Annotated in this window: 54 protein-coding genes, 2 tRNA genes and 1 CRISPR repeat array (1 of these 57 only partly in view); of the genes, 46 read left to right on the forward strand and 10 right to left on the reverse strand. The window is 61.8% G+C overall.

Going from position 1 to position 51,401, the window contains the following annotated elements:
* From R3175_RS07425 to R3175_RS07555, 27 genes are all read left to right on the forward strand, one after another.
* A protein-coding gene (locus R3175_RS07425) for a transglycosylase SLT domain-containing protein (RefSeq protein WP_318943344.1) crosses the window boundary here: on the forward strand, window positions 1–574 show its 3' portion. It extends 164 nt beyond the left edge of the window; the window shows 574 of its 738 coding nt (coding positions 165–738); its start codon lies off the left edge, out of view; it ends in the stop codon at window positions 572–574.
* On the forward strand, window positions 565–951 hold the full coding sequence (locus R3175_RS07430) for a hypothetical protein (RefSeq protein WP_318943345.1): 387 nt from the start codon (window positions 565–567) through the stop codon (window positions 949–951). Before R3175_RS07425 ends, R3175_RS07430 begins: the two co-directional genes overlap by 10 nt.
* Before the next feature lie 252 nt (window positions 952–1,203).
* Entirely contained in the window at window positions 1,204–1,422 is a 219-nt protein-coding gene (locus R3175_RS07435; protein ID WP_318943346.1) for a hypothetical protein, read from the forward strand.
* On the forward strand, window positions 1,422–1,736 hold the full coding sequence (locus tag R3175_RS07440; RefSeq protein ID WP_318943347.1) for a DUF2730 family protein: 315 nt from the start codon (window positions 1,422–1,424) through the stop codon (window positions 1,734–1,736). Before R3175_RS07435 ends, R3175_RS07440 begins: the two co-directional genes overlap by 1 nt.
* Window positions 1,737–1,762: 26 nt before the next feature.
* Window positions 1,763–2,041: an ArsR family transcriptional regulator gene (locus tag R3175_RS07445; protein WP_318943349.1), complete on the forward strand. Its 279-nt coding sequence runs from the start codon at window positions 1,763–1,765 to the stop codon at window positions 2,039–2,041.
* Window positions 2,041–2,616 carry a DUF3486 family protein gene (locus R3175_RS07450; RefSeq protein WP_318943351.1) on the forward strand — a complete coding sequence of 192 codons (576 nt, stop codon included), beginning with the start codon at window positions 2,041–2,043 and terminating at the stop codon, window positions 2,614–2,616. The genes R3175_RS07445 and R3175_RS07450 overlap by 1 nt, the downstream gene beginning before the upstream one ends.
* Complete coding sequence (locus R3175_RS07455) at window positions 2,616–4,193, forward strand: hypothetical protein (RefSeq protein WP_318943352.1); 1,578 nt, start codon at window positions 2,616–2,618, stop codon at window positions 4,191–4,193. Before R3175_RS07450 ends, R3175_RS07455 begins: the two co-directional genes overlap by 1 nt.
* Complete coding sequence (locus R3175_RS07460) at window positions 4,187–5,728, forward strand: DUF935 domain-containing protein (RefSeq protein ID WP_318943355.1); 1,542 nt, start codon at window positions 4,187–4,189, stop codon at window positions 5,726–5,728. The genes R3175_RS07455 and R3175_RS07460 overlap by 7 nt, the downstream gene beginning before the upstream one ends.
* Window positions 5,718–7,040 (forward strand): phage minor head protein, encoded by a 1,323-nt coding sequence (locus R3175_RS07465; protein ID WP_318943357.1) that lies wholly within the window; start codon window positions 5,718–5,720, stop codon window positions 7,038–7,040. The genes R3175_RS07460 and R3175_RS07465 overlap by 11 nt, the downstream gene beginning before the upstream one ends.
* A 128-nt stretch (window positions 7,041–7,168) precedes the next feature.
* The gene (locus R3175_RS07470; protein ID WP_318943358.1) at window positions 7,169–7,654 is read left to right on the forward strand and encodes a phage virion morphogenesis protein; all 486 of its coding nucleotides are present in this window, start codon (window positions 7,169–7,171) and stop codon (window positions 7,652–7,654) included.
* Between the two features lie 244 nt (window positions 7,655–7,898).
* The gene (locus tag R3175_RS07475) at window positions 7,899–8,909 is read left to right on the forward strand and encodes a phage protease (protein ID WP_318943360.1); all 1,011 of its coding nucleotides are present in this window, start codon (window positions 7,899–7,901) and stop codon (window positions 8,907–8,909) included.
* The gene (locus R3175_RS07480) at window positions 8,910–9,308 is read left to right on the forward strand and encodes a hypothetical protein (protein ID WP_318943362.1); all 399 of its coding nucleotides are present in this window, start codon (window positions 8,910–8,912) and stop codon (window positions 9,306–9,308) included. It begins immediately after the preceding gene.
* A gap of 10 nt (window positions 9,309–9,318) precedes the next feature.
* Window positions 9,319–10,197 (forward strand): Mu-like prophage major head subunit gpT family protein, encoded by an 879-nt coding sequence (locus R3175_RS07485; protein WP_318943364.1) that lies wholly within the window; start codon window positions 9,319–9,321, stop codon window positions 10,195–10,197.
* Window positions 10,198–10,247: 50 nt separating this feature from the next.
* Complete coding sequence (locus R3175_RS07490) at window positions 10,248–10,628, forward strand: hypothetical protein (protein WP_318943365.1); 381 nt, start codon at window positions 10,248–10,250, stop codon at window positions 10,626–10,628.
* Window positions 10,625–11,047, forward strand: a complete 423-nt coding sequence (locus tag R3175_RS07495; protein WP_318943366.1) for a gp436 family protein — start codon at window positions 10,625–10,627, stop codon at window positions 11,045–11,047. The genes R3175_RS07490 and R3175_RS07495 overlap by 4 nt, the downstream gene beginning before the upstream one ends.
* Complete coding sequence (locus R3175_RS07500; protein WP_318943368.1) at window positions 11,047–11,514, forward strand: hypothetical protein; 468 nt, start codon at window positions 11,047–11,049, stop codon at window positions 11,512–11,514. The genes R3175_RS07495 and R3175_RS07500 overlap by 1 nt, the downstream gene beginning before the upstream one ends.
* Complete coding sequence (locus tag R3175_RS07505) at window positions 11,511–11,651, forward strand: hypothetical protein (protein ID WP_318943369.1); 141 nt, start codon at window positions 11,511–11,513, stop codon at window positions 11,649–11,651. The genes R3175_RS07500 and R3175_RS07505 overlap by 4 nt, the downstream gene beginning before the upstream one ends.
* Window positions 11,652–11,654: 3 nt before the next feature.
* On the forward strand, window positions 11,655–12,590 hold the full coding sequence (locus R3175_RS07510; protein WP_318943371.1) for a phage tail tube protein: 936 nt from the start codon (window positions 11,655–11,657) through the stop codon (window positions 12,588–12,590).
* 9 nt (window positions 12,591–12,599) lie between these two features.
* Window positions 12,600–12,923, forward strand: a complete 324-nt coding sequence (locus R3175_RS07515; RefSeq protein WP_318943373.1) for a hypothetical protein — start codon at window positions 12,600–12,602, stop codon at window positions 12,921–12,923.
* A 50-nt stretch (window positions 12,924–12,973) separates the two neighbouring features.
* Entirely contained in the window at window positions 12,974–13,267 is a 294-nt protein-coding gene (locus R3175_RS07520; protein WP_318943374.1) for a DUF1799 domain-containing protein, read from the forward strand.
* A 6-nt stretch (window positions 13,268–13,273) separates the two neighbouring features.
* On the forward strand, window positions 13,274–16,996 hold the full coding sequence (locus R3175_RS07525; protein WP_318943377.1) for a hypothetical protein: 3,723 nt from the start codon (window positions 13,274–13,276) through the stop codon (window positions 16,994–16,996).
* Window positions 16,993–18,954: a hypothetical protein gene (locus R3175_RS07530; protein WP_318943378.1), complete on the forward strand. Its 1,962-nt coding sequence runs from the start codon at window positions 16,993–16,995 to the stop codon at window positions 18,952–18,954. Before R3175_RS07525 ends, R3175_RS07530 begins: the two co-directional genes overlap by 4 nt.
* Window positions 18,954–21,056, forward strand: coding sequence for a hypothetical protein (locus R3175_RS07535; RefSeq protein ID WP_318943380.1), 2,103 nt, complete (start codon window positions 18,954–18,956; stop codon window positions 21,054–21,056). The genes R3175_RS07530 and R3175_RS07535 overlap by 1 nt, the downstream gene beginning before the upstream one ends.
* On the forward strand, window positions 21,053–21,412 hold the full coding sequence (locus tag R3175_RS07540; protein WP_318943382.1) for a hypothetical protein: 360 nt from the start codon (window positions 21,053–21,055) through the stop codon (window positions 21,410–21,412). The genes R3175_RS07535 and R3175_RS07540 overlap by 4 nt, the downstream gene beginning before the upstream one ends.
* Window positions 21,405–21,869, forward strand: coding sequence for a hypothetical protein (locus R3175_RS07545; RefSeq protein WP_318943383.1), 465 nt, complete (start codon window positions 21,405–21,407; stop codon window positions 21,867–21,869). The genes R3175_RS07540 and R3175_RS07545 overlap by 8 nt, the downstream gene beginning before the upstream one ends.
* A gap of 347 nt (window positions 21,870–22,216) precedes the next feature.
* Window positions 22,217–22,390 carry a Com family DNA-binding transcriptional regulator gene (locus R3175_RS07550; RefSeq protein ID WP_318943385.1) on the forward strand — a complete coding sequence of 58 codons (174 nt, stop codon included), beginning with the start codon at window positions 22,217–22,219 and terminating at the stop codon, window positions 22,388–22,390.
* Window positions 22,356–23,156, forward strand: coding sequence for a DNA adenine methylase (locus tag R3175_RS07555; protein ID WP_318943387.1), 801 nt, complete (start codon window positions 22,356–22,358; stop codon window positions 23,154–23,156). Before R3175_RS07550 ends, R3175_RS07555 begins: the two co-directional genes overlap by 35 nt.
* 225 nt (window positions 23,157–23,381) lie before the next feature.
* On the opposite strand, the gene R3175_RS07560 is transcribed toward R3175_RS07555, so the two are convergent.
* The 9 genes from R3175_RS07560 to R3175_RS07600 all read right to left on the reverse strand — a co-directional run bounded on the left by R3175_RS07560 (window position 23,382) and on the right by R3175_RS07600 (window position 30,491).
* Window positions 23,382–23,458: transfer RNA gene (locus R3175_RS07560), tRNA-Met, on the reverse strand.
* A gap of 90 nt (window positions 23,459–23,548) precedes the next feature.
* On the reverse strand, window positions 23,549–24,640 hold the full coding sequence (ychF, locus tag R3175_RS07565) for a redox-regulated ATPase YchF (protein WP_318943389.1): 1,092 nt from the start codon (window positions 24,638–24,640) through the stop codon (window positions 23,549–23,551).
* Window positions 24,641–24,751: 111 nt separating this feature from the next.
* The gene (pth, locus tag R3175_RS07570) at window positions 24,752–25,342 is read right to left on the reverse strand and encodes an aminoacyl-tRNA hydrolase (RefSeq protein WP_318943390.1); all 591 of its coding nucleotides are present in this window, start codon (window positions 25,340–25,342) and stop codon (window positions 24,752–24,754) included.
* Between the two features lie 23 nt (window positions 25,343–25,365).
* On the reverse strand, window positions 25,366–26,004 hold the full coding sequence (locus R3175_RS07575) for a 50S ribosomal protein L25/general stress protein Ctc (RefSeq protein ID WP_318943392.1): 639 nt from the start codon (window positions 26,002–26,004) through the stop codon (window positions 25,366–25,368).
* Between the two features lie 152 nt (window positions 26,005–26,156).
* Complete coding sequence (locus R3175_RS07580; protein WP_318943394.1) at window positions 26,157–27,101, reverse strand: ribose-phosphate diphosphokinase; 945 nt, start codon at window positions 27,099–27,101, stop codon at window positions 26,157–26,159.
* Between the two features lie 58 nt (window positions 27,102–27,159).
* Window positions 27,160–27,234: transfer RNA gene (locus R3175_RS07585), tRNA-Gln, on the reverse strand.
* Between the two features lie 19 nt (window positions 27,235–27,253).
* Window positions 27,254–28,108, reverse strand: coding sequence for a 4-(cytidine 5'-diphospho)-2-C-methyl-D-erythritol kinase (gene ispE / locus R3175_RS07590; protein ID WP_318943395.1), 855 nt, complete (start codon window positions 28,106–28,108; stop codon window positions 27,254–27,256).
* Window positions 28,105–28,752: a lipoprotein insertase outer membrane protein LolB gene (gene lolB / locus R3175_RS07595; RefSeq protein WP_318943396.1), complete on the reverse strand. Its 648-nt coding sequence runs from the start codon at window positions 28,750–28,752 to the stop codon at window positions 28,105–28,107. Before lolB ends, ispE begins: the two co-directional genes overlap by 4 nt.
* On the reverse strand, window positions 28,749–30,491 hold the full coding sequence (locus R3175_RS07600) for a tetratricopeptide repeat protein (protein ID WP_318943398.1): 1,743 nt from the start codon (window positions 30,489–30,491) through the stop codon (window positions 28,749–28,751). Before R3175_RS07600 ends, lolB begins: the two co-directional genes overlap by 4 nt.
* A 288-nt stretch (window positions 30,492–30,779) precedes the next feature.
* Between R3175_RS07600 and hemA the strand changes: the two genes are divergently transcribed.
* Genes hemA through R3175_RS07620 form a run of 4 tightly spaced genes read left to right on the forward strand, consistent with a single transcriptional unit; the run spans window position 30,780 to window position 34,762 of the window.
* Complete coding sequence (hemA, locus tag R3175_RS07605) at window positions 30,780–32,069, forward strand: glutamyl-tRNA reductase (RefSeq protein ID WP_318943400.1); 1,290 nt, start codon at window positions 30,780–30,782, stop codon at window positions 32,067–32,069.
* Complete coding sequence (gene prfA / locus R3175_RS07610; protein ID WP_318943402.1) at window positions 32,066–33,151, forward strand: peptide chain release factor 1; 1,086 nt, start codon at window positions 32,066–32,068, stop codon at window positions 33,149–33,151. Before hemA ends, prfA begins: the two co-directional genes overlap by 4 nt.
* Window positions 33,144–34,010: a peptide chain release factor N(5)-glutamine methyltransferase gene (gene prmC / locus R3175_RS07615; RefSeq protein WP_318943404.1), complete on the forward strand. Its 867-nt coding sequence runs from the start codon at window positions 33,144–33,146 to the stop codon at window positions 34,008–34,010. Before prfA ends, prmC begins: the two co-directional genes overlap by 8 nt.
* On the forward strand, window positions 34,004–34,762 hold the full coding sequence (locus tag R3175_RS07620) for a molybdopterin-synthase adenylyltransferase MoeB (RefSeq protein ID WP_318943406.1): 759 nt from the start codon (window positions 34,004–34,006) through the stop codon (window positions 34,760–34,762). The genes prmC and R3175_RS07620 overlap by 7 nt, the downstream gene beginning before the upstream one ends.
* A gap of 90 nt (window positions 34,763–34,852) precedes the next feature.
* On the opposite strand, the gene phrB is transcribed toward R3175_RS07620, so the two are convergent.
* Entirely contained in the window at window positions 34,853–36,253 is a 1,401-nt protein-coding gene (gene phrB / locus R3175_RS07625; RefSeq protein WP_318943408.1) for a deoxyribodipyrimidine photo-lyase, read from the reverse strand.
* Window positions 36,254–36,372: 119 nt separating this feature from the next.
* On the opposite strand from phrB, the gene R3175_RS07630 reads away from it, so the two are divergent.
* The 15 genes from R3175_RS07630 (at window position 36,373) to cas2e (ending at window position 50,910) form a co-directional block, all read left to right on the forward strand.
* Window positions 36,373–37,206, forward strand: a complete 834-nt coding sequence (locus R3175_RS07630) for a hypothetical protein (protein ID WP_318943410.1) — start codon at window positions 36,373–36,375, stop codon at window positions 37,204–37,206.
* 14 nt (window positions 37,207–37,220) lie between these two features.
* On the forward strand, window positions 37,221–38,108 hold the full coding sequence (locus tag R3175_RS07635; RefSeq protein ID WP_318943411.1) for a mechanosensitive ion channel family protein: 888 nt from the start codon (window positions 37,221–37,223) through the stop codon (window positions 38,106–38,108).
* Complete coding sequence (locus R3175_RS07640; protein WP_318943413.1) at window positions 38,095–38,586, forward strand: ATP-dependent zinc protease; 492 nt, start codon at window positions 38,095–38,097, stop codon at window positions 38,584–38,586. The genes R3175_RS07635 and R3175_RS07640 overlap by 14 nt, the downstream gene beginning before the upstream one ends.
* Entirely contained in the window at window positions 38,583–39,488 is a 906-nt protein-coding gene (gene rimK / locus R3175_RS07645; RefSeq protein WP_318943415.1) for a 30S ribosomal protein S6--L-glutamate ligase, read from the forward strand. Before R3175_RS07640 ends, rimK begins: the two co-directional genes overlap by 4 nt.
* A 3-nt stretch (window positions 39,489–39,491) precedes the next feature.
* On the forward strand, window positions 39,492–40,556 hold the full coding sequence (locus tag R3175_RS07650; RefSeq protein ID WP_318943417.1) for a M14 family metallopeptidase: 1,065 nt from the start codon (window positions 39,492–39,494) through the stop codon (window positions 40,554–40,556).
* Between the two features lie 26 nt (window positions 40,557–40,582).
* Window positions 40,583–41,008, forward strand: coding sequence for a secondary thiamine-phosphate synthase enzyme YjbQ (locus tag R3175_RS07655; RefSeq protein WP_318943419.1), 426 nt, complete (start codon window positions 40,583–40,585; stop codon window positions 41,006–41,008).
* A gap of 142 nt (window positions 41,009–41,150) precedes the next feature.
* Window positions 41,151–42,113, forward strand: a complete 963-nt coding sequence (locus R3175_RS07660; protein WP_318943422.1) for a helix-turn-helix transcriptional regulator — start codon at window positions 41,151–41,153, stop codon at window positions 42,111–42,113.
* 87 nt (window positions 42,114–42,200) lie between these two features.
* The gene (gene cas3 / locus R3175_RS07665) at window positions 42,201–44,915 is read left to right on the forward strand and encodes a CRISPR-associated helicase Cas3' (protein ID WP_318943423.1); all 2,715 of its coding nucleotides are present in this window, start codon (window positions 42,201–42,203) and stop codon (window positions 44,913–44,915) included.
* 21 nt (window positions 44,916–44,936) lie between these two features.
* Window positions 44,937–46,568 carry a type I-E CRISPR-associated protein Cse1/CasA gene (casA, locus tag R3175_RS07670; RefSeq protein WP_318943425.1) on the forward strand — a complete coding sequence of 544 codons (1,632 nt, stop codon included), beginning with the start codon at window positions 44,937–44,939 and terminating at the stop codon, window positions 46,566–46,568.
* A 19-nt stretch (window positions 46,569–46,587) separates the two neighbouring features.
* On the forward strand, window positions 46,588–47,193 hold the full coding sequence (casB, locus tag R3175_RS07675; protein ID WP_318943426.1) for a type I-E CRISPR-associated protein Cse2/CasB: 606 nt from the start codon (window positions 46,588–46,590) through the stop codon (window positions 47,191–47,193).
* Window positions 47,194–47,220: 27 nt separating this feature from the next.
* A complete protein-coding gene (cas7e, locus tag R3175_RS07680; RefSeq protein WP_318943428.1) occupies window positions 47,221–48,258 on the forward strand; it encodes a type I-E CRISPR-associated protein Cas7/Cse4/CasC in 1,038 nt (345 codons plus the stop codon).
* A gap of 12 nt (window positions 48,259–48,270) precedes the next feature.
* The gene (gene cas5e / locus R3175_RS07685) at window positions 48,271–48,993 is read left to right on the forward strand and encodes a type I-E CRISPR-associated protein Cas5/CasD (protein WP_318943429.1); all 723 of its coding nucleotides are present in this window, start codon (window positions 48,271–48,273) and stop codon (window positions 48,991–48,993) included.
* Window positions 48,993–49,685, forward strand: a complete 693-nt coding sequence (cas6e, locus tag R3175_RS07690; RefSeq protein ID WP_318943431.1) for a type I-E CRISPR-associated protein Cas6/Cse3/CasE — start codon at window positions 48,993–48,995, stop codon at window positions 49,683–49,685. The genes cas5e and cas6e overlap by 1 nt, the downstream gene beginning before the upstream one ends.
* A gap of 9 nt (window positions 49,686–49,694) precedes the next feature.
* Window positions 49,695–50,615 (forward strand): type I-E CRISPR-associated endonuclease Cas1e, encoded by a 921-nt coding sequence (gene cas1e / locus R3175_RS07695; protein ID WP_318943433.1) that lies wholly within the window; start codon window positions 49,695–49,697, stop codon window positions 50,613–50,615.
* Between the two features lies 1 nt (window position 50,616).
* Window positions 50,617–50,910 carry a type I-E CRISPR-associated endoribonuclease Cas2e gene (gene cas2e, locus R3175_RS07700; protein WP_318943434.1) on the forward strand — a complete coding sequence of 98 codons (294 nt, stop codon included), beginning with the start codon at window positions 50,617–50,619 and terminating at the stop codon, window positions 50,908–50,910.
* 110 nt (window positions 50,911–51,020) lie between these two features.
* Window positions 51,021–51,354: direct repeats of the CRISPR family, unit length 29 nt; unit sequence CTGTTCCCCGCGTTCGCGGGGATGAACCG.
* Window positions 51,355–51,401 lie beyond the last annotated feature (47 nt).

Raw genomic sequence — 51,401 nt, forward strand, 5'->3', positions numbered from 1 at the left:
AGTCTATGCTGGGCCAATTCCCGAGGCTGCCATGCAACACCAGCGGGAGCTGACCCGCCTGGCCCAGCAGGAGTTCGGCCTGGACGCCCCGGTGGCCATGTTCGCCGCCCAGATCCATCAGGAATCCAGCTGGCGAACCACCGCCCGCAGCCCGTATGCGGATGGCCTGGCCCAGTTCACCCCGGCCACCGCTGCCTGGATCAGCGAGATCTACCCAGATCTTGGCGAGGCCGCACCGTTCAGTCCGGCCTGGGCACTGCGGGCTATGCTCCGCTTCGACAAACACCTGGTGTCCCGCGTAAAGCCCTGGAATGCGCGTGATGTTCCGATCTGTGACCGCTGGGCCTTTGCGCTTTCAGCCTACAACGGCGGCCCCGGCTGGCTTTCGCGGGACAGACGGTTGGCACGAGCTGCAGGCGCAAACCCAGACCTGTGGTTTGACCATGTAGAACACTACACCCGGCGGGCCGAATGGGCGCGCCGGGAAAACCGCCACTACCCCCAGCGCATCCTCTTTGAGCTTGAACCCAGATACCGCCTGGCCGGATGGCCTGGGAGGGCACCATGCCGCTAACCCTTGCAACCGGCGCCACCAAAGCGTTGCTGACGGTCACCCTGCTGTCAGTCCTGGCTGCCCTGGGCAGTGGCCTGTACGGCTGGTATCGCACCAACCAGGCGGAGTTAACGGTTAAGCGTTTGCAGCTGCAGATCCAGCAACTGTCCACCAACCGGGACAGTTGGCGTGCAAGTGCCGAACGATGGAAGACCGATGCCGCACGTATGGCAGAGGAACAGATGGCCGCTAAAGCGGCTGTTGATGCCCTGGAGCAAGACCAGGCGGCGAACGATGCCCGCTATGAGCCTGCCCAGCAGCTGATCGACAGGGCCGAGCCTACCGATGACGGCCCCGTGGCCCCGGTGCTCCGCAACGTGATCGAGGCACTGCCATGACTCGCTGGGTGCCAATGATTGCGCTACTGGCCGGCTGCAGCACCACGCCGGAGCCAATGCCGGTACCGCCCATTTTGCCCGCTCCGGTTCTCTGCACCGTGCCGGGCAAGATGACCAAACCCGAAGAACAGCCCGCCCGCCCAACTGGCGACTACAGCCAGAAGGACGTGGCGGGTTACATCAAACGTCTGCACCACTGGGGCTCCCAGGGCTGGCTGCAGTTACAGAGCATTGACCGCTGGAGTAGTGACTGTGTTCACCGAGAAAGACTACGAACGGGCCAGCCGGCTGGCTGAGCAACAAGTGGCTTACGCCCTGGCCACTCACCGGGAGCAAGCCAAGGCGCCACGCAACACCACAGGGTTGTGCAGCGACTGCGATGGGAACATTCGAGAGCGGCTAGAGGCCATGCCCACGGCCATGCGCTGCACGGAGTGCCGGCAGATTCACGACAAGCTGGAGCGCCGGTGATGGATGACGGTCTCGACTACAGCAAGCTGAAGTTCTGGTTGGATTTGCTGCAGTGGGTTTTCACCCTCGGGTTGATGGTGTTTGTGTGGATCGACCGGGGACGTGAAAAGAACAAGGGGGAGATCGAAGCCTTGGCAGTGCGAACGGAGTCTTTAGAGCGCCGGCTGATAACGGCTGAGGAAAGCCTGCGTCACAGCCCAACCCATGAGGACATCGCCAAGTTACAAAGCCAGTACGCGGGACTGGAGAGCAAGCTGGACCGGGTGACGACCACCCTGGACCGAATTCACGATTACCTGATGAACGCCAAGTGAGGGTTCCGATGTCGTACCAGGAGAACATGCGAGAGCACCAACGCATTTGCATCCTGCGCATGCTGGATCAAGTGCCTGACTACAGCATGAACGAATCCATGATTGCCGACGAGCTGGGGCGCTGGGCGCTGGCCTGTTCGCGGGATCAACTCAAATCCCTTTTGGCCTGGCTGGCGGAGCAGGGATTGATTACCTGTGAGCCTATTGGCCACTCCCAGATTGCCCGCATCACCCAGCGTGGCCAGGACGTGGCCAACGGTCTGGCCCTCGTGCCGGGCGTTAAACGCCCTTCGGCGGTGCGCTGATGAGCGGCAAGGTGACGCGTGGGCGTCGCTCCAAGATCGATCTGTTACCGCAGCCGATCCGAAAATCGCTCGACGAGATGTTGCGGGACGGCAAATGGACCCAGGCGGACATCCTGGATGCGATTAACGAGGTCATCGAGGAGAACGGGCTGCCGGACGAGCAGAAGCTCAGCCGCTCCGGCCTGAACCGCTACGCCACTGAGATGGCCGAAATTGGCCGTGACCTCCGGGAGTTGCGGGAGCAGACCAGCGCCCTGGTCGCGGACCTTGGCGACGCACCCCAAGGCGAAACCACCAAGCTGATCCTGGAGATCGGTCGTTCCCAGCTTTTCAAAGCCATGCGCAACCAGATGCTCAACCCGGAAGAAGAGGTCGATATCGGGATGATCAAGGATGCCATGTTGGCCGCCCAGCGCCTGGAGCAGACTGCCATGAATGCCCATAAGCGGGAGAAGGACATACGCCAGGCATTCGCCGAAGAAGCGGCCGCGGCTGTGGAGGCGTCTGCGAATCAGCAGGGCCTGACCGCTGACAGCGTGGCGCAAATCAAGGCCCAGATACTGGGGATCGCCTGATGAGTATGCAGCAAAACGCCATTACCGCCGCTGTCCGGGCGGGCCTGGAGGATCTGCTGCAGTTTGATGCGGACGAGGTGCTGCTGGGCTACCAGAAACGCTGGATTGCCGATGACTCGCCCCTGAAGATCGCGGAGAAGTCCCGGCGAACGGGCCTCACCTGGGCAGAGGCAGCCGATGCTGCTCTGTGCGCGGGCACGGCCAAGTCTGAAGGCGGTACCAACCACTTCTATGTCGGCTCCAACAAGGAGATGGCCCGGGAGTTCATCGAGGCCGTGGCCATGTGGGCGAAAGCCTTTGATCGGGCCGCCGGCGAGATCCAGGAGGAAGTCCTGGAGGATGACGACAAGGACATCCTGACCTTTGTGGTCTACTTCGCGTCCGGTTTCAAGGTGCAGGCCCTCAGCTCCAATCCCAGCAACCTGCGGGGCATGCAGGGCAATGTCACCATTGATGAGGCCGCCTTCCATGAACGGCTGGCCGAAGTGCTCAAGGCCGCCCTGGCACTGACCATGTGGGGTGCCAAGGTCCGCTTGATCAGCACCCATAACGGCGTCGAGAACCTGTTTAACGAGCTGATCCAGGACAGTCGGGCCGGTAAGAAGCGCTACAGCGTCCACCGCATCACCCTGGACAACGCCTGTGACGAAGGCCTGTACCAGCGGATCTGCCAGATCAAGGGCGATGACTGGAGCCAAGCAGCCGAAGACCAGTGGAAAGAGAACCTGCTGAAAGATACCGCCACCCGCGAGGACGCGCTGGAAGAGTACTACTGTGTGCCCAAGTCCGGTGGCGGTGCCTACATCTCCCGAGCCCTGATTGAGGCCCGGATGGTGGATGCACCGGTGGCGCGGTTTGAAGGCAGTGCGGAGTTCAACGCCTGGCCGGAGCACTTGCGAGCCGCTGAAATCCAGGATTGGTGCGAGCAGGAACTGCTGCCCTTGCTGCAGAGCCTCAATCCAGAGGAGTCCCATGTCTTTGGTGAGGACTTCGGCCGCAGTGGAGACCTGACGGTCATCGCGCCGATGGCCATCACCCAGCAACTCAAGCGCACCGTGCCATTCATCGCCGAGCTGCGCAATGTGCCCTTCAAGCAGCAGGAACAGGTGCTGTACTACATCGCCGACCGCCTGCCGCGCCTGCAGGGCGGCGCCCTCGATGGCCGGGGCAATGGCCAGTACCTGGCGGAGCAAGCCGTCTACCGATACGGCTCCGGGCGTGTTGAGGCGGTGATGCTGTCGCAGTCCTGGTACCTGGAGGCCATGCCTAAATTCAAGGCCGCCTTTGAAGACGATGGCATCGAGATCCCCCGCGACAGCGATGTGCTGGACGACCTGCGAGCCATCCAGGTGATCAAGGGCATCCCAAAACTGCCGGATGCAAAGACCGGCAGCGACAAGAAACGCCACGGGGATGCAGCCATTGCGCTGGCGTTGGCCTACTACGCCAGCCAGAGCGAGGTGGCCCCCATCGAATTCACAGCGGCCCCCACGCGCCAGTCGCGCTGGGACGCCATCGAGCATGACCTGGCGGATTCCATCGCGGATCTGCCCTCAATGGAGAGTGGCGCATGGTAGACATACTGGATTCGCGCGGCCAGCCCATCCCCAAGGCCCCCAAGCTGGAGCAGCAGACCGCCCGCGTGGGCCACCTGCACCGGGAATTTGCAGAGCACCCCAGCCGGGGGCTTACGCCCGCCAAGCTCGCCCGCATCCTGGAGGATGCCGAGCAGGGCAACCTGGTGGCCCAGGCCCAGCTGGGTGAAGACATGGAAGAGAAGGATGCCCACCTGTTTGCCGAGCTGAGCAAGCGCCGCCGGGCCATCCTGGGCCTGAACTGGGACCTGCGCCCGCCCGAAGACGCCACCGACCAGGAGCGGGAATGGACCCGCCGGGTGGAGAACATGATCCGCGTCCTGGACTGGGAAACCATCGTTTACGACGCCTCTGCCGCCATCCTGCACGGCTACGCCTGCCAGGAGTACAACTGGGACCGCAGCGAGGGCCAGTGGCACCTGGCTGCAGTGGACTACCGGCAGCCGGACTGGTTCATGTGCCCGCTGGAAGACCGCAACCAGCTGCGCCTGCGCTCCACGGACGGCCAGGGCGAACCGCTGCGCCCCTTGGGCTGGCTGGTCCATACCCACAAGGCCAAGTCCGGCTACCTGGCCCGAGGCGGGCTGGCACGCATCCTGGCCTGGCCGTACCTGTTCCGCAACTTCTCAGCGCGAGACTTTGCCGAGTTCCTGGAGATCTACGGCTTACCGCTGCGCCTGGGCAAGTACCAGCCCGGTGCCAGCGACGCCGAGAAAGCGACCCTCATGCGGGCCGTGGTCAACATCGGCCACGCGGCGGCCGGTATTGTGCCCCATGGCATGGAAATGGAGTTCAAGGAGGCCGCCAAGGGCGCCTCCGATCCGTTCATGGCCATGGTGCACTGGGCAGAATCCAGCGTCTCCAAGGCGATCTTGGGCGGCACGCTGACCAGCCAGACCTCCGCTTCGGGCGGCGGTGCCTACGCCCTGGGCCAGGTGCACAACGAGGTGCGCCACGACATCCTGATTAGCGACGCCAAGCAATTGGCCCGGTCGCTCAGCCAATACCTGGTGGCGCCGCTGGCCCGGCTCAACACGCCCTTGCGGCGCATGCCCCAGTGGATGTTCGAGACCGAGCAACCGGAAGACATCAGCCAGTACGCAGAATCCCTGCCCAAACTGGCCGAGGCCGGCCTGCGCATCCCGCTGAAATGGGCACACCAAAAACTGGGTATACCGGAGCCGGAAGACGGCGAGGCGGTGCTGGGCAGCCAGGCGGAGCAGACACCAGCCGCCGTTAGAACCGCCGCCCTGCGGACCGCGCCTAACGCAGGGCCGGCCAGCTTCGAGGACCAGGACGCTCTGGACGACGCCCTCACCGCACTGTCCGAGGGCGACCTGGACAGCCAGATGATCGGCCTGCTGCAACCCATCATGGCGGCCGCCGCCGAAGGGCCGGAAGCCCTGCGGGACCGGCTGGACGAGCTGTGGCCGGAGATGGACGACGAGCAGCTGCAGGAGCGCCTGCACCGGGCGGCGTTTGTGGCGGAGCTGTGGGGCCAGATTCATGGCGGATAAGGTGGAACTGCGGGCGGCCATGAAGATGGAGCCCAAGGACGCGGTGGCGTTTCTGCGCTCCAAGGGGTACCAGATCAGCGACCAGTGGCACGAGCTGGACGCAGCCGCCCATGCCCGCGCCTTCACCGTGGCCAAGGCCATGCGCCTGGACATCCTGGAAGACATCCGCGACGCCGTGGACCAGGCCCTGGCCGAGGGCCAAACCAGCCGCCAGTTTGTGGAGCAGCTGGCCCCCAAGCTCAAAGCCAAGGGCTGGTGGGGCAAGCAGGTGTGGGGCGATGATCGGGGCAACAACCGGAGCGTGCAACTGGGCAGCCCCTGGCGGCTGAAGACCATCTACCGCACCAACCTGCAGACGGCGTACATGGCCGGCCGGTACCGCCGGCAGCTGGCCACCACCAGCACCCACCCGTATTGGCAATACGTGGCGGTGATGGACGACCGCACCCGGCCGTCGCACGGTGCGATGAATGGCCGCGTGTTCCGCTGGGACGACCCGATCTGGCAGTACCTGTACCCGCCCAACGGCTGGGGCTGCCGGTGCCGCGTGCGGGCCCTGACCAAACGCCAGGTGGAGCGCGAGGAACTGGTGGTGGAGAACGGCGCCGATTACATCGAACAGGTGCAAGGCGAGGCCGGTACCGACATCCGCACCGGTGAGGTGGTCACCCTGGATCATGCGGTTATCCACCTGCCGGATGGCCAAACCATGAGCCCGGATGTGGGCTGGGCAGCCAATACCGGGGCCGCTGCCTTCGGGGTGGATGCCAGCATTGCCGCCAAGCTGGGCCAGGTGCGCAGCACCGAGCTGCGAAGCCAGGTGGTCCAGAGCCTGAATAACTCCGAGTTGAGGCACGAGGCATTCGCCCAGTGGGCCGAGCGCATATTGACGGGGCGGCGTGCGGGTCACGGCCTGGCGTCCGTGGGGATCCTCACCGAGAGCTTGGCTCGTGCGGTGCTGGAACGGACCGGCAAGGCGCCAAGCCGGCTGCTGGTCATCGGCGAGAAGCAGCTGCTGCACGCAGACAGCCGCAAGCACCAGGCCGATGGCGTGTCCCTTCCCATGGAGGTCTACCAGGCACTGCCACGGTTGCTGGCCGAACCCGAGGCGGTGCTTTGGGACCGGAGAAAGCAGAACCTGGTGTATGTGGTGAAGGCAGAGACCGAGGCCGCCTACCGGGTGATCGTGAATGCCCCCTACCGCCTGCCGAAAAGCGAGAAGGTACCGCTGGATGCGGTGATCAACGCCTACCAGGTCAAGGTTGGGGATCTGAAAGCGGGGCAGTACGAGCTGCTGGAGGGGACGCTTTGAGGAAATGCCGGATGGATGACGGGAGTCGAACCCGCAACACGCCGGCACCGAAGTGCCCGCCGCTCTACCAGTTGAGACTTACACCCATCCGAGAGTTTCAGTATATCCAATAGGTTAAAGAATCGCCAATGAGCACCATCCACCTGGAAGTCACCCGCGACGACGTCTCCGACGCCCTGCAGAAGCTGCTGCACGCTGCCGAGAATCCCCGCGATGCCATGGCCGGTATTGCGGCCGTCATGGAGAGCGCCACCGAACGGGCCTTTGCCACCGAGTCGGACCCGGCCACCGGGGTGGCCTGGGATCCGCTCTCGGAGGTCACCCTGGCGCAGCGGCCACACCGGGCCGGCGGGCAGATTCTGCAGGACGAGGGGCTGCTGGCCGGCTCCATCGTGTCAGACTTCGGCCTGGCCTATGCCGAGATCGGCACCAACAAGGTCCAGGCACCCACCCACCAGTTCGGGGCGGAGCAAGGCGAGTTCGGCCGCACCCAACGGGGCGGCCCCATCCCCTGGGGCGACATCCCGGCCCGGCCATTCCTGGGCATCGGCCCGGACGATGAACAGGACATTCTGGACATTGTCCGGCAACACTTGGTGGGCGGTTTTCTTTGACCGCCTCAGATGGCTTGTAAGGGCTTTGATGGGGTTGGGGCATCCGACGATAGCTGAAAAACTGGTTTGCGGCCGCCCTGATCGCTCTAACGCCTTTCTAACGTTGGTTGCTTGAGCTGGCCGTGGGGCAAAGTGTATTCTCTGCCTCACAACCCCCCTCTGATGGCCGCCCTTGGTCATTCCCTGATCTACCCCTGAAGTCCTTCACCTTATCCCACGCCGACCGCCTCCGTAATCTGGCGGCATGGCTACCAAACACCACATCCAAATCGCTGCATGCACCACCTCACTGGGCCGAAAGGCCGCCCGTGAGATCCAGCTGTTCCCGGCAGGTACCTTCCGTGCCCGTGACGGCCGACCGGCTGGCATCGACGGCTGGGTGATGACTGCGGACACCGCTCGCCAGGTCATTGCCCTGGCATCCCGGCGGGCCACCCCCTTCGTGATCGACTACGAACACCAGACCCTCCATGCCGAAACCTCTGGCAACCCGGCGCCCGCTGCCGCCTGGTTCGAGCGCCTGGAATGGCGCGAGGGCGATGGCCTCTATGCCGTGGATGTGGAATGGACCACCAAGGCGTCCGCCATGATCGAGGCCGACGAGTACCGCTACCTGTCCCCCGTTTTCAAGTTCAACAAAACCGGCGAGGTCACCGAGCTGCTGATGGCCGCCGTGACCAATTACCCGGCCATTGACGGCATTGCCGACGTGGCAGCCGCCCGCTACCTGACCAACCACCCCGAGGAGGAACACCCCGTGGATGAAGAACTGTTGAAGCTGCTCGGCCTGGAGGCTGACGCCACCCCCGAGCAGGTCCGCGCCGCCATCCAGGCGCTGATCGATAAAGCCACCCAGGCTGAGGCCGACGTGGCCGCTGCCCGCGCCGAAGCCGGTAAGCCGGACCCGGCCAAGTACGTGCCGGTTGCGGCCCTGACCGCTGTGAAGGACCAGGTGGCCGCCCTGACCGCGAAGCTGAACGGCAGCGAAGTGGACAACCTGGTCAAGCAGGGCCTGGACGACGGCCGCCTGCTGCCTGCCATGGAGAACTGGGCACGCGAACTGGGCGAGGGAGACGTGGCCGCGCTGCGCAGCTACCTGGACAACGCCCAACCAGTGGCCGCCCTGACCGGCCAGCAGACCGGTGGAAAGAAGCCTGAAGGCGACGACAAGGACGGTCTGTCCGAGGAAGAACTGGCCGTCTGCCGGGGCACTGGCATCGATCCCGACGATTACGCAAAGCAGAAGGAGGCGTAAATGACCGCCCTGACCCGAGACCGCAATACCCCCTGGCGTCGTGGCGAAGACTACGGCTATGACGTCGCCGGTGGGGCTCAGATCTTCGCTGGCGCCCTGGTTGTGCTGAATGCCACTGGCTACGCCGAGCCGGGCTCCACGGCAACTGGCCTCAAGCCGGCAGGCGTCGCCAAGGAACAGATCGACAACAGCGGTGGAGCCGATGGCGATGCCGACGTGGTCGTTCGCCGTGGCGTTTTCCAGCTGGAGAACGACGGCAGCATCGACCGCACTCACATCGGCAGCAGCGCCTACATCGTGGACGACCAGACCGTAGCCGCTACAGACGGAGGGGCCACCCGCTCTGCCGCCGGCACCATCGAAGACGTCGACGTGGACGGCGTCTGGGTACGCATCTAAGGAGCGCAACATGATCATCAATCAGAGCAATCTGAAAACACTGTTTACCGCCTATAAGGCGGCGTTTAACCGGGGCTTCCGCGATGTCGATGCCTACTGGAGCAAGGTGGCCACATTGGTTCCTTCCAGCACTGGCACCGAAGAGTACGGCTGGCTGGGGCAGTTCCCCAAGCTGCGGGAATGGATCGGCGACCGGCACATCAAAAACATGGCCGCACACGGTTACTCCATCAGGAACAAGCCGTTTGAGTCCACCGTTGGGGTTCCGCGCGACAACATCGAAGACGATGCCTATGGCGTGTTCACCCCGCTGATGGAAGAGATGGGCTATGCCGCAAAGACGCATCCGGATGAGCTGATCTTTGCCCTGCTGGCGGCGGGCTTCACGACCCCCTGCTATGACGGCCAGTACTTCTTTGACACCGATCATCCAGTGGGTGATGGCACGGTTAGCAACATGCAGGCCGGTGCTGAAAGCCCCTGGTTCCTGCTGGACGTTCGCCGCCCCCTGAAACCGCTGATTTTCCAGCGCCGGCGTGACTACAACTTCGAGTCCATGACCGACGGCAAGGACGAGCAGGTGTTCATGCGTAACGAATATCGCTACGGCGTGGATGCTCGCGTGAATGTCGGTTTCGGTTTCTGGCAGCAGGCCTTCGGCTCCAAGGCCACGCTCGATGCCGCCAACTATAAGGCGGCACGCCAGGCAGTGCTGGGCTTCCGTGGCGACGAGGGGCGCCCGCTGGGCACCAACCCGAACCTGCTGGTTTGTGGTCCGAGCAATGAGGGCGCAGCCAAGGAGCTGCTGCAGGCGGAGCGCAATGCCTCCGGAGCGACCAACATCTACCGCAATACGGCCGAGCTGCTGGTAGTGCCCTGGCTGGACTAACGGTCCGGCCAGGCCTGCGGTGACACCCGACTGAACAGGAGATTGTTCTCATGGCACAACGCAAAACCAATAGCACGGCGAAAACAGCCGACGAGGCCCAGCAACAGGCTGAGGACGTCGCCAAGCAGGCGGCCGAGTCAGCCCAGGCGGCTGAAGCCGAGACCGCCAAGGCCGCTGAGGAGGCCAATGGCGCAGAGGAGCAAGCGCCGGAAGGCGATGCTGAAAAGGCGGTCCAGGAGTCAGAGGCACCTGAAGTCGCTGCTACCGGAGTGCTGCGCGTGCGCACTGCCGCGCCCACCAAGAGCTTCTGGCGCTGCGGGTATGAGTTTGGCCCGAAGGTGCGGGAGATTCCCCGGTCTGAGTTGACCGAGGAGCAGGTTACCCGGCTCAAGGATGAGCCCATGCTGCTGGTGGAGAGTGACCCGGCATGACCTACGCCACCCAGGCAGACATGGTGGAACGGTTCGGCGAGGGCGAGTTGATCGACCTCACCGACCGCAACCACACCGGTGCCATCGACGCCACCGTGCTGGGCCGTGCTCTTGCGGACGCCACGGCGGAGATCGACGGCTACCTGGCCTCGCGCTACGACCTGCCGCTGGCCAGCACCCCGGTGGTGCTGGTTCGCGTCTGCGCCGACCTGGCCCGGTACTACCTGCACGACGACCACGCCCCGGAGCAGGTCACTGAGCGCCACAAGGCGGCGGTGGCCCTGCTGCGGCGCATCAGTGACGGCCAGGTGTCCCTGGGGGCCTCTGAAAGCGGCGGCACCCCAACCACCAACAACGGCGCAGAGATGGCCGGTGGTGGTCGGATCTGGGGCCGGGATAACAGTAAGGGGTTTATGTAGTGCTGGATTTGACCCCCTGGGCCGAACGGATCTCGACCAGCGAAATCACCGCCGTGCTGGCAGCGGACCTGGACGCCGCCCAGAACAGCCGGAGATTCCCCGTGTTGGCCCTGGTGCCGGGCCGGGACAAGATCACCACCGCGCCCCTGAGTCAGGGAACCCGGCACCGGGTGACCGCCCAGGTGCTGGTGGTCAGCGGCGTGGGTCGTGGTAACCAGGCCCTGGGCGAGCAAATGGTGGACCGCCTGGCCGGCTTGCGCCGGATGGTGGTGCACCGGCTGGTGGGATGGACGCCGCCGCCGGTGGGCATCAGCGTGCCGGACCGCACCTGGTACGACTATTCCGAGCTGCCGGTCATGGAGCACGACACGGAAGTGTCCTGGGCCGGTGGCCAACTGCTGAGCATGAGCCAGAACGCCGTGTACTGGGTGGACGCATTCACAACTGATTATTGGTGGAGCCCATGAGCAAACCCAAAGCCAAGCCAAAGCTGCCGCAAACCGGCGGCCAGTACCAACGCAACGAACGGGGCGACCTGCAGCCGGTGAAAGCCCAGGCTGGCAAGCCGCCGAAACAGACCGCCGACAAAGCAGCGGAGGAGTAACCCATGGCAGGATTCAAAACCCGCCGGCGCGTTGTGCTGGCCAAGACCGAAGCCACCTATGGCACCGACGCGGCGCCGGATGCCGCCGCTAACGCCATCCTGACACGCACGGTGAGCGTCACCCCGCTGGCCGGGGACGACATTCGCCGCGACCTGCTGCGGCCGTATTACGGCAACAGCCAGTCCATTGCCGGCGAAAAGCACGTGGAAATGACCATCGAGGTTGAGCTGGCCGGCTCCGGCACGGCCGGAACCGCCCCAGCCTGGGGGCCGCTGCTGCGTGCCTGTGGCTTCGCCGAGACCATCAGTGCCGGTGTCGATGTCACCTATAACCCGATCACCGGCAACGAGGAGTCCCTGACCTGCTACGTGCACCGGGACGGCATGCTGCACAAGTTCCACGGTGGCCGTGGTTCGGTCCAGTTCAACACGGATGTGAACCAGCTGCCGTACATGACCTTTCGGTTCCTGGGCCTGTACGCCCCGGTGTCCAGCGATGCCTTGCCGACGCCGGACTACAGCGGCTTTGTGGAGCCGCTGCCGGTCTCTAACACCAACAGCTCGGCGCTGACCCTGCACGGCGCGGCCGTCAGCTTCAGCCAGTTCCGCCTGGACATGGCCGTGGACACGGTAAAACACCAGGTGGTGGGGGATGCCACCAGCATCCAGGTGGTGGATCGCCAGCCTTCCGGTACCGCCGTCATCGAGGAGCCCGCGCTGGCCACCCTGGACCTGTACGCCAAGGCCCGCGACGCCAGCTTGGGTGCTGTGAGCCTCACCCACGGCACCGTGGCCGGCAACATTGTCCAGTTCGACGCCCCGAAAGTCGGCACTGGCAGTCCCACGGAACAAGACCTCAACGGCGTGCAGATGCTGTCTGTACCGCTGACCATCAATCCAGACGCCGGCAACGACGAGCTGGTTGTCACCGTTAAGTAAGGAGTGCCCATGTTCAAGCTAAATCCCCAGCGCACCTACAGCTACCCCGTCAACATCACCGTGTTTGACGGTGACCAGGAACACCAGGGTCAGTTCACCGCCAAGTTCAAGGTGCTGCCCACCTCTGCTACCAAGGAGCAGTTGGCACCGGACACCCGGTTGCTGGACCTGGTGCTGGTAGGCGCCAAGGACGTTGAAGTGCCGGGCCCGGATGGCAAGCCACTGGAAGGCGACGCGCTACTGGACGCGCTCAAGGATGACCCGGCGGCGTCGTTGGCCCTGATCACCGCCTACCAGGAAAGCATCTCAAAAAAGAACCGTCCGCGAACCTAACGGAGGCTGGCCGCTTCTGGGTCGATGGCCCCCAGGCCGACCCAGGCGGCATGGCCTCGGACCTGGCGGCCTTCGGTATCGCGGATCCGGCCGCCCACCGCCTCGCCAGCCAGAGCACGGATTACCCCGTGCTTCCGGAGAATTGGGAGGCACTGAACCTCTTTCTGGAATGCACCACCCAGTGGCGCCGGGCCGGCCTGGAGGCGGTCATCACCGGCCTGGACTACGGCGCCCTGGAAACCGTCATGCGGATGAAGGGGGCCAAGAACCGCAAACGCCTCTTCGAGCAGGTGCGCCTGATAGAGGGCGGTGCACTGCAAGCCTTACGGGAACAACGGGATTAACCAGGCATGAACAACCTTGAGCTACGGCTGAAACTGACGGCAGACAACCAGGGCGTGTCCGGCGTTGTGCGCAAGACCGAGGCCGACGTGGACCGGTTGAACCGCACCATGGACAACACCAGCGCCACCAGCAGCGCGGGTGCTCAAAGCCTGAAAAAGCTCACCTCCGTTGGTCACGAGACCACCCGCATGTTCCAACTGCAGAAAGGCGCCCTGCAGCAGGCCGGCTACCAGTTCCAGGATTTCTTTGTGCAGGTAGGTTCCGGTACCAGCGCGTTCACCGCACTCGGGCAGCAGGGCTCTCAACTGCTGGGAATTCTTGGCCCCGGTGGTGCCTTGTTGGGTGCTGGCCTGGCCATCGCCTCCGTGTTTGGAGGCGTGGTCTATAGCGCGTTTGGCGATGCGGCGGAAGGGGCCGGCCATCTGGAAGACATCCTGGAAGACCTGGACACCATCATCACCCGCACCCAGGGCGGTGCCCTGGTGCTGGCGGATGAGATCCTGCAGCTGGCAGAAGCCTCGCAGACTGCTGCCAAGCTGGAGATTGCCGGCGGAATCCTGAAGGCTGAAGACGCCGTAAATGCTTCCGTCGCTCGCACCAGGGAGACATTGGAAGGGGCATTCGGGAATTTCACCATCGACTTTTCCGACGCGTTGGCTCAGGTCCAGACACTGGAAAGCCAGGGTAAAAGTCTGCAAGAGCAACTGGAAATTGGTGAACGGTTTGGCACGCCAGGCATTGTGCTTGGCATCAACTTGATCAAGGACGAACTGGATGAGTTGCGAGAGCAGTTCGGGATCTCACGCCAGGATGGTGTTCGTCTATTTGAGGCGCTTTCCCGTGCTCAGGCCAACCCGACCATTGAGAACCTGGAAGGGATGGAGCAGGTGGTCACTGAAATCGGCCTGGCGCTCAAGGATACATCGCCCGCTTTCGTCCGCCTGGCAAAGACTTTGGGCCAGGAATCCCGCCAAACCCGCCAGACCGTCGAAGCCAAGAACGAGTTGGAGGCAGCGTATCAGCGCGTAAACGAGGCCGTCACCGAAAGCCGCGAAACCCTGGACGGCGAGTCCAGTCAGCGTCAGCGCCTGATCGAGTCCGCCCTGCAGCACATCGAGTTCCTGGAGCTGCAGAATGCCCTGATTGCCGAAGGCATCACCGTGCGTGAAGCCGCCCGGCTGGCCGAGCGGGAAGGCCAGCGCCAGGAGCTGGAGGCCGCCGGCGTCACCCAGGAGCGCATCGAGCAGCTGTTCCAGCTGGAGGACGCGGTCATTGCCGCCGCCGATGCGGAACAGGAAGCCAAAGAACGCCAGGTGCAGGCCCGCCGAGAGGCCGCAGCGGCTGCCCGTGAGGAAGCCAAGGCCCAGGCGGAAGCCGCCCGTGCCCAGGAGCAGTGGCGCAACCAGGCCAAGGCCCTGGTCAATGAGCTGGATCCGCTGGGGGCTCAGTTCGAGTCGGTTTACGAGAAGCAGCAGATGCTGATTCGGCTGGCTGCTGAGGGCAAGATTTCAGAGGGTTACCGAGACCAGCTGATCACCACCCTGGTGGAGGGCATGGCCGACGCCGGTGAAATCGGTGCCGGTGAGTGGGAGGAGTCCTTCCGCAGTGCCGCCGACACCATCTCCCGCGACCTGCAGGACGCGATCATCTCCGGCGACTTCGAGGGTATCGGCGACGCCATCGGCAACGTGCTGGCGGGCGGGATCTCCTACGCCGTCAGTTCGGCCATCACCAACAACATCGGCAACCTGGGCAACAACCTGAGTAGCCAGTTGATTGGCACCTTTGCCGGCCCCATTGGCGGCGCCGTCGCCGGCGGCCTGGTGGGCCTGGCCATCAACGAGCTGGGCGACTACCTCAACGACTACACCGACCCCACCGAGCAACGCCAGGCGTCCCAGGGCACCGGCACCGTGTTGGGGTCCATCAACGACAAGACCCAGTCCATTGTCCGCTCCACCGATCTGTCTGCCACTGCTACCGAGCAGCTGGTGGGCATCAACCGGTCCATGCTCGATGCGCTGTTGACGGTGCAAACTGGCATCGACGGCGCGTCTACCCGTATCGCCCGCGGGGCGGATGGGGTGTCAATTAATGCGCCATCGGTGGATACCAACTTCTTCGACTCCACCGTGGGCCAGCTGATTGGCGGCTCTTTTGATGCCATTGGCTCCATCGTCACCCTGGGCCTGGCCAACAACCTGGGCGAGATCATCGGCAAGGCCCTGGGTGGGCGCTCCAAGCAGGTGGATGAGGGGGTGCGCATCGTGGGCGGCTACATTGCCGACCTGGCCGAGCAGACGGTGGTGCAGGCCTACAGCACTTTCAAGGTCAAAAAGAACTTCCTCGATGACTACGACACCAAGGAGAAGTTCGCCAGCCTCGATGGCGACGTTTCCCGCCAGTTCGCGGCCGTGTTTGGCGACATCCTGGACTCCGTGGCCGCCGGTGCTGACGCCCTGGGCGTGTTGCCTGGCCAGATCGAGAGCCGGCTGGAGCAGTTTGTGGTCGACACCCAGCGCATCAGCCTGGAAGACCTCAACGCGGAGGAGCAGAAGGCGGAGCTGCAGGCGGTGTTTGGTGCCATCTTCGATGACCTGGCCGTGGCCGTCATTCCGTACCTGGACGACTTTCAACGGGCGGGCGAGGGCCTGGGGGAAACCCTGGCCCGCGTCGCCACCCAGGTTCAGGTGACCGACGAGGCGGTGGACCGCCTGGGCTTCCGGTTCGCCGATCTGCAGGGGCGTGACCTGGTACTGGCGTCCGAGCGGCTAACCGAAGCGGCCGGCGGCATCGAGCGCTTTGTGACGGACATGGAGTCGTTCATCGGCAACTTTGCCAGCGAGTCCCAGCAGTTCGAGATCGCCAGCTCCGACATCACCCGCGCCCTGGAGCAGCAGGGCCTGGCGCTGCCGGCAACCCGCGACGCCTACTTTGCTCTGCTGCAGGCTCAGGATGGATCCACCGCCGCCGGCGCGGAGAACATCGCCACCCTGCTGCGCCTGCAGAACTCGGCCGACAAATATTACACCTCGCTGGAGCGACACCAGGACGAAGCCCTGGAAGCCCAGCAAGCGTTGGTGGCTGAGCAGCGGCACGCGGTTTCCGCGCGTCTGCGCGAGGCAGAGCAGGCGGCCCGGTCTATAGGCAATGCTTTGGATGCGCTGACCGTCCAAACAGAGCAATTCAGCCAGGCCCAGCGCACGTCCGCCTTCAACGCCCTGCGAGGTTTTGCCAACGCCGGTGCCGTGCCGGCCGGCGCAGAGCTGGACAACGCCCTGTCGGCTGCCACCCAGCTCAATATCAGCGAGTTTGCCAGCCTGGGCGAGTACATCCGCGAGGTGGCAGCCACCGGTGAAGTGTTGGGAGATCTCGATGCCATCGCCCAGGAACAAGTCACCGTTGAGCAACGGATGCTGGATTCCCTGGATCACCAGACCAGCGTTATCGAATCCGGTCAGCAGGCCCAGTTGGAAGCGCTGACCAGCCTGCAGCGCTCTGTCAGCCAGCCGGGTACCGTGGTGGCCCCGGTTGTCTCTGCTGCCCAGTCCCTGGGGCCGCTGTCCAGTTCCGGAAGTCTGGCCTCCAATGCAGAACTGCTGGTAGAGGTGCGCAACCTCAAAGCCCAGCTTGAGGCGTCTCAACGGGCCATTGCCAAGCACACCCAGCGCACTGCCAAGCTCCTGGAACGGTTTGATATCGACGGCATCGAGGTGCGTGACGTATGAAAATAATTGCGCCAAAAACCATCACCAGTGAAAACCTGGTGTCAACGACGGCTGAGTCAGAGAACCACGTTACCTGGGAGTACCAGGGCATCAGTTACCCCACCGAAGACCAGGCGATTGACATCATTGCGTACGGCGGTGATTACATTGCCTGGCAGTATGGTGGCGCGGACACGGCCGGCAGCTACATCTACCTGCAAAGCCGTTCCCTGGGCACCATCGACCAGGTGGCCCAGCTCCAGGAGAGCAACGCTATCCGGGATGTGATCCTGTTTGATCCGGTTGGCGACGTGAAGCTGTTCGAGAGCTGCCAGAACTTGGTGGTCCGGGCGATTTCACCGGATGGCGCGTTCTTTGTCCTGTGCAACGACAAGGGGATAGCGGCCATTGATACCGGCGATCTCACGGTGCATCACAAGCACCTGTACGCCGATCCCGCGTACACGATGCCTGAGATCATGCACAAGTCGTATTCGCCTGCGCTATCTCCATCCGCCACTTACCTGACCTACGCACCGACAAAAACCACCGTGTCGGTCGTCGATGTGGCCACCTGGACGATCTCCAAAACGGCAGATCTGACATCGCTGGCGAGCGGGTATGACGAGGGGTACATCACGCAAACCCGAGTGTCGGACGATGACCTGTACCTGTTCGTGTGGCTGCGGTTGTATACCGAGGCCACGAACAGTTGGGAGGTCGAGATCCATCGCTATACGCTCTCGGACGATACGATAACGCTGGTTGAGGCGACCGGGTCACAGATGCTCTACGCGTTCGTGGAGTCGGGGTTCTGCCAAGGCAGTGAGCTGATCTACATCTCCAGCGCTAGCGAGCCGCACACCATTACGCGCCGTGATACTGGCTCTCTCGCCGTTAACTCATCGTTTTCAGTAGTCGGCGAGAGTTTTCGGACGTTTCGGGTTAGCGACAGTTACATTGTCTGCCTTTTTGGGTTGTCTCCCAGGGTTCGCCAGTTTTCATTAACTGATAACTCTGAGATCTCCGTTCCCCAGTTAGCGGCCCCATACCTGCCCAGGCAGCATGTGTTTTCACTGGCAACGGAGGCCAACGAGGCGGTGGTGGGCACCGACTCGGATTACCGGGCCTATGACCTGACGGTGCCGGAGGTGCTGGAGCCCCAGACCCTGACCTTCAGTCGGTACGACCGCGTAATTTTCGGCAATGACATTTACGAAGTGATCGTGACCACCACGAGCACCCGGCCTGACCTTGGTGCGGCCCTAGAGCCGCCCGAATGGCTCAGGATTGGCCGAATCAACCCGCTGAGGATGTTTGACGGTTCCATCGAATCGGTCACAACCGTCGACGGTGACCTGGATTGCTCCATTGAATACCAGGATCTGGTGGACGGGCTGGCGCTGTTCGGTGTCTCCGCCAAGAGCGTGCAGATTCAGCTGATTGACCCGGTGGACGGCGTGGTTTTCGACACCGGGGCACTCTCGCTGCTCGACAATACCGCCGTCACCGATTGGTACAGCTACGTTTACAACCCCATCGACGTCAGGGCGGATTTTGTCTATACGGCACTGCCCCCCTATCGCAGTGCCACCATCCGGGTGGTGCTCACCAGCCATAACGGCATAGCCCAGGTCGGCGAGATGGTGCTGGGCGCCGTTAGAAAACTCGGTGGCACCGCCTACGGCACCGGTGTAGGCATCCTGGATTTTAGCCGCAAGGAGCGGGACACCTTTGGCAACTTTGTCATCACCGAACGCAGCTACTCCAAACGCGCCAACTACGACCTGAGCGTGCGCACCAACCAGATCGCGTTCATCCAGCAACTGCTGGCCAAGCTACGCGCAACACCCACCGTGTTCATCGGCGCAGAGTCGCAGCCCGAGACCGTCGTGTACGGCTTCTATCGTGGGTTCGACATTGTGTTGGAGGGCCCGGTTTATTCCGACTGCACCATAGAAGTGGAGGGCCTTACATAATGGCAGCCCCAGAAATTACCCAATTACCACCCGCACCCAGTCGCGCCGATGACGGCGAGACCTTCAGCAGCAAAGCGGACGCCTTCGTGGCCGCCCTGGAGCCGTTCCGGCAGGAGGCCAATACTTCGGCCGACTTTATGGACACCAAGGCAGCAGAGGCTGACACCTCTGCTGCCAATGCCGCAACCAGCGAAGCGAACGCAGCTACTTCTGAAGCCAATGCCGCAACCAGCGAAGCGAACGCAGCGGCTAGTGAAGACGGTGTCGCCGCCTCTGCCGCTGCTGCGGCCACCTCTGAGGCCAATGCCACCGCCCAAGCGAACACGGCCACGACCAAAGCCAGCGAAGCCGCCACCTCGGCCTCAGACGCAGCCACCTCCGCCGCCGAGGCGCTGCAGCACAAGAACGACGCCGCAGCGGTGGTCACCGGCGGCACGGCCACCTTTGACCCCGAGCCCGGAAAAATCCCCCTGGCCGATTCCACAGGGCAGATCAGCGAGGGCTGGCTGGGTGACACCCTGCCCAACCTCAACCGCGAGCAGGACCGCCAGGGCTCCATGCTGCTGGCCATGGATGACCATGTAAAGAGCGCCCAGGAGCTTCAGGCGTTGGCCCTTTTCGAAGGGGGGACTGACGAGGTATTCGTTAGCGGTGACTACGCAGAGGATATTCAGAGCGCTGCCGATGTAACAGCGAACTATGGCGAGACGGTTGCAATGGTCGCTGATAAGTCCGGCGCCGGCAATGACGGCGCTCAGGCCAGCAGCTCCCTCAAGCCGGTCAGGGGACGGATGCCAGTGGGTGGGGTGCGGAATTTGGTCAGCTACAGCGAGCAGCTTGATCAGAATTATTGGAGTAAAACCGGCTCCCCGACCGTTACACCGAATGCAGCGCTGGCGCCGAACGGTGAGGTAGTTGCCGATCACTGGCAGCGCACGACAACAAGCGCGAGCTACAGCGGCGGATTGGTTAATAAGCCCGCCGTGGTAGATACCTACACCTACAGCGTCCACCTCAAAAAAGATGTGGGGGACTACGCGGCCCTACGCATTCAAGGGCAGTATCCAGCCCGCGTGGACGCAACTATCGATTTAGATTCAGTCACGATATTTGCCAGTGCTGCATTTTCCGGTTTCACCTTGTTGGATGCAGGAGTGTTCCCCATGGGGGACGGATGGTACCGCTGTTACCTGACGTTTACGACGGATTCCTATAGCACTTTGACCGGGCACATTTCTTTCAACAGTAATGGTGAGGATGTTGATGGACCGGACTCAGCGGCGGATTCCGCTGGATACTGGTTCGGGGCTCAGATCGAGAAAGGGGGCCTAACTCCCTATCAGCGTGTAGGGACCTTTCTCGACACCACAGAGGCTGGCGTCCCCTCTATCGAATACCTGCGCTTTGACCACGTAGACGACAAATTAACCCACGCCCTACCTAACGGAGTCGTGGATGGCACCCTACTAGTAGCTGGCACCAACGGGAGCTGGATCAGCGAGGGGGTCACGGTGGGTGCAGGAGGTGACTTGGAGATCGGCCCCAGAGACATGCCGGGTCAGTACGGCGCGTTTGGGGCCGTGGGCGATGTCGTGGGCTGGATGTATCTCGATCGGATGCTGACCCGCAGTGAACGCCGCTTTGCCTTGGATTATTACAAACAGCGTGGGGCCCAGGGGCATCTGATCCGGAATGGGGTTGAGCACGTCACTAACGGTACTTTTGAGGATCTAACCGGTTGGACCGCTCAAGATTGTGACATTGTCGTTGAAAATGGGCGCCTCAAAATCTCTATGCATTCCACCACCACTGCGTTTGTTCGCATCCCAATATCGGGCCTGGTTAAGGGGGACTGGGTCAACATTCGAAGTGTATCGTCCATCACGAACGGAGTCGGTATTCGGACTGGTCTCAATAACGGTGCTCGCAATACCGGGGCTGATAACGTGTCCTCGTCATCCGATACCACTCGGGACCGGTTTGTCGAACTAGGGGGAACGCCGAACTCCCTGGAAGTCATCGTGAACGGCGACGCGGCAACCGTTGCTTATATCGATGATATTTCCATCCAGAAATTGACCACTGAGGAGGAGCTGGCATGAGCGTATCCCTGGTAATGATCGTCCCAGCCAGCCTGCTGGATGACGCCAACGCAACCGGCCTGGCCCTGGGAGTAGGGCCGGAGAACTTCACTGTGGCCCTGTCCTCTGACGGCTCCACAGTCACCCACTACGGCGCCCTGCATCAGCTTGCCCAACCGGAGTTTGTCCAGATGCTGGCCGACGCCGAGGGTGGCACCCTGCCGCCCATCACCTGGGAGGACCATGGACTGACTGAGGCCCGCGTGCAGGCGGTGGTGGATGCCCTGATTGCGGATGTGTCCAGCGAGTACAGCCGTCCGGGTGACCATTTCACCGCCGTCCTGGCCTCCAACAACCTGGAGGTGCTGCATGGTTAAACTCTGGTTTTGTCGCAGCAATGACATCGGCGGGTGGCTGATCCGGCTGCTGACCTGGTCCCAGTGGAACCACGTCGCCATCGAGGTCAACGGCTACATCTACGAAGCGGTGACCGATGGCGGGGTGCGCCGGATCCATGCCCGTGGCTACGGGGACTCCTGGGATGACGCTCAGTCGGTACGGGTGCCGGTGGACGATCTGGGGGCCGTGCTGCTGTTCCTTCAGAACCAGGTGGGCAAACCCTACGACTGGCGGGCACTGCCCGCCATCCCGTTCAGATGGACGTGGCAGCATCCTCATAAGTGGTTTTGCTCGGAGCTGGCCGCCAAAGCGCTGATGGTCGGGGGCAGGGATGTCACGAGCGAAAAAGCCTACCGGGTCACACCGCAGGATCTGAGTCGGGTACTGATGGAAGGGGCTGCTGAAGCCGAGGTGGCCCAGTCCTCTCCCTGGTAGTCACACCACTCTGCAGGTGTCGCGTTTGCCAGGCATCCGTGCCGGCGCTGAGCTCTGGTCATCCTGACCGGATGGCTCGGGGGCGTATTCTACGCAAGGTGAAACAGCGGAATAGCCGCTTTTGTCTAAATCGGGCGTGAGATATCGCCTACATTCCGAAGGTCGGCGAATTTTGAATCAAAGCTTCAGGTATCTCGAAGCTGCAAAGAAGAGAGAAAGCGACCCTCTAACGCTGCCACGTTAGAGGGCCGCCAGAACACAGCGAGCAAGGCGCTGTGAACCAGCCAAGGCTTTCTCACCGCGACGTCACGGCGCGAGGAAGCCTACCAGAATCAAGGTAGGTTCACATGCAAAAAATCCGTTGTGGAAACTGCAATAAGCTGTTGGCCAAGGCAATTTATCAGCAGCTTGAGATCAAGTGCCCACGCTGTGGGCGCATCAACGAGAGGACCGGGAGTCCCATGGAAAAGGATGTGAAGTATCACCATGGCCAAACCTCTCGTACCCTGGATCGGCGGTAAGCGCAAACTGGCTGATCACATCATGCCGCTGTTCCCAGAGCATTCCTGTTATGTGGAGCCATTCTGCGGAGCGGCGGCGCTGTTCTTTCTCAAGGATCCTTCCAAGGTCGAAATACTCAACGATGTGAACGGCGACCTGGTAAACCTGTATCGGGTGGTAAAGCACCATTTGGAAGAGCTTTACAAACAGTTCAAGTGGTTGTTATCGAGTCGGCAGCATTGGGAGTGGATGAGTCAAACGCCGCCGGAGACGCTAACTGACATTCAGCGTGCAGCACGCTTTCTGTATCTGCAGAAGCAAGCCTTTGGCGGTAAGGTCGAAGGTCAATGTTTCGGTACAAGCGCCACCAGCCGTCCACGCTGGAATATCTATACCCTGGAACAAGACTTGGCCGATGCCCACTTCCGGCTTGCCAGTACCACCATTGAGCACCTGGACTGGAAGCGGATCATAAAGAAGTACGACAGGCCGGGTACGCTCTTTTATCTCGATCCGCCGTATTGGGAAACCGAAGGCTATGGCGTCCCGTTCGACTTCCAGGAATACCTGGAAATGGCCGAGCTGGCCAAGTCCATACAAGGTCACATGATCATAAGCATCAATGACCACCCGGAGATCCGTGAAGCCTTCGCCGGACTACATGTGGTCGAAGTGGATTACCAGTACACGGTAGGGGGCATCGATAAGGCGTCAGACTGCGTGGAATTGATCTTTGGGAACTGGGTGAAACCGCCTGTACCGCGAGGCCAGCAGGGGCTGTTCTGACAGAGGTCGTTAGGCGGGTGTAGATCCTGCGTTAGAGGTGAGAATATTGGCAGCCGGTTCGGCAGTTTCTAACGCTTTTCCGGTGTGCCAAATCCCGCGCAAATCCGTGCCAAAAGTCGCGCCGCGCTACAGCGTGGCGGTGGTGTCGCTTCAAAGTGTCCGCAAAATGCCCGCACCAGAAAAAAAGAAGGCCGCAGAATAGCGGCCTAACTTATTGATAATACTTGGTAGCAAGGGGCGGAGTCGAACCGCCGACCCCAGCATTATGAGTGCTGTGCTCTAACCAACTGAGCTACCTTGCCAAATCATTCGGGATGCGTCCCAAACGAGGCGCGTATTTTCAGTATTCGGGCGCTTTCTGTCAAGGGGAAAGGCCGAATTTCTCCGAAAAATTAGACGTTGAAGCGGAAGTGGATGACGTCGCCATCCTTAACGATGTAATCCTTGCCTTCCAGGCGCCACTTGCCGGCATCTTTGGCGCCGGATTCGCCGTTGCAGGCGACGAAGTCGTCGTAGCTGACCACCTCGGCGCGGATGAAGCCGCGCTCGAAGTCGGTGTGGATCACCCCGGCGGCCTGGGGGGCGGTGGCGCCGATGCGTACGGTCCAGGCGCGGACTTCCTTTACCCCGGCGGTGAAGTAGGTCTGCAGGCCCAGGAGGTTGTAGCCGGCGCGGATCACCCGGTCCAGGCCGGGTTCTTCCATGCCCATCTCCTCCAGAAACATGAGCTTCTCGTCGTCTTCCAGTTCGGAGATCTCGGCCTCGATCTTGTTGCAGATGGGGACGACCACGGCCTTTTCAGACTCGGCAATCTCCCGCACCTGGTCCAGGTAGGGGTTGTTCTCGAAGCCGTCTTCGCTGACGTTGGCGATGTACATGGTGGGCTTGACGGTGAGCAGGCACAGTTCACGGATCAGCGCCTGTTCGTCGTCGCTCAGATCCATGCCGCGTACCGGCTTACCTTCGTTCAACACCGGCAGCAGCTTCTCGAACACGTCCAGCTGGGCCTTGGCGGTCTTGTCGCCGCTCTTGGCGACCCGCTGAACCCGCTTGATGGCCTTCTCCACGGTGTCCATGTCGGCCAGCGCCAGCTCGGTGTTGATTACCTCAATGTCCGCCGCCGGGTGCACCTGGTTGGCCACGTGGATGACGTTGTCGTCTTCAAAGCAGCGCACCACGTGGGCGATGGCGTCGGTCTGGCGGATGTTGGCGAGGAACTGGTTGCCCAGGCCCTCGCCCTTGGAGGCACCCGCCACCAGGCCGGCAATGTCGACGAATTCCATGGAGGTGGGGATGACCCGCTCCGGCTTGACGATCTCGGCCAGCTTGTTGAGACGGGGGTCTGGCATGGGCACGACACCGGCGTTGGGCTCGATGGTACAGAACGGGAAGTTTTCCGCGCCGATACCGGCCTTCGTCAGTGCGTTGAACAGGGTGGATTTGCCGACGTTGGGAAGGCCGACGATGCCGCAGTTAAAGCCCATGGATTGCCTCTGCTGATACTGAAAAATGTGGCCGGATTATACCGGGCAAGGGGGCAGGGCGCGAGTGTGGCGAATACGGAGTCGGCGGGCCCCAGCCGGAGCCGTCGGAGGTTAGCTGGAGGGCTTGAAGCTGTGGAGCCGGTTCATGGCGGCGGCCAGTTTGCCGGTGGCGGCGTCTGGCAGCACCCGCATGACCTCGTCGAAGACGGCGTTCAGTTCCTCGTTCTCCCGCTTGCCGAGGCGTCCCAGCACAAAGCCGGTGACCTGGCGGCTGTCGCCGGGATGGCCGATGCCCAGGCGCAGACGATGGAAATCTTTGCTGCCCAGGTGGGCGATGGTGTCCCGCAGGCCGTTGTGACCACCGTGGCCGCCGCCTTTTTTCAGCTTGGCGGTGCCGGGGGGGAGGTCCAGCTCGTCGTGGGCAACCAGAATCTGCTCGGGAGTGATCTTGAAGAAATCCGCCAGTGCCTTGATGGACAGGCCGCTGCGGTTCATGAACGTGGTGGGGTTGAGCAGGTGGAGGTCCAGGCCCTGCCAGCGGATGCGTGCATACAGGCCGTGGTATTTCTTTTCCGGGCGGAGCGTCTGGCCCGCGTGGCGGGCCAGAGCCTCAACGAAGAGGGCGCCGGCGTTGTGGCGGGTGTTCTCATAATCGGAACCGGGATTGCCCAGTCCCACCACCATGACAATATCCTGTGTCATCTGCCGTCACCCCGGGGGAGGAATTACTCCTCGCCGCCTTCGCTGCCTTCGCCTTCAGCTTCTTCGTCAGCCTTGGCGCCTTTCGGCTTGTGGATCGCCAGTACCGGCAGGTCGTGATCTTCGCCCTGCTGCAGGGCTGCAACGCGAACGCCTTCCGGCAGTTTCAGGTCGCTCAGGTGAACCACCTGGTCCATGGCCACGTCGTTGATGTCCACTTCGATGAACTCAGGCAGGTTGCCCGGCAGACAGATCACTTCCACTTCGGTCAGCTGGTGAGACACCTTGCCGCCTTCCAGCTTAACGGCCGGAGCAGACTCTTCGTTGATGAAGTGCAGCGGTACGTTCACGTGGATTTCGCGGTTCTTGTCCACACGCTGGAAGTCGGCGTGGGTCAGGATCGGCTTGTACGGGTGACGCTGCAGATCCTTCAGGATCACGCTTTCTTCCTTGCCGTCCAGCTGGATGGTCAGGACGTGGGAGAAGAACGCTTCATTTTCCAGGGCCTTCTTCAGCTCGTTGTGCCAGATGGCGACCGGAGTGGCTTCTTTGTCACCCCCGTAGATGATGGCGGGGATTTTACGTTCTTCGCGACGCAGGCGGCGGCTCGCACCCTTCCCCTGGTCGTCACGAAGGAATGCTTCGATCACAAATTCCTGAGACATGGTTGTTACCTCAATTTGCACCTGAGGGGCCCGCGACCAGGCCGGATGTCAGGTGGGTCGGTTATAAAGCCGGAGTACAATTTTTCCGGCCAGTTAAACAAGCCGGGAGCCCATAGGGGCTCCCGGCTCGGATTCGTATGCCTGGCAGGGACTTACTCGAACATCTGGCTGATCGATTCTTCGTTGCTGACGCGACGGATCGATTCTGCCAGGAGCCCGGCCATGCTGAGGGGGCGGATTCTATCACATTTGTGGGCTTTGTCATCCAGCGGGATGGTATCGCACACCACCAGCTCGTCCAGGGTGGAGTTGCTGATGTTCTCGATCGCCGGACCGGACAACACCGGGTGGGTGATATAGGCCACCACCTTGGCGGCGCCGTGTTCTTTCAGGGCGTCGGCGGCCTTGCACAGGGTACCGGCGGTATCGACGATGTCGTCCACCAGGATGCAGGTCTTATCCTTGACGTCACCGATGATGTGCATCACCTGGGATACGTTGGCCTTCGGGCGACGCTTGTCGATGATGGCCAGGTCGGCATCGTCAAGGCGCTTGGCCACGGCGCGGGCGCGTACCACGCCACCCACGTCCGGGGACACCACCACAAAATTCTCGAAGTTCTGTTTCTCGATGTCTTCCATCATCACCGGGGTGGCGTAGATGTTGTCCACCGGGATGTCGAAGAAGCCCTGAATCTGGTCCGCGTGCAGGTCCACGGTCAGTACCCGGTCAACGCCGATGCTGGAGATCATGTCGGCCACCACTTTTGCGCTGATGGCCACCCGGGTGGAACGTACCCGGCGATCCTGGCGGGCGTAGCCGTAGTAGGGGATTACCGCGGTGATTCGGGTGGCTGAGGCCCGGCGCAGTGCATCCGCCATCACGATCAGTTCCATCAGGTTGTCGTTGGTGGGGTTGCAGGTGGGCTGAATAATGAAGACATCGTGCCCGCGCACGTTCTCATTGATCTCAACGGTGGTCTCACCGTCGCTGAATTTACCCACGGTGGCCTGGCCCATGGGAATAGCCAGTTTCTTGGCGATGCTCTTTGCGAGTTCCGGGTGAGCATTGCCAGCAAAAATCATCAGTTTGGACACGACGGTATCCTTCGAAGTCTCAGCGTTGGATTCAGAGTCGAGCGTTGAGGGAGAAAGGTGGCTGGGGTGGCAGGACTCGAACCTGCGAATGACGGGATCAAAACCCGTTGCCTTACCACTTGGCGACACCCCAGTATCGTACTTCGTTGGCATCATTTCAGCTCTGCTAGCTTTTGGTGTAGAGGTGACTGGTTCACCCCTTTAGCTACGAACCCCGTGATGCCGGAGGGTCTGCTTTCCCAGATATTCCGGGCTGCGGATTCTGTCGGGAAACGTCCAAAAATGCAAGCCCCGGTTCCGGTTAATCTTGCAGGTCCGAATTGTGAAAGCCAGTCCAGGCTCTTTTTAACCTCAGGATACAGTCTGCAAACTACATCCTCACAGTCGTTTCGGTACCTCGAGGCGTCTCCCTCAAAAGCGGGCGCTATTTTGATTCTCGGGGTGTCCCTTGTCAACCCTTGTGCCGAAAAAATCTTTCCTGTGTGGATGTTGCACTCGGGTTTGAGCACCACAAACCAGTCTTCCGGCGGCGAGACCGGCGTCAGGATTTCCCCCACGCCCTCGGCGAAGGCGGCAAAACCCCGGACAAACACCGGCACGTCGGCGCCCAGGGCAAGCCCCAATTCCGCCAGTTTGTCCTCGGGCAGCCGGAGTTGCCAGAGGTGATTCAGCGCCAGCAGGGTAGTGGCGGCGTTGGAGCTGCCGCCACCCAGACCGCCGCCCATGGGCAGCACCTTGTGCACGTCGATCTGCACGCCGGGCAGTGGGGAGGGGCTGCAGCCGGCCAGCAGCCGCGCCGCCCGGACGATCAGGTTGTCCTCGTCGGGCACCTCGGGGATGGAGGGCGACAGGGTAATGCGGTCGTCCTCGCGCAGACTGAACGTCAGCCGGTCGCCATAATCGAGGAACTGGAACAGGGTCTGCAGCTCATGGTAGCCATCGCGGCGGCGACCGTTGATGTGCAGGAACAGGTTCAGTTTGGCCGGGGAGGGCAGGGTCAGGGTCACAGGCTGCTATCCGGGGCGGTGGGTTGCCATTGGGTGACGGCGAGGCGGACCCGCTTCTCGCCCTTGACGGCGGTGATGCGGGCCGGCAGTTCCGGTTTGTCCTCCATGAACCGCTCCCAGCGGTCATACCGGATCTCCCAGCCGCCCTGCCGCAGCAGGGCCAGTTTGGCGCCAAAGTTGAAATACAGGCGGTAATCGCTGCCAGGGCTGGGCAGGCCGCGGATCCACCAGATCAGGTTGTCGATCGGCAGTTGCCACCCGGTTGCGGCCGCCACCAGCTCCTCCGGCTCGGTAGAGCGGTAGGTGGCGCCGTCCGGCAACCGCAGCTCGATGTACCCGGGCACGCCTTTGATCTCGGTGCGGCCAAGGCCCAGGAAGGCTGATGACAGGGAGATCTCGTACGCCTCGTTGTGCTGGTTCCAGTGGTTGATGATGGCGCTGCCGCTGTCGGACGGCTGCTGCACGGCCAGCTTGCCCTGCAGTTGCCAGTGTTGCAGCGCCTGGATCTGCTGCTGCCGCTGATGCCAGCCGGCGGGGGGCTGGTTGGTCAGCCCCTCCGGCAGTGGTTCAATGGGCACGGTGGTGCAGGCCGACAGAGCCAGGCTCAGGGCCAGGGCTGGCCAGAAACGTCCCTGTGCGATCATAGCTCTTGCTCTCCGGTCAATCGCAGTACTGTTTCCCGCAGGATGGGGTGGTTCGGGTTGTCGTCCAGGGCGCTCCGCCACACGATCCTGGCCTGTTCCTGTTCGCCGATGCGCCACAGCAGTTCGCCGAAGTGGGCGGCCACTTCCGGGTCCGGGAAGGCCTCATAGGCCTGCTTGAGGTACGTCAATGCCGGTTCGAAGCGTTCCTGGCGAAACAGCACCCAGCCCATGCTGTCGAGAATGGCGGGATTGCTGGGGTCGATCTCCAGCGCCCGGCTGATCAGGGCTTCGGCCTCTTCCAGGCGGTCAGTGCGGGTGGCCAGGATGTAGCCCAGAGCGTTGAGGGCCACGGAATTGTTGGGCTCGGCATCCAGTACCCGGCGCAGGTCCGCCTCGGCTTCTTCGGTACGTGCCATGCCATCCAGGAGCATGGCGCGGGCGTAGCGGATGCGCACGCTGTCCGGGATTTCTGTCAGGGCCTGGTTGGCGGAGTCAAATGCCTTGTCGGTTCGCCCCTGCTCCAGCAGCAAGTTGATCTCCAGGAGCCAGAAGTTCTCCGACTGCTGCGGGTTGGTGGCGCGCAGCTGGCGGATATTGGCCAGGGCGCCATCGACGTCCCCGGCCTCGGCCCTCAGCACACTGGCCCGGGACAGGGCGGGAAAGTATTGGGGGCCTTCCTCCACCTGCTCGTAATAGCCGATAGCCTGTTGTGGGTGGTTCTCCATGTCGGCGATCTTGCCGAGGTAGAAGTGGGCTTCGTTCTCGTGGTCACCCTGTTCTATCAGACCGATCAGATCCTGGCGGGCGGTATCCAGTTCACCGTTTTCCACCGCCACCAGGGCGTGGGACAGCCTCAGGCCCGGTACGTCGGGAAACTGCTGGACCAGGCGGGCAAATTCGTCCTGGGCCGCCCGCATCTCGCCCTCGCCCACCAGCATACGGCCATAGAGGGTGCCCATTTGCCGATTGCCGGGGAATTTGCGGGTGTGCTGGAGCAGGTAATCCAGGGCGGCGGTTTTCAGGCCGGTCTGGTACAGCAGGTCGCCTTTCAGGATGATCGCCGGCTGGAAGTTGGGGTGCGCCTCCAGCAAGGGGGTCAGCCGCTCCAGGGCGGTGGCCGGCTGGTCGTTGATCTTCAGCAGCAGGGCAATGCTGTACTCAATCTCGATGTTGTCGGGGTGGCGCTCGGCCAGTTGGCGATACAGTCCGAGCAGTTCCTGCTGCTTGTCCGGGGACAGCTGGGAGGCCATGGCGGCAAGGCTGTCGAAATCGGCATCCCCGCCCAGCCCCATGATCTGCTCCATATGATTGAGGGCCCGGTCCAGTTGGCTGCGTTTGACCGCCTGGATGGCCAGCACCCGGTGCGCCTCGAGGCTGTCCGGCTCGACTTCCAGCCACAATGAGGCCATCTGTTGCTGGGCGTTGTCGCCATTGAGGGACTGGGCAATGCGCAGGGCCCGGCGGATGACGCCCTTGTCTCGCGAGCGTTGAGCGGCTTTGATGTAGTGCAGAAGGGTGATGTCATAACGGCCGCGCTGGCCGGCGACTTCCGCGCTCAACAGCAGGTAGAGCACCTCCGGGTCGAATTCGGCGTAGTGGATTTCCTCGACCTTGGCGGTGTCCGCCGGTGCTTGCGGTTTGACAGGTTTGGCAGGCTCCGTGGTGTCCATCAGGTTTGCACAGCCGGCAAGGCTTACGCCGATGAGGCTGGCAAGGAACAACAAGACAGGTTTTTGCATGCGGTATCCCGTACTGGTTTGGTCGACGCCCAGGGGGCTGGTTAGCCGCCCCGTGAAGGGTGCCGATGTCGAGACCCTATGATGGCATAAGCGTCTGATCTTGCCCAACCTGCCAGTCGTTATCCGGCCTGGGTGGTGTTATGGGTGGCAGGGGACAAAGTCCCTCTGTAAAATGAGGCCATTATTCGTTCGCCCGCGTGTTGGTTATTCTGCCCGGTACCTGTTTCGTACAGTGGGTACAGGCGGTTGCGGGCGCCATTCTGGGCGCAGAGGTAGTCTCACTCCGATATGGCATTACTAACGCTGGGCATCAACCATCGTACCGCGCCGCTGGAGCTTCGGGAGCGCATTGCGTTTACCCCGGAGCGCATGGCGGAAGCTTTCGCCGAGCTGCGGGCGGCCTCCGGCGCCAGCGAGGCGGCGATCCTGTCCACCTGCAACCGGACGGAGCTGTACCTGGCTGGCGATGACGACTGCGCCGCCCTGGTGCTGCGCTGGCTGGCGGGCTTCCATGGCCTGGCGCCGGGGGAGTTGGAAGACGCCGTGTACCTGCATCGGGATACCGAGGCAGTGCGGCACATGATGCGGGTGGCGTCCGGGCTGGATTCGATGGTGCTGGGCGAACCCCAGATTCTCGGCCAACTCAAGGACGCCTACGCGCTGGCCCGGGAGCACGAGGCCAGCGGCTCGTTCCTGTCGCGCCTGTTCGAGCAGACTTTCGCGGTGGCCAAGCGGGTCCGTACCCAGACCGCCATTGGCGAGAACCCGGTGTCGGTGGCGTACGCCGCCGTCAGCATGGCGAACCATATCTTTGCGGATATGTCCCGCAACAAGGCGCTGTTGATCGGGGCGGGCAAGACCATCGAACTGGTGGCCCGTCACCTGTCCGAGGCCGGGGTGAAGGATTTCCTGGTGGCCAACCGGACCCTGGACCGGGCCCAGAACCTGGCGGAGGAACACGGTGGCTGCGGAATTGTGCTGTCCGACATTCCCGACCACCTGCCGGAAGTGGACATCGTGATCGCCTCTACCGCCAGTCCGCTGCCGATCCTCGGTAAGGGGGCGGTGGAACGGGCGCTGAAGCGACGCAAGCACCGCCCCTATTTCATGGTCGATATTGCCGTGCCCCGGGATATCGAGCCGGAAGTGGCGTCGTTAGATGACGTCTTCCTCTATACCGTGGATGACCTGCGCCAGGTAATCGAAGAGAACGTGCGCTCGCGGGAGGGCGCCGCCCGGGAAGCGGAGAACCTGATCCTTGCCGGAGCCCAGGAATTCCTCGGCCAGCTGCGGGCGCTGGACGCGGTGGCCACCCTCAAGCAGTTCCGCACCCAGGCCGAGCGCCAGCGGGACCAGGAAGTCGAAAAAGCCCTGCGGGCGCTGCGCAATGGTGGCGACCCCGAGACGGTCATCCGCAGTCTGGGCCGGGGCCTCACCAACAAATTGCTGCACGAGCCCTCGGTCCAGGTCCGCAAGGCCACCTCGGAGGGGCGCGTGGAAGTCACCCATTGGCTAAGAGAGCTGCACCAGCTGGAAACCCAGGATAACGAGGTTTCCGTCACATCGGAAAAACTATGAAACCATCCATTCAATCCCGGCTCGAGCGGTTGGTCGACCGCTACGAGGAAGTCAGTGCGTTGCTCAGTGAGCAGAGCGTCATCAGCGATCAGGACAAATTTCGCACCCTGTCCCAGGAGTTCGCCGAGATTGAACCGGTGGTGCAGTGCTTCCGGGCCTATCAGCAGGCGCTTGACGACATAGAAGAGGCCGCCGAACTGGCCCGGGACGGCGATGCCGACATGCGCGCCATGGCCGAAGAGGAGCAGACCCTGGCCCAGCAGAAGAGTGAAGAGCTGGACGAGGAACTGCAGCGGCTGATGCTGCCGAAAGACCCCAATGACAGCAAGAGTGTGTTCCTGGAGATCCGTGCCGGTACCGGGGGCGATGAGGCGGCGATTTTCGCCGGCGACCTGTTCCGCATGTATTCCCGTTACGCCGAGGGCCAGCGCTGGCGAGTGGAAGTGATCAGCGAAAGTCCCGGTGAGCATGGCGGCTACAAGGAAGTGATCAGCCGGGTGGTGGGCGATGGTGTTTATGGCGCGCTGAAGTTCGAATCCGGTGCCCACCGGGTCCAGCGGGTGCCGGAAACCGAGTCCCAGGGCCGGATTCACACCTCCGCCTGCACCGTGGCGGTGATGCCGGAAGCGGACGAGGCCCAGGCCGTCGAGATCAACAAGGCGGACCTGCGGGTGGATACCTTCCGGGCCTCCGGCGCCGGTGGCCAGCACGTCAACAAGACCGATTCCGCCATCCGCCTGACCCACCTGCCCACCGGCATTGTGGTGGAGTGTCAGGACGAACGTTCGCAGCACAAGAACCGGGCCAAGGCCATGAGTCTGCTGGCCACCCGCCTGCAGAACGCCGAGCGGGAACGGCAGCAGCAGTCCCAGGCGGAAACCCGCAAGAGCCTGGTGGGCAGTGGCGACCGTTCCGAGCGCATCCGCACCTACAACTTTCCCCAGGGCCGGGTCACCGACCACCGCATCAACCTGACCCTGTACAAGCTGGACGAAGTGATTGCCGGGGACCTGTCGCCGGTGGTGGGGCCCTTGCAGCAGGAACACCAGGCCGAACTGCTGGCCAGCATGTCGGATGAGTGAGCCATCACTGACCAGCGAGGCTGTGCTCCGGGAGGCGGCCGCCCGCATTGACAGCGAGACGTCGCGACTCGACGCCGAGCTGCTGCTGAGCCATGTGACCGGCTGGTCCCGTACCAGCTTTCGCACCTGGCCAGAGCGGGAGGTTCCGGCCGACCCGCTGGCACGATTCCAGGCGTTGTTGGTGCGCCGGGTGGCCGGGGAGCCCATTGCTCATCTGCTGGGGGAACAGGACTTCTGGTCCCTGACCCTGGCGGTGACTCCCGACACGCTGATTCCCCGCCCCGACACCGAATGCCTGGTGGAAGTGGCCCTGGAGTTGCCGTTGCCGGCCGAGGCCCGGGTCATGGACCTGGGTACCGGTACCGGAGCCATTGCCCTGGCGCTGGCCAAGGAGCGTCCTCAATGGCGGGTGAGTGCCTGTGATGCCGTCCCCGACGCGGTGGCGCTGGCCCGGCACAATGCGCAACGGCTGGGGCTGCCGGTCCAGGTTGAGGCAAGTCACTGGTTCGACGATCTGCCAGCCCAGCGGTTTGATTTGATTGTCTCCAATCCACCTTACATCGCCGCCGATGACCGTCATCTGGCCGAGGGCGACGTGCGCTTCGAGCCGGCCACCGCGCTGGTGTCGGGGGCCGATGGTCTGGACGACCTGCGTCAGATCGTGACCCAGGCGCCAGACTGGCTGGACGAGGGCGGCTGGCTGCTGGTGGAGCACGGTTATGACCAGGCGACGGCGGTGCAGGCGCTGTTCCGCCAGGCCGGTTTTTGGGCGGTACAATCCCGCCAAGACTATGGGGGGCAGGACCGGCTGACCCTGGGGCAATTTCATCGCCGAGAACGGAGAGATGCGTCATGCTGACCGACGACGAGTTGATGCGCTACAGCCGGCAACTGCTACTGCCGGCGTTTGACGTGGCGGGGCAGGTGCGGCTCAAGCAGGCCCGGGCACTGGTGGTTGGCGCCGGTGGGTTGGGCTGTCCGGTGGCGTTGTACCTCGGCGCCGCCGGAGTGGGGCAGATCACGGTGGTGGATGACGACGCCGTGGAGGTGGCCAACCTCCAGCGCCAGATTGCCTTCGACCAGTCCCAGTTGGGCCAGAGCAAGGCCGAGGCGCTCGCCGAGCGGGTCCGCGGGATCAACCCGTCGGTCACCGTCACCGCGCTGGCCCGCCGCCTCGACGGCGAGGCGTTGGCGCAGGCAGTGCAGGCCGCCACGGTGGTGGTGGACTGCACCGACAACTTCACCACCCGTTTCGCGCTCAACCGGGCCTGTGTCCAGGCCCGGGTGCCTCTGGTATCCGGTGCCGCCATCCGGGGAGAGGGGCAGCTCTCGGTGTTCGACGTCATGCAGCCGAACAGCCCGTGCTACCACTGCCTGTATGGGGAAGACGGCAACGAGGACCTGACCTGCTCCGAGGCGGGGGTGATCGGTCCCCTGGTGGGGATGATCGGCAGCAGCCAGGCGATGGAAGCCATCAAGGTGATCAGCGGTGTGGGTACCCCATTGATAGGCCGCTTGCTGATCCTGGATGCCTGGCGGATGGAATGGCGCCAGATGACGCTGGCGCGAGATCCGGAGTGTCCGGTGTGCGGCTCGGGGGCTGAGCACTGAGTACCACCCCGGGTCCGAAGTTTATTCGGGAGCTCTATCCGGGCTTAGCCGGGGACGGATTTCAACTCCGTCTCCTCCAGCGAGCGGTCTTTACATTCCTTCCTTTAACGCCTGAAACCGGGCAATGGCCTCTTTCCGGCTGTCCTTGAGATCCACCAGCGGCGCGGGATAGCCGTTGGGGAGCGATCCCGATCGCCAGGGCTGGTGAATGGCTTTGTTGTCCAGCCCTGACAATTCCGGCACGAATCGGCGAATAAACCGCCCCTCCGGGTCGAAGCGCTCGCTCTGGCTCACCGGGTTGAACACCCGGAAGTAGGGCGCGGCATCGGTGCCAGTGGAGGCGCTCCACTGCCAGCCGCCGTTATTGGAGGCCAGGAAACCGTCCGCCAGCTGCTCCATGAAGTAAGACTCTCCCAGTCGCCAATCGATGAACAGGTTCTTGGTCAGGTACATGGCCGCGACCATCCGCAGGCGGTTGTGCATCCAGCCGGTCTGGTTCAGCTGGCGCATGGCGGCATCGACAATGGGCAAGCCGGTCTGGCCGGCTTTCCAGGCCTCGAAGGCCTGTCCGGGGCGGTTCCACACCAGCGCTTCGGTCTCAGGCTTGAACGCCCGGTTCATGCTGACCCGGGGAAAGTGGTAGAGGACGTGGATGTAGAAGTCCCGCCAGGCCAGTTCGTTGACCCAGCAGGCACCGCCGTCCCCGGCGTTGTGGGCCAGCTGTAGTGCGGCAACCAGGCACTGCCGGCCCGACAGTACGCCATTGGCCAGGTAGGGGGAGATCCGGCTGGTGGCCTCGAGGGCGGGCAGGTCCCGGTCCCGCTTGTAGTCCATCACCCGCTCATCCAGGAACCGCTCCAGTTGCTGGTGGGCGGCGGTTTCACCGGTGGCCACCAACGCCGGCGGCGCCGGCGCCCAGTCCTCCAGGCTGGAGATGGGCGGCGGCGCCGGCAGCGGCTTGGCGACCGGCTTGGGGACCGGATGGATCTGGGGTGGGTGCTGCTGCAGCCATTCCCGCCAGCGCCGGGCGAATGGGGTGAATACCGAGTAGGGCCGCCCCTGGCCGGTGAGGATCTCGCCCACCGGGGCAGCGCACTGGTCGCGGTACTTATGAACCTCGACGCCAGTCTTGCCGAGATCGGTCGCCAACTGCTTGTCCCGCCGGCGCTCGTTGACGCCGTATTCCTCATTGAAATGCACGCGCCGGATGGCCCGTTGGGCACAAAATTTCTTTAGTGAGGCGATGGAATCGTCAAACCGGTCTGCGCGAATAATGTGCAATTCGATGCCCAGGTCGGCCAGCGCCCGCCCCAGGGCGTTGAGGTGGTCCACCACTAATTGCACCCGAGCCGGCGACCAGTGGTGCTCGCGCCACTGGCCGGGTGTCAGCAGATAACAGGCCCTGACGGCCGCGCCTGACCGGGTGGCGGCTGTCAGGGCCGGGTTGTCGGCGGTGCGAAGGTCGTTGCGAAACCAGACCAGGTCAGTCATCGGGTGCCCCGTTACAGTTCAAAAGGAATCAATAAAATCACGTAGTTGGGTATTCGCTGACGGCGCGGGATTGGATTATAGTTGAAGAAACCCATTGCATGGTTGTACCACAGGACTCAATGACTGATAGCAAGGACGAGACGCCGGATCTCCAGCCCGGTGCCCCGCAGACCGGCGCCTGGAACCGTGACTATACGCTGGAGTCCGGCCAGACCCAGTTGCATGAGCTGGGGCATCTGCGGCTATGGTTGACCCTGCTCGACAAGGAATGGCAGGTCCGTGCCGATTACCACTACGAGCAGACGGATCCGGCGGGCTGGCAGACCTCCACCAGCCATGTATTGCCCGGCGGCGACGTACCGTTGCAGCGATTTGTCAGGCCGGATGCCAGCACGCAGGTTCGGTTCCTGCCCGCCTTGGCAAAACTGCCCACCGTGATTCGCCCGTACCAGCCACTGACCCTGCCCGCCGACAGCGAGTGCATTATCTATGTTGGCACTCAGGTGTGGATGCAGGTTCGGGTGGGGGAGCGGGACACCCTGCTCACGGAGCTGGCGCTCACCGAGCCCTCCCTGACCTGGGTGGGGCCTTCCACCATGGAGGGCGATCTTTGTTACACCGCGCCCAGTTTTGGGCGAATGGCGCTGGACGCGGTGCCCAAGCGGCCCTGGCGGGCGATTACCCCGGTACGTATCCGCAATCGTCGTCCCGAGCCGCTGTTGCTGGAGCGCTTCAGCCTGCCAACCCAGCTGCTGCCACTGTTTCAGAATGAAGAGGGGCAATTGTGGGCGCCCAAGGTGACGGTGGTGTGTGAAACGGACATGAACGCGGCCCAGCTGAAAATCGCCCCGGATCCGATTCCGGAGGCGGGACATTGCCAGCGCTTGAGTCCCGCGCGGGAATCCAGCGAACGGGGTGGTTTTATCCGGGCTTTCGATCGAATGTTTGGTTAAGGGGAGTCTGAGTCGTGCTCGAGGGTATTGAGCAGAGCCTGCTGGCGGTGATCGGTCATGTTGCCTGGGGCCAGTGGCTGGCTGCGCTGGTCCTGCTGGCCATGGGCGTGGTGCTGGCCTCGCTGGGTGGGCGTGGGATTGCCCGGGTGGTGCAGGCTCGGAGTTCCCGTCACCACGCGGTCATGCTGCGCCGGCTGGTGTTCTATGTGGTACTGGCCATCTTCATCATGGCCGCCATGCGGGAGGTGGGGTTTTCCCTGGAGGTACTGCTGGGGGCGGCGGGCATCCTGACCGTGGCCGTCGGTTTCGCCTCCCAGACCTCCGCGTCCAACATGATCAGTGGCCTGTTCCTGCTGGTGGAGCGCCCCTTCGAACTGGGCAACTATATTGAAGTGGAGGGCACCGTCGGCGAAGTGGTGGGCATCGACATGCTCAGCGTGAAGTTACGCACCCCGGATAACCTGTATGTGCGAATTCCCAACGAAACGCTGATCAAGACCCGGGTGGTCAACCGGTCCCGTTTTCCCATTCGTCGAATCGACCTGACGGTGGGCATTGCCTACGCTGAGGATGTGGAGCGGGTTGAGGCGCTGCTGCTGGACCTTGCCAAGCGGGAGCCCCGTTGCCTGGAAGAACCCAAGGCTTTTGTGCTGGTGACCGCCTTTGCGGCGTCTTCAGTGGATTTGCAGTTTTCCTTCTGGGTACCCAAGGATCAGGTACTGGAAGGCCGCAGCAATATGATGGTGGCCATCAAGCGGGAGCTGGACCGGGCGGGAATCGAGATTCCCTTCCCCCATACCAGCGTATACGCCGGCAGTCATTCCGAACCCTTCCGGGTCGAGTTGACCCGGGCTCCGAGTCACAAGCAGCAGGACCGAATCGATGCCAGTGAAACAGACTGATAAGGCCAGAACCACGGCCGAGCCCGAACACGACCAACGCACCTGCCTGGGCTGGCGGGAGTGGGTGGCGCTGCCCGAGCTGGATATTCCCCGGATCAAGGCCAAGGTGGACACCGGGGCCCGCACCTCCTGCCTGCATACCTACCGCACCGAGCCTTACACCGTGGACGGCGAGCGGCGGGTGCGCTTCTGGGTGCATCCGGAGCAGCATAACCTGCACGCCAGTGTGGAGTGTGATGCTGCCGTCATCGACGAGCGCACGGTCACCGATTCCGGCGGCCACCAGGAGCTGCGGCTGGTGATAGCGACTACGCTATTAATAGGCCAGCACACCTGGCCGGTGGAAATGACGCTGACAAACCGGGACTCCATGCGATTTCGCATGCTGATCGGTCGAACCGCCATGGCCGGGCGCTGCGTGGTGTCCCCCGAATCCTCCTATTTGGCCGGAGAGCCGGTGTTAAGGAACGAGTCATGAAAATTGCGATCCTGTCGCGCAACCGCAATCTGTACTCCACCCGTCGCCTGGTGGAGGAGGGGATCAACCGGGGCCATGAGGTGCGGGTGATCGACTGTCTGCACTGTTTCATGAACATCACCTCGGCCAACCCGAAGATTCACTACCACGGGCAGACGCTGGACGATTTCGATGTGGTGATTCCCCGCATCGGGGCGTCGGTCACCTTCTACGGCACCGCCGTGTTGCGGCAGTTCGAGATGATGGGGGTGTTCCCGGTGAACGAATCGGTGGCCATTACCCGCGCCCGGGACAAGTTGCGCTCGCTGCAGTTGCTGGCCCGCAAGGGCGTCGGCATGCCGGTGACCGGCTTCGCCAACAAGCCGGACAACGTGCCGGAGCTGATCAAGATGGTCGGCGGAGCCCCGGTGGTGATCAAGTTGCTGCAGGGAACCCAGGGCATTGGGGTGGTGCTGGCGGAGACCCGCAAGGCGGCGGAGAGTGTGATCGAGGCCTTCATGGGGCTGAAGGCGGACATCCTGGTGCAGGAGTTCATTAAGGAGGCCGGCGGGGCGGACATTCGCTGTTTCGTGATCGGCGACAAGGTGATTGCAGCGATGAAACGCCAGGCCGGGGAAGGGGAGTTTCGCTCCAACCTGCACCGGGGTGGCACCGCCTCGCTGGTGCGGATCACCCCGGAAGAGCGTAAGACGGCGGTGCTGGCGGCCAAGGCCATGGGGCTGAATGTGGCCGGTGTCGATCTGCTGCGGTCCAGCCGGGGCCCGCTGGTGATGGAGGTGAACTCCTCACCCGGGCTGGAGGGTATCGAGAATGCCACCGGCAAGAACGTCGCCGGCATGATCATCAACTGGACCGAGAAGAACCAGAAACTGGGCAAGACCCGTACAAAAGGTAGAGGCTAGGCCGTGGCCAGAGCTCCGTTTGTCATTGCCGGTACCGAGATCCGGCCGGGCGGGCGGGCCACAGTGGAGATTCCCGTGGCCAAGCTCTACACCCACACCCCGCTGCACCTGCCGGTGGAAGTGATCCACGGGCGCCGGGACGGACCGGTGTTGATGGTCTGCGCCGCCATCCACGGTGACGAGATCAACGGCGTCGAGATCATCCGCCGGGTGCTGCGCAACTCGGCCCTGCGCCACCTGCGCGGGACCCTGGTGGCGGTGCCCATCGTCAATATCTTCGGCTTTATCCAGCGCACCCGCTACCTGCCGGACCGGCGCGACCTCAATCGCTGTTTCCCGGGCACCGAAACCGGCTCGCTGGGCGGGCGCATTGCCTACCTGCTGCGTTCCCAGGTGATGGAACACGTCACTCACATCATCGACCTGCATACCGGCGCCATTCATCGCTTCAACCTGCCCCAGATCCGGGCCGAGCTCACCAACCCCGAGACCGTCAAGATGGCGGAGGCCTTCGGCGCTCCCATCATCATCAACGCCAGCCTGCGGGACGGAAGCCTGCGTGCCTACGCGGACTCCCTGGACATTCCGGTGATCACCTTCGAAGGCGGCGAGGCCCTGAGGTTCGACCCGGTGGTCATCGGCAGCGGCATCAAGGGCGTGCTCAGGGTCATGCGGACGCTGGGAATGGTGCCGGTGAAGAAGAGCCCCAAGGCGCCCAAGAAGCGCTCGGAAACCGCCGCCACTTCCTCTTGGGTACGGGCGGATATGGATGGCATCATGCGCCCGGTTGCCCGCCTGGGGCAGCGGGTCAGCAAGGGCCAGAAACTGGCCATGGTGGCCGATCCCTTCGGTGAGAGTGAAGTGGCGGTGCTGGCACCCTTCTCGGGCATCGTGATTTGCGTGAACAACCTGCCGCTGGTAAACGAAGGGGAGGCCATCTATCACGTGGCCCGCTTCGACGAGCTGGGTGAGGCCGAGAAGGTGATGGACTACTTCCGCAGCAGTTACGAATCCGATGTGAATGAGGACGTGTTGCCGGCCCATCCCTGGGATGAAACGCAGCGATAAAGCAACGAATCAGGAGGCTGGTGCCCATGATTTGGGATCAAACGACCATCCAGTTGCCCGCCTTATCCCGCGGGTTCCACATCATCACCAACGAGGTGGTGTCCCAGGGGCCGGATCTCAGAAACTGTCAGGTGGGTCTGCTCCACCTGTTCCTCCAGCACACCTCGGCCTCCCTGGCGATTAACGAAAACGCCGACCCGGACGTTCGCGGCGACCTGGAGCGACACTTCAACGTAATGGTGCCGGAGAACGCGCCCCACTACCGCCATACCGTGGAAGGCCCGGACGACATGCCCGCGCACATCAAGAGCATCCTGATTGGCCCTTCGCTGACGGTACCGGTGTCCGACGGCCACCTGGCCCTGGGCACCTGGCAGGGCATCTACCTGTGCGAGCACCGGGACCATGCCGGTGGGCGGAATATCGTGGCGACTTTGCAGGGGCGGTGGTAGTCGTGCGGCATCGGCAATAACAACGACGGGGTAGTACACTGGATCCTAACTACTTGTAAGGGCGACACAAATTTGCCGGTCCCAGAAAAGCAGGCTAGCCTCTTCAACAGAGTAAAAAGGACAACGGCCAAAAGGAACTGGGGTGAGCCGCTTCAACCGCATTTATCGTATTCACGACATCCTGCGAAGTGCCCGCACCCCGGTGCCCATGCGCCGTTTTACCGAGGAGCTGGAAACATCCCGTAATACCATCACCCGCGATTTCGAGTTTTTGCGAGACAGCCTGGGAGCGCCGCTGGAGTATTGTCGTGAGCGGAACGGCCATCGCTATAATCCCGATGCCCCGGTCTTCGAATTGCCGGGTTTTTGGTTGGACCCTGGCGAGCTGTATGCGCTGTTGGCTTGCGAACAACTGCTTGAGAACGTTCAGCCGGGATTGATCTCCCATCGGGTCGCTCCCCTCAAGGATCGAATCCGGCGTTTGCTGGGCGAGTCGGGCCATGCCGCCGAACAAATCAGTCAGCGGGTGCAGATACAGCCCATCCAGGTGCGCACAGCGTTGCACCAGATTTTCGACCCCATTGCCGAGGCCACGCTGGCGGGTAAGCAGGTCCAGTTCGATTACGCCTCCCGCAGCAGCAACGAGCTCAGAACCCGTACCGTCCATCCCCAGAAACTGCTTCACTACCGCTCTAACTGGTTCCTGCTGGCCCATTGTCAAAGCGCCAACGGCCTACGCCTCTTCTCCCTGGACCGCATCGCCCGACCTGAGCTTTTGGGCGCACCGGCCCAGCGGCTAGCCACCGAGGGCCTCGAAGCCTTTACCTCCTCCAGTTTCGGAATCTTCGGCGGCCAACCCAAGGCCACCGCCCACCTGCGATTCAGCAAGCACGCCGCCCAGTGGGTGGCGGACGAACAGTGGCATCGGGACCAGCGTGGGGAGTGGCTGGACGATGGTTATCACCTGTATGTGCCGTATTCGGATGAACGTGAGTTGGTGATGGAGGTGTTGCGGTATGGGGCCGAGGTGGAGGTGCTTGGGCCGGAGGAGTTGAGGCGGGAGGTGATTGAACGAGTGCGGAAACTGGTGGGGGTTTACTGTTGATTTTTACAGTAGTGCACGAATTGGTGCAGTGAGGATGTTAGCGTCCCTCATATCGATCTTACGGCTCTTAGTGTTCAAGGAAAGCGTATGCAGGATTATCTTCGCTATTGGGGCAAGGCCAAGCCGGCTAAGGATGCAGGCGGTGTTCCCTGCCATTTGTTGGCCTACCACTCATTGGACGTCGCGGCCGTCGCATTTTATTTAACTGATCCGAGTTCAGCCAAGGGGCAAGTGATTTCCAGCGTTCTGGGCATTGAGGGATCGCAGTTCCAGAGCCTCTTTACATTTCTCCTTTCCATTCACGATCTGGGCAAGTTTTCCCAGTCTTTTCAGGCTCTGGCTCAGCCGCAATCCGAACAGCTCAAGGTCCCGGATTTGACCTACAGCTACGATATTCCGGGCGGGCATGCGGCTCTGGGCATGTTGTTGTGGAAGCGTAGTACTGTGTTCCGGGAGCGCCGGCTGGATGCGTGTGGTTGGCCCAAGTCTGAAGACCTCCGCAGAACTACACGTCGTTCTCTGGAAGCGATGCTCGAAACGACCTTTGGCCATCATGGCCTGCCGGTGAACCCGAGCAATACCTTGGTAGCGAGCCACTTCCTGGTCAGCGATGAGAAAGCGGCCTGTGCTTTTGCCTTAGAAGCTGCACGACTTATCCGGCCTGAGTGGCCGGTCACCTTAATGGCAGATCCATCCTGGCATCAGTTGCTCAAACAAGTGAGTTGGCAGCTTGCAGGGTTGGCAGTTCTGGCGGATTGGTTGGGCTCTGACCAGTCGGTGTTTACCTATGTGACTGACCTGATGCCGTTGCAGGACTATTGGCGAGAGTTGGCGCTTCCCCGAGCCCGAAGGCAAGTTGAGCGATTGGGGTTTGACAGGCCAGCACAGGCTACGGCTTTTCCTGGGGTGGAGCGCTTCTTCGGATTTGAACCGACGCCACTGCAAAGCTGGGCCGAACAGGTGCCGATCTCAGAAACTGCTCAGCTCTTTGTCCTGGAGGATGTGACCGGCGCTGGGAAAACCGAAGCGGCGATCACCATTTCCCATCGCCTGCTGGGCCGAGGGCTGGCGGAGGGGGTGTATTTCGGGCTGCCTACCATGGCCACCTCTAATGCCATGTACGGCCGGATTGCGGAGTATTACCAGCGCTGGTTCCGGGAGGGGGAAAGGCCAAACCTGGTGCTGGCTCATGGGGCCCAGCGATTGCACGGCGCTTTCCAGACTTCAGTGATCGCCGGCCAGCCGAAGGACCTGGATTACCGCCCGGAAGAGCGCAGCGCCTCTGCCGTATGCAACCAGTGGTTCGCCGATTCCCGGAAACGGGCCCTGCTGGCAGATGTGGGAGTGGGCACGGTCGATCAGGTGTTGATGGGGGTATTGCCGTTCCGGCATCAATCGCTACGCCTCGTTGGTATGGCCAAAAAAGTGCTGCTCGTCGATGAAATACACGCCTGCGATGATTACATGCTGACGCTGCTTTGTGCAGTGCTGGAACTTCATGCCCGCCAGGGAGGGTATGCGGTTCTTCTAACCGCCACCCTGCCGATGGAGATGAGGAAAAAACTGACGGAATCCTGGCGGCGCGGTTTGGGGGGAGAGGGCTCCCTCAATCCCTATTCTGAGCACTTCCCATTGGCGACAATAGTTAACGCCAATGGCCTCGATCAGACAGCGCTGAATACCCGTGACAGCGCTACCCGGGATCTCGCCATTGAGCAGTTGTGCGAGCCATCGCAGGCGATCGATGCCTTATTGGCCGCTGCAAAGCATGGCCAGTGTGGTTGCTGGATTCGCAACACCGTCGATGACGCCATCGAAGCCTATGAGCGGCTCAGAGGGCAAGTCGATGACCCCGACAAGGTCTTGCTGTTCCACAGCCGCTTTACCATGGCCGACCGTCAGCGCATCGAGAACCAGGCGTTGCACTGGTTTGGTAAGAGTTCCGGCGCTTCTGATAGGGCTGGCCGGATACTCATAGGAACCCAGGTGTTGGAGCAGTCACTGGATATCTGCATGGATGTCATGGTGTCGGACTTGGCGCCTATTGACCTGTTGATCCAGCGAGCCGGGCGGCTGCACCGGCATCGGCGAGATGCTGAGGGCAACCTGCTTACTGACCAAGAAAGCCCGGATCAACGGCCAGACCCCGTACTGCGAGTTCTGGCGCCAGCCTTCACTACAGAGCCTGACAAGGACTGGATTCGGCGTTTTTTGCCCGGAACAGCAGCGGTGTACCGAAATCACGGCCAGCTCTGGTTGACGCTTTGGGCACTGTTGGAGGAGCAGGCGATTCGGATGCCGAGCCAGGCGCGATGGCTGATCGAGTCAGTCTATGGGCCGGGTGCCGACGTTCGTCTCCCCGACGCCCTAACAGGCAGCTTTTTCGAAGATGAAGGCGAGCGACAGAGTCAGGCGGCCATGGGGCAGTTCAATCGCTTGGACCTGGATAAGGGCTATGTGGCTGCCAGTGCCAGAAGCGGCTGGCAGGGCGAAGTTGATATTGGCACCCGCCTGACCGACGAGCCGAGTGTCACGGTGACTCTGGTGTGTCTCGATGAGTCGCAGCAGCGCCTCATCCCTCTGGAGGATGGCCCCCATCCCTGGGAAATGAGCCAGATCAAGATCCGTCAGTCCCTCGCCGACAAGTTGCCTGAGTTCCCGGAAGCCTTGGAGCACCTCCAGAGTACGCTGTTCGAGTGCCAGCCAGGTTTGCGCTTCTCCAGATTGTGGCTTGGGCCCTTTGATCAAGGAGGTTATATATATGACGCGCAGACAGGGTTGTGTCGTGACAAAAACAAATAAGGATCGGAGGAAATCTAGCGCATGAATTTGCTAACGGACTCGTGGTTACCTTTTCAGAAGGCGGATGGAAGGGTTGAGTATCTACCCGTCACCAGTACGGTATCGCCAGACATTGTTGACCTCGCTCTGCCCCGTGCGGACTTCCAGGGTGGAGCCTACCAGTTCCTGATTGGTTTGCTTCAAACGGTCTTTGCTCCGTCCGACATCGATCAGTGGATGGAATATTATGAAAACCCACCATCGGAGCAGCAGTTAGCAGAAGCCTTTGTGTCGTCTCGGTCATGTTTTGAACTTGATGGTTCCGGGCCGCGCTTTATGCAGGACTTTGATGAGCTGGAGGGCGATGCGCCCGCGTCCGTTGCCGGGCTTCTAATTGATTCGCCGGGGGCATCCACAGTCAAGAACAACACCGACCACTTTGTCAAAGACGGCCGGGTGGAGACGGTGTGCCCCCATTGTGCCGCCATAGCGCTGTTCACCATGCAGATCAACGCGCCTTCTGGCGGCAAAGGTTACCGTACCGGCCTTCGAGGCGGTGGTCCGTTGACTACGCTCCTGTTGCCCTCTGAACCATCCAGCACCTTGTGGCAGAAGCTGTGGGTTAACGTACTGGAGAGCGGTCAGGTCGTTGGTGCTGGCTCGACCGACGCGGAACTCAGTATCTACCCCTGGATGGCGCCTACCCGAACCAGTGAGAAGGGCGAGACAACCTTGCCAACCCAAGTTCACCCCTTGCATGTGTTCTGGGCCATGCCGCGACGGTTCCGTTTGGACATTGAAGCGCAAGAAGCCCGATGTGATCTGTGTGGGCAAAAGAGTGAGCGAAGTGTGCGTCATATCCGGGCGAGGAACTACGGCAATAACTATGACGGGCCGTGGGTTCACCCGCTCACCCCTTACCGGCGTGACCCAAAGCAACCCCAGCAACCTCCGCTTTCTATTAAGGGGCAACCTAGTGGAATCGGTTATCGACACTGGGAAAGCCTAGTGTTTGAGGAGACTGAACAAGAGGGTAACCTCCCGGCGTTGAATGTGACCGCTTACACCTCGAAAGTGGATGAGTGCGAAGCGGAGGGTATCGCCTTGCCCAGGGTGGCCAGGCTGTGGGCCTTTGGCTTTGATTTAGACAAGGCAAAAGCACGGGGTTGGGTTGGCACCCAACTGCCGTTTCTGGCCTTGCCCGAAAGACAGCAGGAGCGCCTGCAGAGCTGGCTCAGAAGCCTGGTTGGCTACGCCAAGGAAGTGTGCTGGCAGCTTCGTCGCAGCACCAAAGAGGCGTGGTTCAAGAGACCCTCGGAAGCCAAGGGCGACCTGGAATACATCGATGCCCGCTTTTGGGAGCGCACCGAACCTCGATTCTATGAATTGTTATCGGAATTGGGGCGCCGGCTATTGGGCGACGATGTTAAGCGTCTTCCCTCCGATATCGCGGAAGTCTGGTACTTGGAGGTCCGCCGCCAGGCCTTCGCCATCTTCGACGACCTCACCCTAAGCGGGCCCCCCGAAGCGCTCAATATGAAACGTATTACTAAGGCCCGCAATTCCTTCCTCATGTGGTTCAACAAAAACAAAACAGCCAAGAATTTCCGCAAGCAAGCTGGATTGGACGAAACACCATCTAAGGGCACAGAGCCCCAACAGACGGCCAGTTAATCACGATCAAGGAGCGACCATGACCTCAAACAAGGTGTACTACCAGGTATTACGAGACGAGTCGCAACAGCGACGTGTGCTGACGTGGTGGGCAAGGTTACATAACCAGAGCTCGCTGCTGCAACAGATGTTCGGTGACGGGGCGCCGCCACTGCCACCGGCCCAGCGAGCGCAACTCAGACGCTGCCATACCGTTGACGACGTACTGATGACCGAAGGCTTCCGGAATCTCTGGTTTGCGGTAGGGGAAGATCTTCATGTCACGGAGGCCGACATGCTGGCCTGGGGCATGGTTGCTGGAGCCCTGGCCGAGGTTCGCCAGCACGACGCCTCCGCGTCGTTTGCTGCGGCGATGGGAGAGCAGAAGGATAAGACCGGCAAGCCCTATATCAGTGAGCTGCGTTTTGCCCAGCTGCAGAAAAGTGATGGTGTGGATACCTTCCTGCGCCGGTGCCGTCGATCCATCGCGTTACTGGGCAAGCGTGCCCACGTCACCTCGCTGGCCGATGGCATTCTCCATTGGGCCACAGAACACCAGGGCAGCGCCAGCAGTTCCGCCAACCAGCGGCTGGCGGTGCGCTGGGCCACGGACTATTTCACCGCACTCACTCAGTACCAAAAATAATCAAGAATTCAGTCAGGAGAAATTACGATGACCACTTTCATTCAATTGCACCTTTTGACGTCTTACCCGCCTGCCAACCTGAACCGTGATGACCTGGGGCGGCCAAAGACCGCAAGGATGGGCGGCGCGGAACGGCTGCGGGTTTCCTCCCAGAGCCTGAAGCGTCATTGGCGCACTTCGGACTTGTTCCAGGAAGCAGCGGCGGGCCATGTCGGTGTGCGAACCAAGCGCCTGGGGGTAGAAGTTCGCGAGACTTTGGAAGCTGCTGGTATCAAGGAAAAAGACGCAAAGAAATGGGCCCGTGAGATTGCGGATGTTTTTGGTGCCTTGAAGAAAGACAGCGAGGAGATTGAGCAGCTGGCTCACATTGGGCCGGAAGAGAAAGCCGCCGTGGACGATCTGGCTACCACATTGACTGAACAGAACCGTGGTCCGGAAAAAGACGAACTGGCGTTGCTGAGAAAGAGCCCGACTGCAGTGGATGTGGCGCTATTCGGCCGGATGCTGGCAGCCGATCCCGCTTTCAATGTGGAAGCGGCCTGCCAGGTGGCTCACTCGATTACGGTACACCCCGTGGTGATCGAGGATGACTACTTCACGGCGGTGGATGATCTCAACAATGGTGAGGAAGACCGCGGCGCGGCCCATATTGGTGAAACCGGCTTCGCTGCAGGCTTGTTCTACAGCTACATCTGCCTCAACCGGGATCAACTGGTGGCGAACCTGTCAGGTAATGAAGAGCTGGCGGACCGAGCCATAGCCGCGCTCACCGAAGCGGCAGTCAAGGTCGCGCCCAGCGGCAAACAGAACAGTTTCGGCTCTCGCGCCTATGCCAGTTTTGTGCTCGCCGAAATCGGAGCCCAGCAACCGCGTTCCCTGTCCGTTGCTTTCTTGAAGCCTGTGCAGGGCAGTGATCAGGAGAGCGAGGCCATCAGTGCGCTCCAGAAGCAGGCTGAGCAATTTGACAAGGCCTACGGAGCCTGTGCCGATCGCCGCTATTCCCTGAATGTTCCGGCGGGAGTGGGCTCCTTTGACGAATTGCTGGCCTTCCTTAAAGCCAAATAGAAGGGGCTGACTATGGAGATTCTGGTATTTCAGCTTTACGGGCCACTGGCCAGTTGGGGCTCGCCTGCTGTCGGTGAGTCCCGCCCAAGTTCAGACCATCCCGGGCGTTCTGCGTTATTGGGGCTGTTGGCCGCCGCGTTGGGTATTCGGCGGGAGGACGCTGCGAATCAGCAGGCGCTGGCCAGTTCAGTTCAGTTTGCGGTCAAGCAGCTAGCTCCAGGCCAGGTAATACGAGATTTTCATACAGTCCAGGTTCCCAAACGGGACAGAAAGGCTCGGTATACGAGCCGTAAGGAAGAGATGGCGTTTTCAAGCGAGCGCTTGAATACCATCATTTCCCGCCGGGAATACCGCTGTGATGGTTTGTGGCGAATCGCGGTGACCGTCACGGGTAACAGCGACTGGACGCTGCAGGATCTGGAGGCGGCTTTGCGTCGGCCAAAGTTCATGCTGTATCTCGGGCGAAAGTCGTGTCCTCTTGCAGCGCCACTGTTTCCCACGATTGTTCAGGCTGAAGGGCTTCAACAGGCGCTGAGTGGTGAGATGCCGCCAGTTCATGAACAGCAAAAGCGCTGGCTTGGGCTGAGTGATAGCGTGGATTACTACTGGGAAGGGGAGGCGGGCGACTTGCAGGCTCAGGATACCCGGTACCCTGAGGATAACGTGGTTAGCCGTGAGCGATGGCAATTCAAGGGGCGCAGGGAACACCACGCCCGTGTGAAGGAGGCTGGATAATGTACATGTCTCGGGTGCGGGTTGCGTCGGAAGGACTGGACCGGCGCAGACTGCTGGCATTGCTCAGCGGCGATGCCTATGCCAATCACCAACTGCTGTGGCGTTTGTTCAAGGACGCTCCTCACCGTTCGTTCCTGTTTCGTCAGGAAATCGAAGCAGACCAGCTCAGGCTAGGGAATCAGCCTCGAGGATTGCCGTTGTTTTACGTCTTGTCCGAAGAACGGCCGGTTGCGGTCCCTGGTTTGTTAGAGGCTGAATCCAAGCCGTTTTCACCAGTATTGGTGGCGGGTGATCAGCTCACGTTCCGTTTACGGGCCAACCCCACGGTTTCCAGAAAAACAGAAACCGGGCGGTCGGTGCGTCACGATGTGCTGATGGATGCCAGAATCCAGTGCCGGCAGCAGGGGGTGGACATTCCGGAAGCCATTCAGGAGAGGATGGAAGAAGCGGCCATTCGCTGGCTGGACCGCCGTTCGGAGAAAGCGGGTTTTACCTTGGAAAGTGCTCCCCAGGTGACGGCATACAGGCAGCATGTGAACCGGCGAAAGGGTGCGGACATCCGGTTTTCCTCCATCGACTATGAGGGCGTCTTGACGGTGATGGACCCCGACCTATTCAACAAAACGCTGTGCCAGGGCTTAGGGAAAAGCAAGGCGTTCGGGTGCGGCCTAATGATGGTTCGCCGAGCTTAGGGAGGTGGTATGACCTTCGTTCCGCTAAAGCCCATTCCGATGAAAGACCGCGTGTCCATGATCTTCGTGGGACGTGGTCAAATTGATGTTCGGGATGGGGCTTTCGTGGTGGTGGATGAGGTGAACGGGGAGCGGATGCACATCCCCGTCGGGTCCGTAGCATGCCTGTTGCTCGAGCCTGGTACCCGGGTTTCCCATGCTGCGGTCAAGCTCGCCTCCACGGTAGGGACGTTGCTGATCTGGGTGGGCGAAGCCGGAGTACGTTTGTACTCGGCCGGGCAGCCTGGAGGCGCCAGGTCTGACAAACTGCTTTATCAGGCCCAACTGGCTTTGGACGATGCGTTACGACTCAAAGTCGTTCGCCGTATGTTTGAAATTCGCTTCGGTGAAGAAGCGCCGTCGCGGCGGTCGGTTGATCAACTGCGGGGCATCGAAGGTGCCAGGGTTAGAAAACTGTACCAGGCACTTGCGAGCCAGTATGGGGTTCAGTGGAATGGGCGCCGGTATGATCCCAATAACTGGAACAGCTCTGACCCGGTCAACAAATGCCTGTCGGCTGCGACGGCTTGCCTCTACGGTGTTACTGAAGCGGCGATCCTCGCCGCGGGTTACGCGCCAGCCATTGGCTTCCTCCATTCCGGAAAGCCCAAGAGCTTTGTCTACGACATTGCCGATCTGGTTAAATTTGAAACGGTCGTTCCGGCAGCGTTTAAAGTAGCGTCAAGCTCCCCAACCAAGCCGGATCAACAAGTCCGTATAGCCTGCCGGGATGCGTTTCGTGAGACCCGTTTGCTGAAACGTTTGATTCCACTCATTGAAGACGTCCTTCAGGCTGGTGGCATAGAGCCACCTGAGCCTCCCACGGATAGCCAGCCACCTGCCATACCGGAACCCGAGTCCATCGGTGATTCTGGTCACCGGAGCCAATAGCATGGCGATGCTGGTGGTCGTCACAGAAAACGTGCCGCCGAGACTGAGAGGTCGACTCGCCGTCTGGCTTCTGGAGATTCGCGCAGGTGTATATGTAGGCGATGTGAGCAAACGCATTCGGGAGGTCATTTGGGAACAAGTGGGGCTGTTGGCCGAGGATGGCAATGTAGCGATGGCCTGGGCCAGTAACCATGAATCCGGTTTTGAATTCCAAACCTATGGGAAAAACCGCCGCGTGCCGGTTGACCACGATGGCCTTCGCTTGGTGCGTTTTTTGCCGTCTATCGGTAACTAATTGATTTCAATTAGATCTTTAAAAATTTAGCGTAGGGCTTTAGGGGAAATAATGCTGGTAGAAATTATCGGCATTATTTTTCTCTTTATAAACAATTGTGTACGATTAGTCTGTTCCCCGCGTTCGCGGGGATGAACCGGCCGCGGCAGACATGCGGAACGTCTTGGATCCCTGTTCCCCGCGTTCGCGGGGATGAACCGTCACCGCGGAGGAATGGGAAGCCATGGAACGCCTGTTCCCCGCGTTCGCGGGGATGAACCGTCATCCATCAGACTGGCTTCGGTCGCGAGTGGCTGTTCCCCGCGTTCGCGGGGATGAACCGTGATCGGTATTGGGCGACCAGTCGTTGCCCGGCTGTTCCCCGCGTTCGCGGGGATGAACCGCTCAGGGAGGCGCTAGGCGGCGCTGTAGTGGACTGTTCCCCGCGTTCGCGGGGATGAACCGTTGAGTTTGCCGCCATGCACTTGGCTAAAGCGCTGTTCCCCGCGTTC

The sequence above is a fragment of the Marinobacter sp. genome, from assembly GCF_033722735.1.
Classification (GTDB): Bacteria; Pseudomonadota; Gammaproteobacteria; order Pseudomonadales; family Oleiphilaceae; genus Marinobacter.

Excerpts from the sequence above, each read along its gene's own strand:
- R3175_RS07430 (WP_318943345.1), top strand. The coding sequence starts at position 565 with ATGCCGCTAACCCTTGCAACCGGCGCCACCAAAGCGTTGCTGACGGTC.
- R3175_RS07440 (WP_318943347.1), top strand. The coding sequence starts at position 1,422 with ATGGATGACGGTCTCGACTACAGCAAGCTGAAGTTCTGGTTGGATTTG.
- R3175_RS07445 (WP_318943349.1), top strand. The coding sequence starts at position 1,763 with ATGCGAGAGCACCAACGCATTTGCATCCTGCGCATGCTGGATCAAGTG.
- R3175_RS07450 (WP_318943351.1), top strand. The coding sequence starts at position 2,041 with ATGAGCGGCAAGGTGACGCGTGGGCGTCGCTCCAAGATCGATCTGTTA.
- R3175_RS07455 (WP_318943352.1), top strand. The coding sequence starts at position 2,616 with ATGAGTATGCAGCAAAACGCCATTACCGCCGCTGTCCGGGCGGGCCTG.
- R3175_RS07460 (WP_318943355.1), top strand. The coding sequence starts at position 4,187 with ATGGTAGACATACTGGATTCGCGCGGCCAGCCCATCCCCAAGGCCCCC.
- R3175_RS07465 (WP_318943357.1), top strand. The coding sequence starts at position 5,718 with ATGGCGGATAAGGTGGAACTGCGGGCGGCCATGAAGATGGAGCCCAAG.
- R3175_RS07470 (WP_318943358.1), top strand. The coding sequence starts at position 7,169 with ATGAGCACCATCCACCTGGAAGTCACCCGCGACGACGTCTCCGACGCC.
- R3175_RS07475 (WP_318943360.1), top strand. The coding sequence starts at position 7,899 with ATGGCTACCAAACACCACATCCAAATCGCTGCATGCACCACCTCACTG.
- R3175_RS07480 (WP_318943362.1), top strand. The coding sequence starts at position 8,910 with ATGACCGCCCTGACCCGAGACCGCAATACCCCCTGGCGTCGTGGCGAA.
- R3175_RS07485 (WP_318943364.1), top strand. The coding sequence starts at position 9,319 with ATGATCATCAATCAGAGCAATCTGAAAACACTGTTTACCGCCTATAAG.
- R3175_RS07490 (WP_318943365.1), top strand. The coding sequence starts at position 10,248 with ATGGCACAACGCAAAACCAATAGCACGGCGAAAACAGCCGACGAGGCC.
- R3175_RS07495 (WP_318943366.1), top strand. The coding sequence starts at position 10,625 with ATGACCTACGCCACCCAGGCAGACATGGTGGAACGGTTCGGCGAGGGC.
- R3175_RS07505 (WP_318943369.1), top strand. The coding sequence starts at position 11,511 with ATGAGCAAACCCAAAGCCAAGCCAAAGCTGCCGCAAACCGGCGGCCAG.
- R3175_RS07510 (WP_318943371.1), top strand. The coding sequence starts at position 11,655 with ATGGCAGGATTCAAAACCCGCCGGCGCGTTGTGCTGGCCAAGACCGAA.
- R3175_RS07515 (WP_318943373.1), top strand. The coding sequence starts at position 12,600 with ATGTTCAAGCTAAATCCCCAGCGCACCTACAGCTACCCCGTCAACATC.
- R3175_RS07520 (WP_318943374.1), top strand. The coding sequence starts at position 12,974 with ATGGCCTCGGACCTGGCGGCCTTCGGTATCGCGGATCCGGCCGCCCAC.
- R3175_RS07525 (WP_318943377.1), top strand. The coding sequence starts at position 13,274 with ATGAACAACCTTGAGCTACGGCTGAAACTGACGGCAGACAACCAGGGC.
- R3175_RS07530 (WP_318943378.1), top strand. The coding sequence starts at position 16,993 with ATGAAAATAATTGCGCCAAAAACCATCACCAGTGAAAACCTGGTGTCA.
- R3175_RS07535 (WP_318943380.1), top strand. The coding sequence starts at position 18,954 with ATGGCAGCCCCAGAAATTACCCAATTACCACCCGCACCCAGTCGCGCC.
- R3175_RS07540 (WP_318943382.1), top strand. The coding sequence starts at position 21,053 with ATGAGCGTATCCCTGGTAATGATCGTCCCAGCCAGCCTGCTGGATGAC.
- R3175_RS07545 (WP_318943383.1), top strand. The coding sequence starts at position 21,405 with ATGGTTAAACTCTGGTTTTGTCGCAGCAATGACATCGGCGGGTGGCTG.
- R3175_RS07550 (WP_318943385.1), top strand. The coding sequence starts at position 22,217 with ATGCAAAAAATCCGTTGTGGAAACTGCAATAAGCTGTTGGCCAAGGCA.
- R3175_RS07555 (WP_318943387.1), top strand. The coding sequence starts at position 22,356 with ATGGCCAAACCTCTCGTACCCTGGATCGGCGGTAAGCGCAAACTGGCT.
- ychF (WP_318943389.1), bottom strand. The coding sequence starts at position 24,640 with ATGGGCTTTAACTGCGGCATCGTCGGCCTTCCCAACGTCGGCAAATCC.
- pth (WP_318943390.1), bottom strand. The coding sequence starts at position 25,342 with ATGACACAGGATATTGTCATGGTGGTGGGACTGGGCAATCCCGGTTCC.
- R3175_RS07575 (WP_318943392.1), bottom strand. The coding sequence starts at position 26,004 with ATGTCTCAGGAATTTGTGATCGAAGCATTCCTTCGTGACGACCAGGGG.
- lolB (WP_318943396.1), bottom strand. The coding sequence starts at position 28,752 with ATGATCGCACAGGGACGTTTCTGGCCAGCCCTGGCCCTGAGCCTGGCT.
- R3175_RS07600 (WP_318943398.1), bottom strand. The coding sequence starts at position 30,491 with ATGCAAAAACCTGTCTTGTTGTTCCTTGCCAGCCTCATCGGCGTAAGC.
- hemA (WP_318943400.1), top strand. The coding sequence starts at position 30,780 with ATGGCATTACTAACGCTGGGCATCAACCATCGTACCGCGCCGCTGGAG.
- prfA (WP_318943402.1), top strand. The coding sequence starts at position 32,066 with ATGAAACCATCCATTCAATCCCGGCTCGAGCGGTTGGTCGACCGCTAC.
- prmC (WP_318943404.1), top strand. The coding sequence starts at position 33,144 with ATGAGTGAGCCATCACTGACCAGCGAGGCTGTGCTCCGGGAGGCGGCC.
- R3175_RS07620 (WP_318943406.1), top strand. The coding sequence starts at position 34,004 with ATGCTGACCGACGACGAGTTGATGCGCTACAGCCGGCAACTGCTACTG.
- phrB (WP_318943408.1), bottom strand. The coding sequence starts at position 36,253 with ATGACTGACCTGGTCTGGTTTCGCAACGACCTTCGCACCGCCGACAAC.
- R3175_RS07630 (WP_318943410.1), top strand. The coding sequence starts at position 36,373 with ATGACTGATAGCAAGGACGAGACGCCGGATCTCCAGCCCGGTGCCCCG.
- rimK (WP_318943415.1), top strand. The coding sequence starts at position 38,583 with ATGAAAATTGCGATCCTGTCGCGCAACCGCAATCTGTACTCCACCCGT.
- R3175_RS07655 (WP_318943419.1), top strand. The coding sequence starts at position 40,583 with ATGATTTGGGATCAAACGACCATCCAGTTGCCCGCCTTATCCCGCGGG.
- cas3 (WP_318943423.1), top strand. The coding sequence starts at position 42,201 with ATGCAGGATTATCTTCGCTATTGGGGCAAGGCCAAGCCGGCTAAGGAT.
- casA (WP_318943425.1), top strand. The coding sequence starts at position 44,937 with ATGAATTTGCTAACGGACTCGTGGTTACCTTTTCAGAAGGCGGATGGA.
- casB (WP_318943426.1), top strand. The coding sequence starts at position 46,588 with ATGACCTCAAACAAGGTGTACTACCAGGTATTACGAGACGAGTCGCAA.
- cas7e (WP_318943428.1), top strand. The coding sequence starts at position 47,221 with ATGACCACTTTCATTCAATTGCACCTTTTGACGTCTTACCCGCCTGCC.
- cas5e (WP_318943429.1), top strand. The coding sequence starts at position 48,271 with ATGGAGATTCTGGTATTTCAGCTTTACGGGCCACTGGCCAGTTGGGGC.
- cas6e (WP_318943431.1), top strand. The coding sequence starts at position 48,993 with ATGTACATGTCTCGGGTGCGGGTTGCGTCGGAAGGACTGGACCGGCGC.
- cas1e (WP_318943433.1), top strand. The coding sequence starts at position 49,695 with ATGACCTTCGTTCCGCTAAAGCCCATTCCGATGAAAGACCGCGTGTCC.
- cas2e (WP_318943434.1), top strand. The coding sequence starts at position 50,617 with ATGGCGATGCTGGTGGTCGTCACAGAAAACGTGCCGCCGAGACTGAGA.